56 protein-coding genes, 1 pseudogene and 1 riboswitch (2 of these 58 running past the window's edge) are annotated in these 57,671 nt (G+C 42.0%); of the genes and pseudogenes, 14 read left to right on the forward strand and 43 right to left on the reverse strand.

Annotated elements, in window-relative coordinates; genetic code table 11:
* The 5 genes in view from BM095_RS12000 to BM095_RS12020 are tightly spaced (at most 14 nt apart) and all read left to right on the forward strand, a layout consistent with a single transcriptional unit that may run on beyond the window.
* Positions 1-3,204, forward strand: the 3' portion of a protein-coding gene (locus tag BM095_RS12000; RefSeq protein WP_091662093.1) for a nitrate reductase subunit alpha. 480 nt of this gene lie to the left of the window's left edge; the window shows 3,204 of its 3,684 coding nt (coding positions 481-3,684); its start codon lies beyond the left edge, outside the window; it ends in the stop codon at positions 3,202-3,204.
* Positions 3,194-4,741, forward strand: coding sequence for a nitrate reductase subunit beta (narH, locus tag BM095_RS12005; RefSeq protein ID WP_091662096.1), 1,548 nt, complete (start codon positions 3,194-3,196; stop codon positions 4,739-4,741). The genes BM095_RS12000 and narH overlap by 11 nt, the downstream gene beginning before the upstream one ends.
* Positions 4,728-5,273 carry a nitrate reductase molybdenum cofactor assembly chaperone gene (gene narJ, locus BM095_RS12010; protein ID WP_091662098.1) on the forward strand — a complete coding sequence of 182 codons (546 nt, stop codon included), beginning with the start codon at positions 4,728-4,730 and terminating at the stop codon, positions 5,271-5,273. The genes narH and narJ overlap by 14 nt, the downstream gene beginning before the upstream one ends.
* Positions 5,274-5,286: 13 nt before the next feature.
* Entirely contained in the window at positions 5,287-6,000 is a 714-nt protein-coding gene (gene narI / locus BM095_RS12015) for a respiratory nitrate reductase subunit gamma (protein ID WP_091662101.1), read from the forward strand.
* Between the two features lie 14 nt (positions 6,001-6,014).
* Positions 6,015-6,428 (forward strand): hemerythrin domain-containing protein, encoded by a 414-nt coding sequence (locus BM095_RS12020; protein ID WP_091662103.1) that lies wholly within the window; start codon positions 6,015-6,017, stop codon positions 6,426-6,428.
* 86 nt (positions 6,429-6,514) lie between these two features.
* Here BM095_RS12020 and BM095_RS12025 read toward each other — a convergent pair whose 3' ends face one another.
* The gene (locus BM095_RS12025; protein ID WP_091662106.1) at positions 6,515-8,014 is read right to left on the reverse strand and encodes a nitrate/nitrite transporter; all 1,500 of its coding nucleotides are present in this window, start codon (positions 8,012-8,014) and stop codon (positions 6,515-6,517) included.
* Between the two features lie 452 nt (positions 8,015-8,466).
* Here BM095_RS12025 and BM095_RS16610 point away from each other — a divergent pair, with 452 nt between their 5' ends.
* The 3 genes from BM095_RS16610 (at position 8,467) to BM095_RS12030 (ending at position 9,278) form a co-directional block, all read left to right on the forward strand.
* Positions 8,467-8,631, forward strand: coding sequence for a hypothetical protein (locus BM095_RS16610; RefSeq protein ID WP_177194800.1), 165 nt, complete (start codon positions 8,467-8,469; stop codon positions 8,629-8,631).
* A 169-nt stretch (positions 8,632-8,800) separates the two neighbouring features.
* Positions 8,801-8,962 (forward strand): hypothetical protein, encoded by a 162-nt coding sequence (locus BM095_RS16615; RefSeq protein ID WP_177194801.1) that lies wholly within the window; start codon positions 8,801-8,803, stop codon positions 8,960-8,962.
* The gene (locus tag BM095_RS12030) at positions 8,946-9,278 is read left to right on the forward strand and encodes a hypothetical protein (protein WP_091662108.1); all 333 of its coding nucleotides are present in this window, start codon (positions 8,946-8,948) and stop codon (positions 9,276-9,278) included. Before BM095_RS16615 ends, BM095_RS12030 begins: the two co-directional genes overlap by 17 nt.
* A 134-nt stretch (positions 9,279-9,412) precedes the next feature.
* Here the strand turns inward: BM095_RS12030 and BM095_RS12035 are convergent, their stop codons facing one another.
* The 6 genes from BM095_RS12035 to BM095_RS12060 form a co-directional block, all read right to left on the reverse strand.
* Complete coding sequence (locus BM095_RS12035) at positions 9,413-11,002, reverse strand: acyl-CoA carboxylase subunit beta (RefSeq protein ID WP_177194802.1); 1,590 nt, start codon at positions 11,000-11,002, stop codon at positions 9,413-9,415.
* Entirely contained in the window at positions 10,980-11,894 is a 915-nt protein-coding gene (locus BM095_RS12040) for a hydroxymethylglutaryl-CoA lyase (RefSeq protein ID WP_091662114.1), read from the reverse strand. The genes BM095_RS12035 and BM095_RS12040 overlap by 23 nt, the downstream gene beginning before the upstream one ends.
* Before the next feature lie 18 nt (positions 11,895-11,912).
* Positions 11,913-12,125 (reverse strand): acetyl-CoA carboxylase biotin carboxyl carrier protein subunit, encoded by a 213-nt coding sequence (locus tag BM095_RS12045; RefSeq protein WP_091662117.1) that lies wholly within the window; start codon positions 12,123-12,125, stop codon positions 11,913-11,915.
* 23 nt (positions 12,126-12,148) lie between these two features.
* A complete protein-coding gene (locus BM095_RS12050; RefSeq protein WP_091662119.1) occupies positions 12,149-13,297 on the reverse strand; it encodes an acyl-CoA dehydrogenase family protein in 1,149 nt (382 codons plus the stop codon).
* Between the two features lie 301 nt (positions 13,298-13,598).
* The gene (locus BM095_RS12055) at positions 13,599-14,309 is read right to left on the reverse strand and encodes an MOSC domain-containing protein (RefSeq protein ID WP_091662122.1); all 711 of its coding nucleotides are present in this window, start codon (positions 14,307-14,309) and stop codon (positions 13,599-13,601) included.
* A 228-nt stretch (positions 14,310-14,537) separates the two neighbouring features.
* Entirely contained in the window at positions 14,538-15,458 is a 921-nt protein-coding gene (locus BM095_RS12060; RefSeq protein WP_091662513.1) for a ketopantoate reductase family protein, read from the reverse strand.
* Between the two features lie 123 nt (positions 15,459-15,581).
* On the opposite strand from BM095_RS12060, the gene BM095_RS16620 reads away from it, so the two are divergent.
* The gene (locus tag BM095_RS16620) at positions 15,582-15,746 is read left to right on the forward strand and encodes a hypothetical protein (RefSeq protein WP_177194803.1); all 165 of its coding nucleotides are present in this window, start codon (positions 15,582-15,584) and stop codon (positions 15,744-15,746) included.
* Between the two features lie 94 nt (positions 15,747-15,840).
* Here BM095_RS16620 and BM095_RS12065 read toward each other — a convergent pair whose 3' ends face one another.
* From BM095_RS12065 to BM095_RS12080, 4 genes are all read right to left on the reverse strand, one after another.
* Positions 15,841-16,425, reverse strand: a complete 585-nt coding sequence (locus tag BM095_RS12065) for a hypothetical protein (protein WP_091662125.1) — start codon at positions 16,423-16,425, stop codon at positions 15,841-15,843.
* A gap of 75 nt (positions 16,426-16,500) precedes the next feature.
* Positions 16,501-16,746, reverse strand: coding sequence for a hypothetical protein (locus BM095_RS12070; protein ID WP_091662127.1), 246 nt, complete (start codon positions 16,744-16,746; stop codon positions 16,501-16,503).
* Between the two features lie 2 nt (positions 16,747-16,748).
* Positions 16,749-17,327 carry a plasmid pRiA4b ORF-3 family protein gene (locus BM095_RS12075; RefSeq protein WP_177194804.1) on the reverse strand — a complete coding sequence of 193 codons (579 nt, stop codon included), beginning with the start codon at positions 17,325-17,327 and terminating at the stop codon, positions 16,749-16,751.
* A 27-nt stretch (positions 17,328-17,354) separates the two neighbouring features.
* Positions 17,355-18,095, reverse strand: coding sequence for a DUF554 domain-containing protein (locus BM095_RS12080; protein ID WP_091662133.1), 741 nt, complete (start codon positions 18,093-18,095; stop codon positions 17,355-17,357).
* A 259-nt stretch (positions 18,096-18,354) separates the two neighbouring features.
* On the opposite strand from BM095_RS12080, the gene BM095_RS12085 reads away from it, so the two are divergent.
* Positions 18,355-19,521 carry a DUF4317 domain-containing protein gene (locus tag BM095_RS12085; RefSeq protein ID WP_091662135.1) on the forward strand — a complete coding sequence of 389 codons (1,167 nt, stop codon included), beginning with the start codon at positions 18,355-18,357 and terminating at the stop codon, positions 19,519-19,521.
* An 87-nt stretch (positions 19,522-19,608) separates the two neighbouring features.
* Here the strand turns inward: BM095_RS12085 and BM095_RS12090 are convergent.
* The 4 genes and pseudogenes from BM095_RS12090 to BM095_RS12105 form a co-directional block, all read right to left on the reverse strand.
* A pseudogene (locus tag BM095_RS12090) lies at positions 19,609-20,139 on the reverse strand (DsbA family oxidoreductase); the annotation flags it as partial.
* 224 nt (positions 20,140-20,363) lie between these two features.
* Positions 20,364-20,576 carry a hypothetical protein gene (locus BM095_RS12095; protein WP_091662140.1) on the reverse strand — a complete coding sequence of 71 codons (213 nt, stop codon included), beginning with the start codon at positions 20,574-20,576 and terminating at the stop codon, positions 20,364-20,366.
* A gap of 288 nt (positions 20,577-20,864) precedes the next feature.
* Positions 20,865-21,821: a GGDEF domain-containing protein gene (locus BM095_RS12100; RefSeq protein WP_091662143.1), complete on the reverse strand. Its 957-nt coding sequence runs from the start codon at positions 21,819-21,821 to the stop codon at positions 20,865-20,867.
* A gap of 42 nt (positions 21,822-21,863) precedes the next feature.
* The gene (locus BM095_RS12105) at positions 21,864-22,709 is read right to left on the reverse strand and encodes an EAL domain-containing protein (protein WP_245757893.1); all 846 of its coding nucleotides are present in this window, start codon (positions 22,707-22,709) and stop codon (positions 21,864-21,866) included.
* A 479-nt stretch (positions 22,710-23,188) separates the two neighbouring features.
* Here BM095_RS12105 and BM095_RS12110 point away from each other — a divergent pair, with 479 nt between their 5' ends.
* Positions 23,189-23,671 carry a DUF456 domain-containing protein gene (locus BM095_RS12110; protein ID WP_091662145.1) on the forward strand — a complete coding sequence of 161 codons (483 nt, stop codon included), beginning with the start codon at positions 23,189-23,191 and terminating at the stop codon, positions 23,669-23,671.
* A gap of 371 nt (positions 23,672-24,042) precedes the next feature.
* Here BM095_RS12110 and rlmD (BM095_RS12115) read toward each other — a convergent pair whose 3' ends face one another.
* The 4 genes from rlmD (BM095_RS12115) to BM095_RS12130 form a co-directional block, all read right to left on the reverse strand.
* On the reverse strand, positions 24,043-25,530 hold the full coding sequence (gene rlmD / locus BM095_RS12115; RefSeq protein WP_091662148.1) for a 23S rRNA (uracil(1939)-C(5))-methyltransferase RlmD: 1,488 nt from the start codon (positions 25,528-25,530) through the stop codon (positions 24,043-24,045).
* A gap of 83 nt (positions 25,531-25,613) precedes the next feature.
* Positions 25,614-27,008 (reverse strand): 23S rRNA (uracil(1939)-C(5))-methyltransferase RlmD, encoded by a 1,395-nt coding sequence (gene rlmD / locus BM095_RS12120; protein WP_091662150.1) that lies wholly within the window; start codon positions 27,006-27,008, stop codon positions 25,614-25,616.
* Positions 27,009-27,047: 39 nt separating this feature from the next.
* The gene (locus BM095_RS12125) at positions 27,048-27,485 is read right to left on the reverse strand and encodes a nuclease-related domain-containing protein (RefSeq protein ID WP_091662153.1); all 438 of its coding nucleotides are present in this window, start codon (positions 27,483-27,485) and stop codon (positions 27,048-27,050) included.
* A gap of 184 nt (positions 27,486-27,669) precedes the next feature.
* Positions 27,670-28,032 carry a hypothetical protein gene (locus BM095_RS12130; RefSeq protein ID WP_091662156.1) on the reverse strand — a complete coding sequence of 121 codons (363 nt, stop codon included), beginning with the start codon at positions 28,030-28,032 and terminating at the stop codon, positions 27,670-27,672.
* Positions 28,033-28,251: 219 nt separating this feature from the next.
* Between BM095_RS12130 and adh the strand changes: the two genes are divergently transcribed.
* Together adh and BM095_RS12140 are read left to right on the forward strand one after the other, a co-directional pair.
* Entirely contained in the window at positions 28,252-29,772 is a 1,521-nt protein-coding gene (gene adh / locus BM095_RS12135; protein WP_091662158.1) for an aldehyde dehydrogenase, read from the forward strand.
* Between the two features lie 109 nt (positions 29,773-29,881).
* Positions 29,882-30,247, forward strand: coding sequence for a DUF779 domain-containing protein (locus BM095_RS12140; protein WP_091662159.1), 366 nt, complete (start codon positions 29,882-29,884; stop codon positions 30,245-30,247).
* Between the two features lie 445 nt (positions 30,248-30,692).
* Here BM095_RS12140 and BM095_RS12145 read toward each other — a convergent pair whose 3' ends face one another.
* The 10 genes from BM095_RS12145 to BM095_RS12190 form a co-directional block, all read right to left on the reverse strand.
* On the reverse strand, positions 30,693-31,577 hold the full coding sequence (locus BM095_RS12145; protein WP_091662161.1) for a diacylglycerol kinase: 885 nt from the start codon (positions 31,575-31,577) through the stop codon (positions 30,693-30,695).
* Positions 31,578-31,665: 88 nt separating this feature from the next.
* Positions 31,666-33,099: an Asp-tRNA(Asn)/Glu-tRNA(Gln) amidotransferase subunit GatB gene (gatB, locus tag BM095_RS12150; protein WP_091662163.1), complete on the reverse strand. Its 1,434-nt coding sequence runs from the start codon at positions 33,097-33,099 to the stop codon at positions 31,666-31,668.
* A 14-nt stretch (positions 33,100-33,113) separates the two neighbouring features.
* A complete protein-coding gene (gene gatA / locus BM095_RS12155; RefSeq protein WP_091662164.1) occupies positions 33,114-34,571 on the reverse strand; it encodes an Asp-tRNA(Asn)/Glu-tRNA(Gln) amidotransferase subunit GatA in 1,458 nt (485 codons plus the stop codon).
* A gap of 18 nt (positions 34,572-34,589) precedes the next feature.
* On the reverse strand, positions 34,590-34,880 hold the full coding sequence (gene gatC, locus BM095_RS12160) for an Asp-tRNA(Asn)/Glu-tRNA(Gln) amidotransferase subunit GatC (RefSeq protein WP_091662166.1): 291 nt from the start codon (positions 34,878-34,880) through the stop codon (positions 34,590-34,592).
* 133 nt (positions 34,881-35,013) lie between these two features.
* Positions 35,014-36,213 carry a CamS family sex pheromone protein gene (locus BM095_RS12165; RefSeq protein WP_091662168.1) on the reverse strand — a complete coding sequence of 400 codons (1,200 nt, stop codon included), beginning with the start codon at positions 36,211-36,213 and terminating at the stop codon, positions 35,014-35,016.
* A gap of 82 nt (positions 36,214-36,295) precedes the next feature.
* A complete protein-coding gene (ligA, locus tag BM095_RS12170) occupies positions 36,296-38,299 on the reverse strand; it encodes an NAD-dependent DNA ligase LigA (protein ID WP_091662169.1) in 2,004 nt (667 codons plus the stop codon).
* Between the two features lie 37 nt (positions 38,300-38,336).
* On the reverse strand, positions 38,337-40,580 hold the full coding sequence (pcrA, locus tag BM095_RS12175) for a DNA helicase PcrA (RefSeq protein ID WP_091662171.1): 2,244 nt from the start codon (positions 40,578-40,580) through the stop codon (positions 38,337-38,339).
* Between the two features lie 47 nt (positions 40,581-40,627).
* Positions 40,628-41,329, reverse strand: a complete 702-nt coding sequence (gene pcrB / locus BM095_RS12180) for a heptaprenylglyceryl phosphate synthase (protein ID WP_091662174.1) — start codon at positions 41,327-41,329, stop codon at positions 40,628-40,630.
* Between the two features lie 111 nt (positions 41,330-41,440).
* Positions 41,441-41,755: a YerC/YecD family TrpR-related protein gene (locus BM095_RS12185; protein ID WP_091662177.1), complete on the reverse strand. Its 315-nt coding sequence runs from the start codon at positions 41,753-41,755 to the stop codon at positions 41,441-41,443.
* 46 nt (positions 41,756-41,801) lie between these two features.
* Positions 41,802-43,544: an adenine deaminase C-terminal domain-containing protein gene (locus tag BM095_RS12190; RefSeq protein WP_091662179.1), complete on the reverse strand. Its 1,743-nt coding sequence runs from the start codon at positions 43,542-43,544 to the stop codon at positions 41,802-41,804.
* Positions 43,545-43,710: 166 nt separating this feature from the next.
* Between BM095_RS12190 and BM095_RS12195 the strand changes: the two genes are divergently transcribed.
* Positions 43,711-43,974, forward strand: a complete 264-nt coding sequence (locus BM095_RS12195; protein ID WP_091662182.1) for a YgaP family membrane protein — start codon at positions 43,711-43,713, stop codon at positions 43,972-43,974.
* A gap of 50 nt (positions 43,975-44,024) precedes the next feature.
* On the opposite strand, the gene purD is transcribed toward BM095_RS12195, so the two are convergent.
* The 14 genes from purD to BM095_RS12265 all read right to left on the reverse strand — a co-directional run.
* On the reverse strand, positions 44,025-45,281 hold the full coding sequence (gene purD, locus BM095_RS12200) for a phosphoribosylamine--glycine ligase (RefSeq protein WP_091662184.1): 1,257 nt from the start codon (positions 45,279-45,281) through the stop codon (positions 44,025-44,027).
* A gap of 104 nt (positions 45,282-45,385) precedes the next feature.
* The gene (gene purH, locus BM095_RS12205) at positions 45,386-46,924 is read right to left on the reverse strand and encodes a bifunctional phosphoribosylaminoimidazolecarboxamide formyltransferase/IMP cyclohydrolase (RefSeq protein WP_091662187.1); all 1,539 of its coding nucleotides are present in this window, start codon (positions 46,922-46,924) and stop codon (positions 45,386-45,388) included.
* Positions 46,899-47,513, reverse strand: coding sequence for a phosphoribosylglycinamide formyltransferase (purN, locus tag BM095_RS12210; RefSeq protein ID WP_091662189.1), 615 nt, complete (start codon positions 47,511-47,513; stop codon positions 46,899-46,901). Before purN ends, purH begins: the two co-directional genes overlap by 26 nt.
* Positions 47,510-48,550 carry a phosphoribosylformylglycinamidine cyclo-ligase gene (purM, locus tag BM095_RS12215; protein WP_091662191.1) on the reverse strand — a complete coding sequence of 347 codons (1,041 nt, stop codon included), beginning with the start codon at positions 48,548-48,550 and terminating at the stop codon, positions 47,510-47,512. The genes purN and purM overlap by 4 nt, the downstream gene beginning before the upstream one ends.
* A 29-nt stretch (positions 48,551-48,579) precedes the next feature.
* On the reverse strand, positions 48,580-50,007 hold the full coding sequence (gene purF / locus BM095_RS12220; protein ID WP_091662194.1) for an amidophosphoribosyltransferase: 1,428 nt from the start codon (positions 50,005-50,007) through the stop codon (positions 48,580-48,582).
* Complete coding sequence (gene purL / locus BM095_RS12225; protein WP_091662196.1) at positions 49,983-52,211, reverse strand: phosphoribosylformylglycinamidine synthase subunit PurL; 2,229 nt, start codon at positions 52,209-52,211, stop codon at positions 49,983-49,985. Before purL ends, purF begins: the two co-directional genes overlap by 25 nt.
* Positions 52,195-52,878, reverse strand: a complete 684-nt coding sequence (gene purQ, locus BM095_RS12230) for a phosphoribosylformylglycinamidine synthase subunit PurQ (protein WP_091662199.1) — start codon at positions 52,876-52,878, stop codon at positions 52,195-52,197. Before purQ ends, purL begins: the two co-directional genes overlap by 17 nt.
* Positions 52,878-53,126 carry a phosphoribosylformylglycinamidine synthase subunit PurS gene (gene purS, locus BM095_RS12235; RefSeq protein ID WP_091662201.1) on the reverse strand — a complete coding sequence of 83 codons (249 nt, stop codon included), beginning with the start codon at positions 53,124-53,126 and terminating at the stop codon, positions 52,878-52,880. The genes purQ and purS overlap by 1 nt, the downstream gene beginning before the upstream one ends.
* On the reverse strand, positions 53,119-53,859 hold the full coding sequence (gene purC, locus BM095_RS12240; RefSeq protein ID WP_091662204.1) for a phosphoribosylaminoimidazolesuccinocarboxamide synthase: 741 nt from the start codon (positions 53,857-53,859) through the stop codon (positions 53,119-53,121). The genes purS and purC overlap by 8 nt, the downstream gene beginning before the upstream one ends.
* The gene (gene purB, locus BM095_RS12245) at positions 53,856-55,151 is read right to left on the reverse strand and encodes an adenylosuccinate lyase (protein WP_091662207.1); all 1,296 of its coding nucleotides are present in this window, start codon (positions 55,149-55,151) and stop codon (positions 53,856-53,858) included. The genes purC and purB overlap by 4 nt, the downstream gene beginning before the upstream one ends.
* A gap of 34 nt (positions 55,152-55,185) precedes the next feature.
* Entirely contained in the window at positions 55,186-56,331 is a 1,146-nt protein-coding gene (gene purK / locus BM095_RS12250; RefSeq protein ID WP_143083227.1) for a 5-(carboxyamino)imidazole ribonucleotide synthase, read from the reverse strand.
* The gene (gene purE, locus BM095_RS12255; protein WP_091662213.1) at positions 56,325-56,810 is read right to left on the reverse strand and encodes a 5-(carboxyamino)imidazole ribonucleotide mutase; all 486 of its coding nucleotides are present in this window, start codon (positions 56,808-56,810) and stop codon (positions 56,325-56,327) included. Before purE ends, purK begins: the two co-directional genes overlap by 7 nt.
* Before the next feature lie 171 nt (positions 56,811-56,981).
* Positions 56,982-57,084, reverse strand: a riboswitch (purine riboswitch).
* A 90-nt stretch (positions 57,085-57,174) separates the two neighbouring features.
* Positions 57,175-57,372 carry an NETI motif-containing protein gene (locus BM095_RS12260; protein WP_091662215.1) on the reverse strand — a complete coding sequence of 66 codons (198 nt, stop codon included), beginning with the start codon at positions 57,370-57,372 and terminating at the stop codon, positions 57,175-57,177.
* A gap of 38 nt (positions 57,373-57,410) precedes the next feature.
* Positions 57,411-57,671, reverse strand: the final stretch of a protein-coding gene (locus tag BM095_RS12265; RefSeq protein ID WP_091662218.1) for a DUF2179 domain-containing protein. The gene runs 276 nt beyond the window's last position; the window shows 261 of its 537 coding nt (coding positions 277-537); its start codon lies off the right edge, out of view — the gene reads right to left on this strand; it ends in the stop codon at positions 57,411-57,413.

Raw genomic sequence — 57,671 nt, forward strand, 5'->3', positions numbered from 1 at the left:
GTCCGCGCTGATTGGAAAGAAATTGAAACTCTTATCTCTGCTCAACTCATTCATACAATCCAAGAGTATGGACCGGACCGTATTTTTGGTTTTTCCCCTATTCCAGCGATGTCGATGGTGAGTTACGCTGGTGGCGCGCGTTTTCTTAATTTGATTGGCGGTGCCCTTTTAAGCTTTTATGACTGGTATGCGGATCTGCCTCCTGCCTCGCCGCAAGTGTGGGGAGAACAAACGGACGTACCCGAAAGCTCTGACTGGTACAATTCGAGTTACTTAATGATTTGGGGGTCCAATCTGCCACAAACCAGAACCCCTGACTCCCATTTCATGGTAGAAGCACGTTACAAAGGTACAAAAGTTGTCGCTGTTAGTCCGGATTATGCTGAATTCGTAAAGTTCGCAGATGACTGGCTGCCGGTACAAGCAGGTATGGATGGCGCCATCGCTATGGCCATGACCCATGTCATTCTTCAAGAATTTTATCTCGAGCAACATGTTCCTTACTTCGATCAATACGCCAAACAATATACAGATTTACCATACCTTATTACCTTGAAAGAAACGAAACATGGCTGGAAAGCAGATCGTTTTCTGCGTGCGAGTGACTTGGGAATGGATACCGGTAAAGGTGAATGGAAAACCGTTGTTTATGATAAAGATGCATCGTCCTTTGCTGTTCCAAATGGGTCAATCGGCCACCGGTGGGATGGTGAGAAAAATTGGAATCTTCAACAGAGTGACGTTATCAATAACCTAGAACATATTTCTCCTGTTCTTACTCTTGCAGGCCACGAAGACAGTGTAGAAGAAATTTGCATGGCTTCTTTTGAACAGGATGACAATCGTGTATATAAAAATACGGTGCCTGTTAAAAAAATATCATCTGAAAGCGGTTCAACTCTTGTTACAACCGTTTTCGATTTAATGTGTGCTCAAAGTGGAATCGAACGTGACTTCACTGGGAAAAAAGTGCCGTCACGTCGTTACGAGGAAGACCGGCCATACACTCCAGCCTGGCAGGAGAAATATACGGGCGTCGGACAAGGTCTTGTTGCACAAATTGCTCGTGAATTTGCTCAAAATGCAATTGACAGCAAAGGACGCTCTATGATTGTCATGGGGTCTGGGATCAACCACTGGTACCATTCAGACACGATTTACCGTGCCATTTTAAACCTCGTATTGCTTACAGGTTCCCAAGGCGTAAACGGCGGAGGATGGGCACATTATGTCGGACAAGAAAAAGTAAGACCGTATGAAGGTTGGCAGAACGTAGCTATGGCTCGCGATTGGGGAGGCCCAGCCCGTCTCCAAAACGGTACATCTTTTTTCTATTTTGCAACCGAACAATGGAAATACGAAGAGCAAAAAACGAGAGATTTAGCATCTCCTCTCGAAGACACATATAAGTATCAAAATCTTGCTGATTACAATGTTCTTGCCGCACGGCTTGGCTGGCTTCCTTCCTACCCGCAATTTAATAAAAATCCAATCACACTGCATGACAGCAAGAACACGCCAAATGAGACCACAGCTAACATATCAGAGGCTGTCTCGAACAACGAAATGGATTTTGCGATTGAATCACCAAACGATCCGGTCAATTTTCCTAAAACAATGTTCGTTTGGAGAGCGAACCTTATTGGTAGCTCTGCGAAAGGTCATGAATATTTCTTAAAACACCTATTAGGTACTCATGGACACACATTCAGCAGTGAAGAAGAAGATTTAGAAACAACAGAAATCAATTTAGATATTCCGTCAGCTACTGGAAAATTAGACCTTTTAGTAAACCTTGACTTTAGAATGTCAGGTACAGGTTTATACTCGGATATTGTATTACCGGCCGCCACGTGGTACGAGAAGTACGATTTAAGCTCCACCGATATGCACCCTTTCGTTCATCCGTTTAACGAAGCTATTACACCACCTTGGGAGAGCAGATCGGATTGGGATATCTTTAAACACCTCGCGAAGAAGTTCTCAGAAATGGCGAAAGGACACTTTCCTGAAAAAGTGTATGATGCTGTTGCAAGTCCATTGATGCATGATTCGCCAGACGAAATTGCTCAAACGTTTGGACACATTCCTGACTGGAAAGAACGTAACGAGAAACCTGTTCCAGGAGTTAACTTTCCGAAAATTAACATCATAGAGAGGGAATTCACAAAGGTTTATGACAAATTTATTACCCTAGGTCCGAAAGTTAAGGATGCCATCGGAGGAAAAGGCATCACGTGGGAAGCAAAAGAAGAATACGAAAAATTATTGAACATGCTAGGACCATCCAGGAAGTCGACCCACTATTCCGAATACCCTGCATTATACAATGATAAAGATGCAGCAGAAGCCATTCTGGCCCTGTCTAGTACAACAAATGGTTCACTTGCCAAAAAAGCTTGGAAACAAATGGAGGATAAAACAGGGCAGAAGTTGAGTGATTTAGCCGAGGAGCGCACGGAAGAACACATCACTTTTGATGACATAACAGCCCAACCACGCCATGTCATATCATCACCTGTATTCAGCGGTTCAACAACAAAAAACCGCAGGTATTCTCCATTTAGCACAAATGTGGAACGCCTAGTGCCATGGCGGACTTTAACAGGAAGGCAGCATTTTTATTTAGATCATGAAACAATGCTGGAATTTGGCGAGGAATTACCAATTTTTAAGCCGCCACTTAAAAAAGCTTCCTTCTACACAGAAGACAATCGGCCGGAAACAGACAGAAAAGAGATCACGCTTCGCTATTTAACACCACACTACAAATGGTCTTACCATAGCACCTATTATGACACGCTCCCTATGCTCACTCTATTTCGCGGTGGCCCTCATGTGTGGATGAACAATCTGGATGCAGAAGAAGCGGGAATCCATGACAATGACTGGCTGGAAATGTACAACCGGAATGGAGTAGTCGTTGCAAGGGCCGTTACAAGTCACCGTCTGCCACGTGGTGTAGCATTTATGTATCACGTTCAGGACCGATTGATTAACGTTCCTGGCTCCCGAATCACGAAAGATCGTGGTGGAACATTTAACAGTCCAACGAGGATTCATATTAAACCAACTCAAATGATCGGCGGTTACGCTCAACTGAGCTATGGGTTCAATTATTATGGACCAACGGGTAACCAGCGTGATGAACAAGTACAGATCAGACGAATGGATCGAAGTGAGGTGGATTGGCTTGAGGATTAAAGCACAATTTGGAATGGTTATGAATTTAGATAAGTGTATAGGTTGTCATACTTGTAGTGTTACATGTAACAACACATGGACCAACCGTAGAGGCGCTGAATATATGTGGTGGAACAATGTTGAGACAAAACCAGGCATCGGGTACCCAAAAGAATGGGAAAATCAAGAGAAAAACAAAGGCGGCTGGGAAATGAGAAAGGGGGAACTATCCCTCAAAGCAGGCGGCAAAGCAAATAAGTTATTAAATATTTTCTATAACCCAGACCTCCTAGACATCGACGATTATTACGAACCCTGGACGTACGACTACGACCATTTGATTCACAGTCCTGAAAAAAACCATCAGCCTGTAGCTCGACCTCAGTCACAGCTTACTGGAGAATACATGGAAATTTTGTGGGGACCTAACTGGGAAGATGACTTAGCAGGTGTCCATGAAACGGGGAAAAGAGACCCTAACATGCGCGGTATTGAAGATGATGTAAAGTTTGAATTTGAACAAGCTTTCATGATGTATCTTCCGCGGATCTGCGAACATTGCGTGAACCCTTCCTGCGTCGCCTCCTGTCCTTCTGGAGCTATGTATAAGCGAGAGGAAGATGGTATTGTCCTCGTTGATCAGGATGCTTGCCGAAGCTGGCGCTATTGTATGACTGGCTGCCCATATAAAAAAGTTTATTTTAACTGGCATACACAAAAAGCAGAAAAGTGTACGTTCTGTTTCCCTCGAATCGAAAATGGAGATCCAACAATTTGTTCCGACACGTGTGTAGGACGTATCCGCTATATCGGTATCGTATTGTATGATGCAGACCGGGTGAAAGAAGCAGCTTCCGTACCAAATGATCAAGATCTTTATGAAGCTCAATTGGACTTAATTTTGGACCCGAATGATCCTGACGTTATTGAGCAAGCAAAAAAAGATGGTATTCCGGAGGATTGGATTGAAGCAGCACAGGAATCTCCTGTCTATAAACTCGCTTGCGAGCAAAAAATAGCCCTTCCTCTCCATCCAGAATATCGTACTATGCCTATGGTTTGGTATATTCCTCCGCTAAGTCCAATTGTAGACGCATTTAATGGTCATTTTAACTCTTTGTCACCTGAAGTGGTATTCCCAGCTATTGATCAATTCCGAATCCCTATTGAATATCTCGCTAACTTGTTAACCGCTGGTGACACAGAAGTCGTTTCTACGGTTCTGAAGAAGCTGGTAGCCATGCGTACGTATATGAGAAGTATTGATCTCGGACAAGAACCCGATACACGTCTTATCGACGAAATGGGAGTCACAGAGGAAATGGCAAGAGATATGTATGAACTGCAAGCTATCGCTAAGTATGGTGATCGTTACGTCATACCGAAAGCTCATCGGGAAGAAGCTGAAAATATGTTTGCTCACCAAGGACAAGCAGGCTTTGACTTTATGGAAGGATGCTCCTCATGTGCCGCAAGTGGCGACTGGAAAGACCCTTATGAATTTAGTGATGCTTACTGGGGAGATCTAGCAGGAGGTAGTACAGATGGACGTCAATAGACAGATTTGGAAATTGTCTTCCTTATTTCTAGCCTATCCAGACAAAGAGTGGTATCAACAGGAGGAAGTCGGGCAATTCATCGCCGAATTGCCTGACGGTTCCCCGAAAACAAACCTGCAATTGTTTTGGGATTACGTATTATCTACCACATGGTTAGAATACGGAGAAAACTATGTGAAACAGTTTGATTTTAGCAAAGACTGTTCTCTATATTTGACATATGATGTTTTTGGAGAACAGCGTGAACGCGGACTTGGCTTTGTAAAATTAAAATTAGAATTTGCGAAAGCCGGATTTTATATTTCTAATGATGAGCTGCCTGATTACCTTCCTCTTGTGCTTGAATTTTTCACGGAAGCGGAGGATGAGTTTGTACACAAATTATATTACATCCACAAAAAACCAATGGATACACTATACGACAAGCTACGGGATCAGCAATCCCCCTATGCTTATGTAGTAGCAGCACTTCTAGAGACCCTTGATCAGTTCGTGGCTGTTCGAGAAAAAATGGAAGAAAAAACTGTATAAGGGAGGAATTGTTTTGGGCCCAATTGATTTCTTTTTGTGGGTAGCCTATCCTTATATCACTTTAACCATCTTCATTGTTGGACATATTTGGCGGTATAACCACGATCAGTTCGGGTGGTCAGCCCAATCTAGTCAATTTCTCCGCTCTGATCGACTATTAAAATGGGGAAGCCTACTATTTCATATAGGAGTTATTTTTGTCTTCTTTGGCCATATAGGTGGCATCGTTATCCCCCATACTTTTTACCCAATGATAGGTATCTCAGAAGAAATGTATCATTTTGGAGCAGTTTGGTTTGGTTCACTCGCTGGAGCGGCCATGGTAATCGGCGGGGCGCTCTTGACTATACGTAGATTGAGCGATAAACGTGTAAAGAGTCAAGGCTCTCGAGCAGACTTATATGTTCTTCTCCTTATTGGGATCGTTACGGTCGTTGGATTTACGAATACGGCTTGGTATACGGCGACAGGGGGAGATTTCGATTATCGCTATACGATAGGTCCTTGGTTTCGTGGCATTTTAAGCTTCCGTCCGATGCCGGAAATGCTTGCATTCGCTCCTTGGGGTTTCCAAGCCCATGTTATTGCTGCCTTCACTTTGTTTGCGGTTTGGCCTTTCACCCGGCTCGTCCATGTCTGGAGCCTTCCTCTGGAATATATAAAAAGAAAATATATTATTTACAGACGTGCCAATCCGAATAAATCGAAAAAAGCAAAAGCTCAGTAAAAGGAATGATTCATATGTCTGGACCAGCATTACGTGTTTATGACTCTCATCGGTCTATTCACGAAGCGGCTTTCGGCCAAGTCAAAGAAATGACAGCTATTATTAAACAACTTTATAATGAAAATCGATGGGAAGAGGCGAAACAAGCAGAAGAAATTTTAATTGAGCATTGGTATGATCATATTATTGCACATGCTGATTCTGAAGAAACCGGTCTCTATCAGGACATAAAACAAAGACAACCCGAAATGGTTGAAACAATCGCAAAACTCACTCGTGACCATGATTTGCTGAGGAAAGTACTGGAAGAAGCAAAGCATTTATTAGAAGACAATAGTGAACAAGAAGAGCGAATACAATTGTACGACAGTTTGCTTGTGATTAATTGGCAGCATAGCAGAGACGAAGAAAAATATTTACTCCTCTAGTAGATATTCCATAATTATAGCCGCGGAAGGTGATGGCTCCGCGGCTTTTTCCTTTTTATTTATCTTTTTTTAAGTTAATTATATCCTTACGTCTTTTCGGTCAGTTCCGTAAACATAGCTACATATCCTGTGTTCGGTTCATGTTTATTTTTTATCGGGGTAATCGTTAGCCATTCACGATAAAGGTCCCCACTTTTCTTGCGGTTCACAATTTCTCCTTTCCAATACCCTTCTTCTTCTATTTCTTGCCACATCCGTTTGTAAAATTCTTCATCGTGCTTTCCTGATTTGAGAATGTTAGGAGTGGTTCCAATCGCTTCTTTTTCGCTGTACCCTGTCGTATCTACAAAGGCTGGATTCACGTATTGTATTCTTCCATCTTGGTCCGTAATCATAATCCCTTCAATCGTATGCTGCATGGCGGTATGACTCATTTCCAGCTTTCCCGTGAAATACATCCATACAACAATAATGAGAGCAGCTAAAGCAAATTGAGACAGAGCCATAAACCCGATCGCATAATGACCTGTTAAACCGAACACGATACTTAGGACGATAGGCGGGAAAAATCCACCCAATCCACCAATTGCAGAAACAATACCATTCACAATCCCAGCTTGCCTGGAAAAGTACAAGGGTACTAATTTAAATACCACACCATTTCCTACCCCTGCACAAACAGCTACACTTAAGACACCTACCGTATATAGCTCTAACGTTGGCGAAAAGGATAGAATAATACCTGAAACCGTAATACCTGCAAACACAATAATTAAGATAATAAACGAATTAAACTTATCACCAAGCCATCCTCCCACTGGCCTTAGGAAAGTGGCTATCGCAATAAACCCTGCGGTGCGCAATCCGGCATCTGTAGAAGTTAATCCAAAAGAGGAAACGAGAAAATTCGGCAGGTACACGGTAAACGCCACGAACGAGCCAAAGGTAATAAAATAGAACAAGCTCAAAAACCACATTCGTTCGTTTCCTATCACAGATGCAATCTGCGGTCCAAGTTTCACTCGTGTTTTCTGTTCTTTCCGGTCTCCTAGAAAAACATTCAATAAAATAAAAAAGATTAACAAAAGGAGAAACAAACGGATCGTATTGTTCCACCCTATTTGTGTCGCAATGACCGGTGAGGCAAATGTAGTGACAGCGGTCCCAATGTTACCAACACCGTATATCCCATTCACAAAACCGTGACGTTTTTTATCATAGTATTTCGGAAGAGACGTAACTCCAATTGAAAACACCGCTCCTCCAATCCCTAAAAAAAGCCCTCCAATGACTAAATCAGCAAAAGAATCAGCTGTACTTAAGTAAAATACTGGAAACAACAAGACAATAAAACTCACAATAAAAACAATTCTCGCACCATACCTATTCGTCCAAAATCCAATTGGAACTCTCATCAGAGAACCTAGTATAACTGGTATAGCAGTGACAAGTGAGGCTTCTGTAGCCGAAAGAGAAATATCTTCTGTAATAAACGGCATAAGTGATGAAATCATTACCCAAACCATAAACCCGGCGAGTAAGCTGGATGTCTGCAAACTTAATTGAACGCCTGGTCTGTTAGTCATAACGAACCCCCATTCTACGAAATTTCAAGCATATTTTGGTTGTTTATCGTAGTCGTTACGAGTCGTCAAAAAATGAATGTTCTAGTAGAAAGAAGTTTTTCTTATGTTTACGAGAACAGTAAGATTTTTAACGTCATTCGAGGATTTTCCGGCACGGCGAACGGTACCTGCAAGAGAATTTTTACATTGCATTCCTCCATTCATTACTCTCCATTTTTAAAACAACATTCTCTAAGTAATTTTCTTTTTTTATAGTGTCCTTCTTTCCTTTAATCATGTTTTGCATTCTTATTTACAAGAGAAGCGCAAGGCGCCCACTTGTACAGGATGTGCTGGCTTCTGCGTGCTCACGCAGGATGCGTTGACTCTTGCGTTAGCTAGTACACGATGTACTGACTTCTGAGTTGGCTTACGCAGGACGCGTTGACTTTTGCGTTACGAACAGGATGTTCGTGAATTTAGCAAAAGATCCACATCAGATGTTTGCGTTCTTAGCAGAAGATCAGCTGTTGATGTTCGTGAATTTAGCAAAAGATCCGCATTCGACGTTGGTGTACTTAGCAGAAGAACCCCCTACGGGCGAACAAGCGCTTAGAGGTGAGCCGTCTTCACTTTGAATGGAATAGCAACAATTCAGAATATCATAAACCAACTTTATAGTAGTGATTTCGACTCCTCTATACCCACGCCCCCTTCTTTTCAAACGTTAAAATTTTCCATAATTGATATACGTCAAAGTAACACAAGGTTTTCTCGCTCATAATGGAATTGAAAGGAGGGAGTTACATGGATCATACCGTAAATGTCCCATGTACTTGTTATGAGGAAATTGAACGCATGGTCAATGAAGGAGGAAGAAGTCACGAATACATGCTACCGGATGTGAAGAACTTGAAACTGAATAGATCAACTATTAAAGGAGTGGATAATCATGTTGGTAATGATTAGTGATGTGAATGCATTGGTGTGGATACTCGCTATTATTTCTGTTGTCATTTCCTTTATTCTTCGTCATAAGGTTCTGCTTCTTTCACAACTTTCAGCTGTTATCGCTTTTTTCATTGTTTTATCTTCCGTTAGCTTGAACACTAGCCCTTTTATTTTGTTGATTCAAATCGTTATTTCCCTGTATGGACTTATTCAGTATAAAAAAGCCGCAGATTACAATTACCAACTTGTGATGGAAAAAACTCACCAAGTTCCCCGTACTATCACCAGAAATGGTAACTTTGGAGATGAGCATCATAGATGGCGTTCCGCCTGAATGTTATCAGACCTACTGAACGATTCTTCATTCTCATAGAAATAAACGGGTTCGCCTCGTGCGTAAACATTGCGGAAACAATGGAGAGCCAGGGGCATACCCGTTCAATGAATTTATTTGAATATATGTTTTGCTTATACCGGGTACACCGGATGCTTTCTTTGGGAGAAGGTAACATTCTTGGTGGTATATACATTAAAGCGAGAGGTGAGCTCCTCTCGTAGCCGTTCACCACTCACTACCTCATCAACAATCATCTCAGATGCCAATCGATAAATATCAATGTTTTCTTTATATTCCTTTCTCTTCTTTTCAATAAATGCTTGCCTCTTTTCTTCGGGCAGAGAAGCAATTTTCTTTGCATATACTGCATTCACTGCAGCTTCTGGTCCCATGACAGCCACTTGTGCGGTTGGCAGTGCCAGGCAACAATCAGGTTCAAAGGCAGGACCAGCCATCGCATATAAACCAGCTCCATATGCCTTCCTAACAATGACGGATATTTTTGGGACGGTCGCTTCCGACATAGCTGCTACCATTTTGGCTCCATGCCTGATTATCCCCTGTTTCTCCACGTGCGTGCCGATCATAAAACCGGGTACATCCACTAAAAATAATAAAGGTATATGAAAGGCATCACACAATGTGATAAATCGAGCGGCCTTATCCGCCGTATCCGGGAAAAGAACCCCGCCCTTTACGCTTGGTTGATTCGCCACGATTCCCACGACTCTCCCATTTATCCGTGATAAAGCAGTGATAATCTCGGGAGCAAACAATGCTTTTATTTCAAACAAGCTATCTTCATCGATTATTCGTTCGATAAGCTCGTACATATTAAAGGGGCTGTTTTGATTTTGCGGAATAATGTCTTCTATGGTTTTTCCACGTGGAGTCGCTATAGCAGGATGTTGTGCTCCGCATTTTTTAGGCTGCTTTGTATAGTTGGCGGGCATGTATGTCATATAGTCTCGTGCTTTCTGTATCGCTTCTTCCTCATTCTGCACAAGAATATCACCACAGCCTGAGACCGAACAGTGCATCTTCGCCCCGCCCATCTCTTCAAGGCTTACTCTCTCTCCGATGACCATTTCAGCCATACGCGGGGACCCCAAATACATGGAAGCATTCCCTTCCGTCATAATAACAATGTCACAAAAAGCGGGGATATAAGCGCCACCAGCAGCGGAAGGTCCGAATAAAATACACACTTGAGGTACTTGTCCAGACAGCTTGATTTGATTATGGAAAATCCGCCCCGCCCCTCTCCGTCCAGGAAACATATCAATCTGGTCGGTGATACGCGCTCCTGCAGAATCAACTAAATACAAGAGTGGAATTTGTAACCTTTCAGCCTTCTCTTGAATACGTATCATTTTCTCCACCGTATGCGCTCCCCATGATCCTGCTTTAACAGTGGAGTCATTAGCAATAAAACAAACCGTTTGCTCATGTATTTTACCCGTTCCTGTGATTACACCGTCTGCAGGCAATCCTTCCGCTGCCTCATTTGCGAACTTTCCATCTTCCGTTTCTATCCCATGATCAAGCAGGAGTCGCAGACGTTCACGAACAAACAACTTATTTTTTTCCTTGTTTCTCTGATGATAGTTATGTGGTCCCCCTTGTGCAATACGAGCTGCCTTCCTCCTAAGGTCTTCTTCCCAGGTCAATCTAAAGTCCCCCTTCTTCTCTTCACACTTATATTCCGCCAATTCCTGCATTTCTCACTTTCAATATATTACTATCCAATGATCTGCCCAATTTCCTTTCAATAAACGCGGCTGCTTCCCAAATTTTTTCTTCCCTCATCCCCGTTTGGATCCCCATCTGGTGTAAGAGATATAGTAATTCTTCCGTTGCCATATTTCCTGCTGCACCGGGTGCATAAGGGCATCCTCCTAGTCCTCCGCATGAGCTGTCCAGTTTATGAATGCCCCTTTGTAAGGATGCAAGGCAATTAGCAGCTGCCATTCCGTAGGTGTTATGAAAGTGCATGGCGATTTTATCCGTAGTTACTTTTTTTAATAACACAGACAATAACTGGTCCACATGACGCGGACTTGCAGCTCCTACCGTATCTCCGATAGACAGTTCGTCTACCCCCATCTCTAGTAAAGCACAAGCTACGGAGAGGACTTTATCTATTTCCACCTTCCCCTCATAGGGACACACAAAAGACGTGGAGATATAACTTCTTATCGTTTTGTTTGCTTTTTTCCCTTCCTGAATAACTTCTTTCAGAACAGGGTAAGTCTCCTTAATAGTTTTATTAATATTCCTCTTATTATGGGTTTCGCTGGCAGACATAAACACAGACAATTCGTCCATCCCAGCTTCAATAGCTGCTTCCGCTCCTTTTCGATTAGGAACAAGGGCTGCAAAAGTAACGTCCTTCTTATGTTTTACTTTCGCAGCAGTTTCTTTGGCATCTTTCAGGGCTGGAATCCATTTTGGTGAGACAAAAGACGTAATTTCAATGTAAGACGTTCCACTATCTATCAACTTTTCTATCCAAGCAACTTTATCATATGTTCGTATAAATGTATCCTCATTTTGCAAACCATCTCGGGGACCTACTTCTCGTATACTCACATGATTAGGAAGATTTTTCATTGTTATCACCTATTGTTTTTAATCTAGCTCTATGAGGTCTTCCCCTTCATTTATAAAATCTCCTTCCTCTCTAAACACCGTTTTCACGTTACCAGGATAGTCAGAAACGATAGGTATTTCCATTTTCATTGATTCTACGATAGCTACTTCCTCTCCCGCTTTCACTTCGTCACCAGCTTTAACATGGATCTTCCATACGGTTCCGGTGATTGGAGTCCGAATAACTTCCATCCTGTCCCCTCCCGTTTGCTTATTTATTGCTCGCATCCGATACTTCTTGCTATGACGAGTCTTTGGATCTCTGAAGTACCTTCTCCAATTTCCATCAGTTTCGCATCTCGTAACATTCGCTCCACTTCATACTCTCTCATGTAGCCATATCCCCCGTGTATTTGAAGGGATTGGTTACAAGTACGAGTAGCCATTTCAGACGCAAATAATTTAGCAAATGCTGACTCTTTGCGATACGGTTTCCCTTTATCCTTTAGCCAAGCGGCTTTCCACACCATATTCCGTGCCAATTCAATTTCTAATGCCATATCAGCAAGCTTAAATTGAATGGACTGAAATTGAGATATCTTATTCCCGAATTGTTTTCGTTCATTTGCATAAGCTAGCGCCTTCTCATACGCTCCCTGCGCAATCCCTACAGCCAAAGCTCCAATGGAGACCCTTCCTCCATCTAGCGTATGCAAAAACTGTTGAAGTCCTTCTCCTGGACTTCCCAAGATATTCTCTTGCGGTACACTTACATCTTCAAGTATCAGCTCACAAGTATTAGAACCTCGCACCCCCATTTTTTCGTACGGACTTCTTATCGTAAAACCATCTGCATCCGTAGGGACAATGAAAGCAGATATGATATTCTTACCGGTTGCTGTTTTTCCCGTAACTGCTGTAACAATGACCATGTCGGAATATTGAGCGTTTGTCGTCCAACTTTTTTCTCCATTAATTAGATAGCGACCATCTTTTAAAACTCCTTTTGTCTGCGTCCCTCCTGCATCCGATCCCGCATTCGGTTCAGTTAATCCAAAAGCGCCCAACCTTTTGCCACTCGTAATAGGAACAAGAAAACGCTGCTTCTGTTCCTCTGTTCCAAAAGAAAACAATGGACTTGCTCCTAAAGAAACAGCAGCGGCATAGCTTAAACCTGTCCCACCACATGCTTTTCCTATCTCTTCGACTGCTATCATATAAGAAATCGTGTCTCCTCCTGATCCGCCATATTTTTCTGGGAAAGGTAGACCAAGAAGACCTAATTGACCTATTTTTTTGAAGGTATCCTCCGGAAATTGACCTGTTCTATCTACTTCGATGGCATTAGGGGCTATTTCGTTGCGGGAAAACTCCCTTACCATTTCCCGAACCATCCGCTGCTCTTTCGTTAATTCAAAATCCACCAGCCTCTCTCCCCTCCTAAGCCTGCACTAAATATAATGGCTTATTATCTATATATTCATCACGAATAAAAACAATGCGTACAAGTATTGCATCATAATCAAAGCAAGTACGTACTTCCTCCGTTATTTACTGGAAACGATATTTGCGGTCAATACTCTAATCCTCGGACCTCCGAAAAAGACTTCCTTCAGTCCGGACGGAATCAAGCCCGAGCCGATAACGATTAACGTTCGGTGTCGCTTCCAACATCATAAATAAAGAAAGAGACGGGCTGCTCTAAGTAAGCTAACCCGTCTCCTCTTAAGAATCATTCGGTCCGTATACTCTTTTTCTGATATCCTTACTTTTTCCTGTCTCCACCCGATTCATCAATGTAACTCTCCATCTTCCAGCTAGATACTCACACGATGCCAGTTCTCTAGCCGCTTGTATATTATCCTTTTCTACGTGCATAACTTGATTGCAACGTTCAATCGTCCATTGAGGATATGGGCGTTCTACAAGTGTAAGAGGTTGATCGGATTGCACAAAGCCCTCTTCTAACACTCGAAAATACCATCCCGTTCTCCCCGAGTTTTGTATATGCAAAGCCAGCTCTTTCATTTTAAAACGACGAGCAGGCTTCCAACATGGCTGCCTAGGTTGACAAACTTGGATCACAGCCTCGCCAATATGATATGTATCACCAATGGCAACTTCTCTTTCTGTCTGGTTAGAAATAGAGAAATTTTCTCCCATTGCCCCTGGCCTCATGTCCGTCCGTTGAAGTTCGTCTTGCCAATCAACGTAATGTTCGGATGGATAAGCAAAAACAGCTTTCTCTTCCCCACCGTGATTTTTTAAATCAGCCTGACCATCACCGTGTAAGTTTGTTCTTCCCAGCCATACTTGCCCTGTTACACACTCTTTAAAAATTCCACTTCTCCACTCGCGGTCCATAGGACGTTCTGCATCTTTTTTACCTGTCGTTTTAGGTTTACCTATAAATATTTGTTTTAAATAAGGCGTCATGCCATCCCTCCTGCCGGTTCCCCAAATATATCCGCTATTTAACTGATTATACCAAAGACGAAGATATGATTCATACTATTCTGTTAGCGCAGCTAAAAAAGTATTGGAGAGGTGTGGTCACAGGGCTTGTCGCTTCGAAAACCACCTCGTGAACTGGTTCCTGAATGCGGATAGAAGTATCCGTAAAAAGGGGGGTTCCTAACTTTCAGAAAATAACATGTAGACAGTTTAATAGTCTTTTTCTATCGTAGTAATTCTATTATACAGCTCCTGATTTATCGGGGTTGGCACTCCATATTTTTTTCCTAGCTTTAACACAGTACCCGAAAACAATTCTACTTCACTATGCCGTTTTGCTTCAACATCTTGAGCCATGGATGGTTTGCCGTGTGGACTCAGAGTACCTAACACCTTTAACCAATATGCTAAGTCTTCCACTGAAAGTTTTGTTCCTTCGACCTCTGTTAGTGCCATTACTTCTCTCATAGCCGCAATCATCATAGTCCGAGCCGGTCCTTCTTGTTGAATTTCGCCGTAATTACTTTTATACACAGCAACCGTTTGATTCACTCCAACATTTACCATAAATTTTCCCCATTGGCGCTTTTTCATGTTAGTGTCTATTTCATAAGGGAAATCGGTGTTATCAAAAAAACGGGCAACGGTTTGTACTTTTTCTGACGGCTCCCCCGGTTCTTTATCTCCAAAACAAAGCATACCCATATTACTGTATATTACTTTATTACCTGCTTTCACAGTATCCATGCCTTGGGCGACACAATACAAGACGCGGTCCATGCCAAATTTCTCTCCAATGATTGATTCACTTGTCACTCCGTTTAAGGCAGATAAAATAATAGTCTCGTCACCGATTTGATTTCTTACGGATTCCATGGCATCTTCCAGCCCTGAATATTTAACGGCAAATATAACTAAATCAGCTGGATCATCTTCGTCTTCAGATGTTATATAATTAAATTGACAGCGTTCTCCATTGCAATAGATTTCATTATTTTGATACTTTTGAACACGTTCCGGATCAGCAACAATTCTCAAGTGTTCGGAAGACATCTTTTTCGATAAATGATGACCGAACATGACTCCAAGCGCCCCTAGACCAATAATAGACACCTTATTTATCTCTTTCATTTGCTCCATTCCTTTCCATACCTCTTTTCACCTACATTTTCACAGAAAATCCACATGAATAGCAAGAGTAAAAGGACGATAAAATGGGTAAAATATATACATATATTACAAAGGATGATGAAAATGAGACTTCATAACGAAAAAGGGAAGAACTTAATCATACAGCTCAATGAAGAAGAATTAGCCGTATTATCAGAGGCTATAGAGAAAGGTTGTCCGGATCCGAAGCTTCTTGCTGACTTGGATCATGTTTTCTTTGATTATTACCGTAAACGTCTTACAGATTAAGGAAAGTGGAAACATCTTGTTCTCGAGCATGTAGCTCCATGAATGTTATACTTTCTCCTTTTTTAAGATAGATGAAACCCTCAACGTTCTTTCATTAAGGATGTTGAGGGTTTCTTTTTTTATGATTTTGAAGCCACATGAAAACTTTAGTGATTCCATAGGAGACCAGGAACATACCAATATAAAACAAGAATAAATGAAAAAAATTAATGCCATAAAACATATGGAAGTAGTGTAAATGAACCATAATTGGTTTTACAATGAAAGCAAGGATAGCAGCTGTAATAGTGGAAAGGATAAATATATTCTTGTTATGATTTAAAGTCCATTGAAAGACTAGCATATAGGTGATTGGCACCAATGAAGCATCCAAGGCAAAACTCGGGAGAAAAGGGACAACCTCATAAGGATATTCCCATAGACCGTAACGGATCCCCGTTGAATTAACATACGCAAACCAAACATGATAATTGAACCCAAAAAAGCCGATAAGGAGCACTTTTCGTCTGTCGATAGCAAAGAACAACACAATAAGAGGTATAATCGTCATCAAAACAATTATCCAAAATTGCCATGTATCCAACCCGGAAAATCGCTCCCAATACTCTGTCATATGACTCGATAACTCTAAGTTGTTGGAACGCGCTTCTGCCAGCATCTCCTTTTGTTGCTCGGTCATTGTTAACACACCTATCCCGTCTCAAATAGCATGTTAGTAGCTTAACCAAACAACATTTATTTATTCCTTTCCACTTTAGAAAGGTAAATCATCGTCATTCACTTCAACTCTTCTATCATCATCTTTCGCGTTCTTTCCCTCATCCTCTTTTACAGCATCCATTCCTTCGATCTCAGCCGCTTCCTCATGGGTAATCCCATAGGGTACTCCATTAGACGTGTACCCTGCAATAAACGCAAATGTTTCATCTGACGAGAAAAGCTGGTCTTCATTTTCATCCTTCGTTTGTTTACGTGATTTTTTTTTAAGTCGCTTCCCCATTATTATTCCACCTTCCATAATTTTACACAATGTTGTAATTCATCATTGATGTCCTGTTGAAGCTCTTTTGGAGGAGGGTCTTCTTCGGGGACCCAACGACCATCTTCGTCTGTCTCTTCCATAACGTCCACACGGCTGTCTTCATCTGGAGTCAACCGTCTCGCTTTTGTGCAGCGAGGATAGCTTACGCCACTTTTTGGTTCCAGGATTTTTTCTAGTTTCACTTCATGTTCCCAATCGTCTCCGAAATCATAAGTGTATAGTGTTTTATCATTCTCTTTTTGAAGCCAGTCCTCCAACACCTCTTCATTTTCACTTACTTTTTTAGAAAAAAAAGGCATGGCTATAGAGAAGTCATCCTCTTCATCGAAATCCTGCTCAATAAACACTCTCGGACCCTCTTCTTTATGAAACCTATTCAATTCGAAATTATGGAGATGACTATCCTGCCAATCCATCACAACCTGAATCACTTGGTGCAATTCAGCAAATGTATAATCACTTCGAACCTCCACCCTTCGCCAAATAGGAGGCTTTAATCCTTTCAATGTAATTTTCAATTGATAAATCTTTACAGACAATAGTGTCCCCTCCTCAACGTTAATCCATTAAAAAAGCTGACCAAATCCTAATATAATGGAATCCCAATAATAAAGAATACTCGTCAGAATGCCTACAATAAGGATAGCGGGTAATAAATTGGCTACTTTTATCTTTGTCAGGCCTAATATGTTTAAACCAATAGCTATAATCATAATCCCGCCTGTCGCTGTCATTTCAGCGATAAATGATTCCATTAAAGCGTCTGGTATCACTTTAATGATCTGAGTGGCAAACAAAGCGATCGTTCCCTGGTACAGAAACACAGGAATGGAAGAAAAAATAACACCGATGCCTAACGTTGAAGTAAAGATGATCGCTGAAAACCCATCTAGAATAGATTTTGTATATAACACCGAGTGATCTTCTCGTATCCCACTATCCAACGCACCTAAAATACTCATAGCCCCTACTACGTAAATGAGAGTCGTGGTAACAAATGCTTTTGACAAATTTCCATCTACATTTGTCTCTGCTCCCAACTTATTCTCCAACCAATCTCCTAACCGATTAAGCTTATCATCTAAATCCCACCGTTCTCCCAGTACCACTCCTACTACCAAACTCCCGATCACAATGATAAATTGTTCGCTTTCGAGTCCCATTCCTATCCCTAACACAATAACAGCAAGTCCCAGAGATTGCATCACTGTCGTCTTCATGCTCTCCGGAATTTTTCTAATGAAAGAACCTAGTAACGATCCAACCAAAATAGCAATCCCATTGACTAAAGTTCCTAATAACACCATCGTATGTTTCTCCTTCGACGTTCTTCTTTTCTTCAAGCTTTAGCTTTTTGTTTAAAATAACCAACACGAAAATTCGTACCCGAGTACGACATAAGTGTCCATGCCTCTCTTTGGTATTTTACAACTTTGCAGTCACTCACTCAATAAACGGATATCTTGATAGTTACGGCGAACCGAAAAACAGGACTCTGTGTTAAAATAGTACAATCATAGAGTAGTAGTGGAGATCAGATCCAGGGAGTCTAGGAGTGATAAATGAATGGATAAAAAAGATATAGCAGACATACGTAAGCAATTAAAAGTAGACAATGACTTACTAAAAATCTCAGATATTTTCAATATATACATCATGAAGGATTCTACAGATATTTACCATCATCAAAGCCAACCTTTTGAAATGCTTGACCGAGACCAGCAAGAGCTTTTTTTAAATAACTTTAAAAAAGTATTAACAGGGAAGCCCGATGAAAAATTATTTGAGTTAAAATTTCAACGCGAGGCAGAAAATCATAGTCAGCTCATCCTGCATAAAGGCCTGTTAAGCAATGACGTGGAGGGTTGGAAGGAACAAATGCTATTGCTGACAGAGAAAATGATTGCAGACCATCCCTATGAGAGGGATATTGTCATTTCTTTCATCCGAACGGAATATTTAAAACCTACAAAACAGAGAAATGAAGAAAGAGAAGAAAGTGAACGAGATGCGGTTTACGCTAATCCTTTTATTCTTTGTAGTATTAATCGGACAGAGGAACCGAAAAAAGAAATACAATTTGACTATGTTGAAAAGGAATTCAAATACAAGATTGAGGCAGATCCCATCATCGATTTCAAAAAACCGATGGGAGGATTTCTGTTTCCATCCATTACAGACGGAGCCTCCGATGTAAATCGTGTTCTTTACGCAGCAGGCAAAGCGAATGAACCGGATTACCGTTTTATTGAAGACGTCTTAAATGGAGAAGAAATCATGACAGCCCAAGAAGATAAAGCGATGTTCGAGGAAGTCGTCAGAGGAGTGGTCGGTGATCAGCTCAGCCCCTCCACGCTTGCTAATGTATATGGTGAAATTAACCGTACTGTGGAAGAAAACGAAGACGACACTCCCCCTACACTCGACTACAAAGACGTGGAACGAGTTTTGAACCAAAGTGGTGAAGAGGTTGATACGGAAAGAGTGAAATCTGCTTTTCAACGAGTCATTGATGATGAATCCTATGAGCTGAAGGCAAGTAACATTGTTCCAAAATATCATTCAAAATCGATAAAGATCGAAACAAAAGTTGCCAACATATCCATCAGCCCACAAGATCTTCAGTACGTAAAACAGGTCAACTTTCATGGAAAACGTTGTATCATGATCGAAGTAGAAGAAGAAGCGGAAATCGATGGTTTTAAAATGATCCCGGAAGTATTTGGTGAATAACTTCTAACTTATCTTAAAAAGAGCTTGCCCCAGTACTGGGACAAGCTCGAAACTACTCCTCTTCCGGAATATGACATAGTGATGGAGTCAGAATGAAATAATCTGTCTTAGTTCGTCAAGGCTAGGTATGTCCTTGTAATGATGAACCTGTATTTCCCCTTTATCCCCGACATAAGAAGGAATCGTCCATATTTTATTCTGGGCAGCACTGGTAAAATCTTCGTTTAGTAGATTTTCATATTCTGAATTCTTCAGTGCTTTCATAAATTCCTTACGATCCAATCCTGCCTCTTCTGCAATGTGCGCCAACACGTCCGCATCTTCGATATTTTCATCTTTTTCCCAGATCGCTTGAAAGATGCGAAGGTGGTAATAATCAAATTTCCCTTGTGACTTCGCATACATTCCACCAATATGGGCCAGCTTGGTGCTTCTTTTTTCAGATGGCGGCTGGATCGTTAAACCTGTTTTGTCCACTAATTTCTCAAGGAAACTCTTTGCTCCTTCTCCGTATCCTTCTGGTTTAGCTGGTGGACGTGCATCAGCCGGCATTTTCCAAGCCGTCCAATCGAGCATTATTCTTTCATCTTCCAATGGCTTCAGAGACACCGTCTCCGTATAACAAAACGGTCAAGAGTAATCAAAATATACCTTCAAGGTTTTCATCCTTATGCCTCCTTACAAGTAGGATTGTCCTTCACTCCAAGATAGAAAAATCTTCCGTTAAAATCAAATATATTGCTTGTCTTTTATTATTACAAGTTTTGCGACGCAGAAAATGGATTAAGTGCACTCGAAATAAAAGAGCGATCAAGGTTTATGTTTTGATCGCAGCTTTTTTATTAACGATTATTACAACTAGGAAAAGGATGAATATCTAGAATCATAGTGTAGCTATAATGCTTCAGTGCAAACTGTGAATGATATAAGTACTCCATCACGTACAAGCTGCTGCCATCTGCATCACATAAGATCCCTGACGTCCCAGTACCGTCCATAAATGAAATTCCTACTGATTGATCTAACAAGTACGCTATTTTATGCTGCCAAGGCATACAATCTCCCCTTTTTTAACACAATATGTAACCGGCGGGTAAGAAGTGTTTGTAAAGGGAGCGGGAAAAATTGATAAAAAACAATACTATAGAGAGTGCTATCTTTTATGCAAAAGATGCTTTATACCCCACGTACTCATTGATCTATGCCCTTCCATTCCTTGAAAATGGAGATGTTATCGCCAACTTAATTGATGAATAGTTCCTTCATAAACTTTTTCCTGTTTTTTATATGTAGAATACAAAAAGCACGACATAAAGGAAATGAATATCATAAGAAGCTACTCACTAATTTGTTAAACAACTAGAGCTCACTTCATAACAGCTCTGTGGGGTTGATTTGCACAACTTTTTTACTTTGGTTGCATCTGATACTATTTCTTCCACGTTTATGTAACTCTTTGTTTGGTTAGTTACTACTGCTATGGAAATGGAAATGAGAGGTATTTTTTCTATATTTCCTCGCCTGTTCTCCGAAATAACATATTTCTGCGTAAAATGATCATTTGGATAATAAAATTTCTTTGCTGCTTCAAACTGTTGAATGATAGTTTGACATATTTCATCTATGCGAAAATGATGAAAAATAGCAACAAAGTCATCTCCCCCGACATGACCGAGAAATCCACCATTTTTAGCAATGTTTGTATGTAATATTTTCGAAACGTCTGTCAGCAAATCATCGCCTCTTTTAAAGCCATAAATATCGTTATAGGATTTAAAATAATCTAAATCAACACACAATACGCTAAACTGCTTAACGGACAACGTGACAGTCAACTTTTCATGGATGACAGAGTTCCCAGGTAACCTTGTTAGTGGATCTAGAACACTAGCATTCTCTGTCTGAATCTCAGCAAATGTAATTAACAGATGACGGACACTGACAACCCCAACATAATACGAATCTTTTGTGACAATGATGTAATCATATATTTCTTCGTCTTTTCTACTCATGGCAAGTGTGCTTACATCAACAATAGTAGTATAATAATCCACAATGAGCGGAGCTTTGTTCATGAGTAATTCAGCGGACCGCCCCATATAAAGATGATAACCGTACATGGTCCCCATGTTTTGGTAAAAGTGAACTTTAGAAATGAGACCGATAGGAATGTCATCCTTCCCTACCACAACACCCTGTATATCCTTACTCTGTTCGAAGATGTCGTTCACCACTCTATTTTGAATCGGCAAGGAAATACTAGGTACTTCCACAGAGATATCACCAATATAAGTGATCATGGTTAACCTCCAGCACACGTTCTATATTTTTAACTTACAAGCTTATGGCAATAGACCAGGCCGAAGTTCATTCTTAGGCTTGCCTAATAAATAACCTTGACCAAAATCAACCCCTTTTCCTCTTAAATAATAAAATTCCTCTATTCGTTCGATGCCTTCTGCAATGACGTACGTACTCGATTGCCGTGAAAACTCTAATAACATAGTAACCAGTTGTTGACTCACTTTGCTATTATCTATGTTTTTAATTAATGACATATCGAGTTTGATGAATTCAGGCTTGATGTACGCTAATGTTTTTAAGCTGTTGTAGCCGGATCCAGCATCGTCCACTGCAATTCGAAAACCTTGGGAGCGATAATGTTTTAACACCTGAACAAAATGATTAAAATTAGTTACTGCTTCCCTTTCTGTTAGTTCAAAAACAATTTGATTCGGTGCAATACCCAATTTTTTTAGGAGTTGAACCGTTTCTCCGCTCTTATAGTTAGAGTCCATCAGCACTTTCGGATGAACATTGAGAAAAATATAAGAATTTCTATCCGCTGCTTTTCCAGCCGACCCCTTCACATACCGTTCCAAAGAAATGGCCCTGCAAAAATGTTCAAAAGAAAACACTTGGTTGGTTTTCCCGATAAATTCATAAAACTCCCCGGTCGATGGAAAAATAGAAGAAGATGGAGGACGATTCAGCACCTCATATCCAAGGTTTTGACCGTTTTGTAAACCTACGATTGGTTGAAAAAAAGTCGATATGGATTTATTTTTAATAATATTTTCCAAACCACGAAACCTTTTATAGTTTAATCTTTCTTTTTTCATTCTTGAGATGAAATAATCCCAATACCCCATCCCGCTTGTTTTAGAAGATAAATAACTTACCATCATATCCTTCCTCTTCCGTTGTCTTGATTGTATATATTTAATTATACCTACTCGCTATGTAAGAAGTATGAATACATGGTATTTTTTGTGTAAATGTGCCAAAAAACCCTATAGAATAATGACTTGAGTACTTCAGATGGAATTATTTACAGCTGAATAAATTTCATAAGTATTGAACCATATCAGAAAAAATATTCGTTGTTAATTAAGTTACATATTGATTGCAACGGAAGGCGGCGACTCCAGTGGGAGAAGCTACAGCCGAAAATCCCGCAAGCAGCGCCTTTCTGCTGAGGAAGTTGAGGCGTCGCCCGCGGAAAGCGTCCGCCTGCAGTGGAAATCAACCTTAATATATCCTGCTATACACTTTAGAAGATATTAGGAAAGGACAAGGAATTTATTCACTTTTGTTGAATTTCTATCTTAGCCAAATACCTTGTCTCGGAGATTACACTATAACTAAATTTCAAAGGAGTCATCTATTGGACATTCTACTTTGGTTTATAATTATTACATCTTTTATTCTCAGTTTCATCGGCCTCGTATATCCGATTATCCCATCGGTCATCATGATTTGGATTGGGATCGTCATCTATCATTTCGGGATTAACCCTGATAGTCTTTCCTGGTTCTCCTGGACGCTTTTTGGGTTATTAACCATTTTTCTTTTTGTAGCTGATTATTTAGTGAATCTCCATTTTGTAGATCGCGTGGGGGGCTCTACGTGGGGAAAAAGAGCGGCAATGGTTGGATTAATTGTTGGAAGCTTTGTAATTCCGCCTTTTGGTGTTATCTTAGTTCCTTTTTGCTTAGTGCTCATCACAGAATTCATCTACGCAAAATCATGGCAAAGTTCATTTAAAATAGCGTTTGCTACGTTTATAGCATTTTTAAGTGGTACATTTGCCAAAGCAGTCATTCAGTTCATCATGATCACTGCTTTTGTGCTTGATGCCATTTTCTAGTATATCTCCAATCACCTCACCCATCATTACTCTATACCTAAAGTGACGTTAAAAAAATGAGGCTGGGACAAAAGTATTTAAATGAAAGATAAATCCGAACAACTTATGTTGTCGCTTTGTCAAAATACTTCGCTTTCCGCGGGCACGGCTTCAGCTTCCTCGGAAAGCGAAAACGGCTTTCCTGCGGGATCTTCAGCTCGTGCTGTTCCCGCTGGAGTCTACGTATTTTGACTACGCTGATACACTGCGTTTATGAAACGGGTGACTCCTTCAACATGTGATCGTTCGTCTTTAGAGTTGACTATTCTAGTTTTGTCCCAGCCTCATTGTTTAGTTATTCTAGATCACAATTTGGTTCTCTTCTCTATGATTCAAATGACATCTAGCGCCGCTACGCACTCGATGTGATTGGTTTGAGGAAACATATCCACGGGCTGTATCTCTCTAACCTTATAGCCATTCTTTACCAAATAATTCAAATCACGTGCCTGTGTTTCCGGGTTACAGGATATATATACAATCCGTTTCGGCTTGAGTGTCACCAAGCTTGACAAGAAAGCTTTGTCGCTCCCGCTTCTAGGCGGATCCATAAACACCACATCTACATGTTCCCCACGCTGCGCCATCTGGACCATGAATTCTCCAGCATCCCCTTGATAGAAGCGGGCATTTTTTACGCCGTTGCGTTTAGAATTACGAATGGCGTCACGTACCGCACCTTTATTAAGCTCTACCCCAATAACCTTGTCAGCTCTTTCACTTGCAACCAGTCCAATGGTTCCGATACCACAGTATGCGTCTATGACAGATTGATCACCAGTTAGCTCTGCCATTTCAATGGCTCTTGTATATAGCCTTTCTGTCTGGACTGGATTAATTTGATAGAAGGACTTCGCTGAGATCTCAAATTCCAATCCACAGAGCGTGTCTGTAATAGTTCCTTTGCCATATAGTACTTTTTCCTGATTGCCTAGCACCATGCTGTCATTCCTGTCATTTATATTCAGCAGTATGGTCGTAATTTCTGGGTGGGTCTTTCTTAGTGCTTTTACGAAATTATTCTTTCCCTTAAACACTGAAGATGCAGAGACTAGCACCACCATAATTTCACCGCTCTTTTTTCCTACTCTAATCAACACATGGCGCAAAAAGCCTCGCCCCGTGTCTTCATTGTACGGCTGCATTTTAAAGGACTTCATCATTCCCTTGATGGTTTGAATAATTTCATCCGCTTTTGGATCGTGGATGATGGAACTTTCCATTGGTATGATCTGATGCGAATTCTCGGCATATAGTCCGCTTATAATTTGACGCTTGTTGTCCAAGCCAAATGTCATGACATTCTTGTTTCGATAATAATACGGTTGTTCCATCGTTAAGATAGGCTTTGGTTTTCCAAATGTCTTCATCTGTTTATCTATAAGTTTCTGTTTAAAACGCTCTTGGGCTCGCTCATTCATATGATAAAGCTGACATCCCACTCCCTCGTTATCATGAGAGAGTGGCCGATTCGCGCGATCTTCTGAAGGGGTAATCACCCGCTTCAACTCCATCTTCACAAAGCGGCCTTTTTTGGAAACGGTCACTTCTGCTTTTTCACCAGGTAACAGATGTGCTACTTCCACCTGCTTTCCTTCCCACTGAACAATCCCTTTCCCCTCACTTGTCAGGCCCGTACATGTTACCTCTATAGTTGACTTCCTCTGACCGTGATTTTTTTTATTGATGGAACGGTTGTTGGCTTTGGGTGTCACGGTTTCCTGACTTTTCCGCGGGTGAGATTGTTTGCTATTCTGCTTTTCAGATTGATATTTTTTATTTTTGGATGTTTTATATCTTTGCTTCTTTTGTTTAGCCATAAAATACTACCCAACTTTTCTTTTACTTTGTTTGACTATCTTATTGGTGTAATAACCTTCGCTGACACTTGAATCCACTGCATTTATTCATGCAAAACTATATTCGCTACACACTCCACATGCGTTGTCTGTGGAAACATATCCACGGGCTGGACTTCTTTTGTTTGATAACCACCGTCTTCTAGTATCTTCAGATCGCGTGCAAGAGTCGCTGGGTTGCAGGAGACATAGACAATTCGTTCTGGTTTCATTTCAATCATGGTCTCAAGCAGAGCTTCGTCACAGCCTTTTCTAGGTGGATCGACGACCATGACGTCAGGCCGGATGCCATGTGCTTTATGCCACCAAGGAATAACTTCCTCCGCTTTTCCGACTGCAAAATCTGTGATATCTTGCATATGATTCAGTCGAGCGTTCCGCTTCGCATCTGCAATAGCCTCAGGAATAATTTCTACACCGTATACGTGCTTCGCTTTTTGTGCGAGAAACAAGGAAATCGTACCTATCCCACAGTATGCGTCAATCACTGATTCACTGCCGCGAAGGTCAGCATACTCGAGTGCTTTATCATACAATACTTTGGTCTGTTCAGGGTTTACTTGGTAGAAGGACCGGGCGGAAATGGCAAACTTAATATCCCCAATGGTGTCATAAATATATTCTTCACCCCATAATACGATCGTTTTGTCCCCAAAAATTACATTCGTCTTCTTCGGGTTTACATTCTGAATGATGGAAGTGACCTCAGGAATGGCTTTTCGGATATCTGCAATGATATTCTTTTTGTTTGGCAGCTCTGGTCCTTTTGTGACTAGAATAATCATGAGCTGTCCCGTGTTCTGGGCGTGCCGGGTAACGACGTGGCGGAGAGTACCACGGTGCTTTTTCTCATCATAGGCCTTAATCCCGTACTTCCCCGCAATTTCTTTTACCGTTTGGACTGCCTTATCATTTTCATCTTGTTGAATGGCACAAGCCTCCATATCAATAATGCGGTGGGAACGTTTCTGGTAAAAGCCCGCCTCTAATTTCCCGTCGTTGCTCATTCCTACCGGTACTTGAGCTTTGTTCCGATAATTCCAAGGGTCGTCCATCCCAAGGGTCGGGTGCACGATGACATTGTCTAATCCACCAAGTCGTGTCAGAGCATCTTGAACTTGCTTTTGTTTAAATTGAAGCTGAGCACCATAGTTTAAATGTTGTAGTTGACAGCCGCCGCACTGGTAATAGACGGGGCATGCAGGGACAGACCGGTCCTCACTTGTCTCCAATGATTCAAGCAGCCGGCCGAACCCATATCCTTTCTTCGTCTTGACCACTTTGACTTTTGCTTTTTCTCCCGGGATTCCATATGGAACAAAGAGAGTATAACCATCAACCTTGGCTACCCCAGCGCCCTCGTGAGTCAAATCTTCAAAAGTGACGGTCACCGTATCGTTTTTTTGAACCGGCGCTTCAGCCGCTTGTTTCTTTTTCATGCTGTATATCCCTTCCGTTCTTCGTTTATTACGTGCATTTTACCACAAAACGGGTGGGTAAGAACAATTCACAGACTGGCGTTCGTTATCAGCGATATCTTTCCATGTCTCAGCGAAAAGCTCTGTACTATAAACGAAATTTCTCGGTTTATCAGCGAACCCTGCTGTATCAAAAATGAGCGTGCCGGAAATGTTTATAACTTCAATGATTAAAAGAAAACAAGAAGAAATGATGAGGGTGTCAATCTGAAAATAATGGGAGCCGTCGTAAAGGTGGAGATCGTGGAGAATTCGAAAGTCATGTGGCGGGAGAAAAGTTAGGGGATCATCTATAGATTGCTCGCCTTTATAGCCGGCGCTCCACTTGGCGGTGTCCCGCTCAATCTCAGGGCGCTTTGGATGACTGTGTGGGAGTCTTCTTTCCAGCGCACGAAGCTTTCTTAAATGAAGTGGTACTTTTCGGGGCTTGATGATCAAGTAGTCCCCCCTCCTTTCTATCTCTTATGGTTTCGACGTCTTCTGGTGAATTCCTTCCCTGGCTAAAGTTCGCTGATAACTTCTTACATCTCGCTGATTCGGTGCCGAATATCGCTGATAAAACTCGTACATCGCTGTTTCCCAAGATATTTCGCTGATAAATGCATCAGTTTCGATACTCAGATCATTTCCGCTTCAACCGCTGATACTCATTAAACAAAAGAAACACCTGCAGAAGAATGAGGACAACTACTAGTGGGCTGTAAAGGTCAAAGCCTGCTTCGGAAGTGTTCCCGCTCAGTGTTAAGCCGGCAATCAGGGCGACTACATAGATTGTTAAAATAAGCTTGAAGTAAAAAGTCCCCCATGGTGTGATCAGTTTCCGAATGGATGGGACAACAAACAAGGTAATAGTCGTTATGGCAATCACCCCTACGAGAAGTGCCGTGGGGAAAGTGTCTGCTAACTTACTTTCTGGAAAGAAATCATTATATATTAATAATCCTACTGCGATAAATAACAAGACCTGTAAACTGCCAAGTAGCATATTCCCATCGTCCTTTCTATATACAGTATAGAAGAAAGGAAAAATGACCTCAAACAATAGATATTCAAATATTCATATTATTATTTAAAATTAATATTTTAGATGGTAAAATATACAATGAGCACAACACAAGGGGGGTGAAGCTGACGAAACACACGAGTGGAACCAGGTGTTTACTCATTCAATCTTCATACATGAAATGAAAGGGGATAGTAAATCATGCGTTACGATGCTCCAAATACGTCCGAAAGTATCTTAAATTTCAAAGAACGGTATGACAATTTCATCGGTGGAGAATATAGAGCACCTTCTAGTGGTGAATATTTTGATAACGTGACACCTGTCACCGGAGAAGTGTTTTGTCAAATTGCCCGCTCGACAGCTGAAGATGTAGATGCAGCTGTACAAGCTGCCCAAGACGCAAAAGACGCTTGGGGGAAGACACCTCCAGCCAAACGCGCTAAAATTTTAAATAAAATTGCTGATCGCATTGAGGAAAACAAAGAACTACTCGCTGTAGCAGAGACGTGGGATAATGGAAAAGCCATTCGTGAACCACTGAATGCCGACATTCCTTTGGCTGCTGATCATTTCCGTTACTTTGCGGGCGTGATCCGCGCTCAAGAAGGGACACTTAGCCAAATTAACAATGATACTGTGGCGTATCACTTCCATGAGCCATTAGGCGTCGTCGGACAAATTATTCCATGGAACTTCCCAATATTAATGGCAACCTGGAAACTTGCACCAGCACTAGCTACCGGTAACTGTGTCGTATTAAAGCCAGCAGAGCAAACCCCAGCCTCTATCCATGTTTTGCTTGATTTGATACATGATTTGCTACCACCTGGTGTACTTAATATCGTAAATGGATTTGGTGTCGAAGCTGGAAAACCGCTCGCTTCTCACAGCGGAATTTCAAAGGTAGCCTTTACTGGTGAAACAACAACAGGACGATTGATCATGCAATACGCCTCTGAAAATATCATCCCTGTCACCCTTGAACTGGGTGGTAAATCTCCAAATATTTTCTTTAAAGACGTCATGCAAGAAGATGACAAATTCTTAAATAAAGCCATCGAAGGTTTTGTCATGTTTGCCTTAAATCAGGGCGAGGTTTGTACATGCCCTTCCCGTGCCTTGATTCACGAATCAATTTATGATGAATTTATGGAACGGGCTCTCAAACGTGTGGAATCAATTAAGACAGGCGACCCTCTTGATACAGATACTATGATGGGTGCGCAAGCCTCACAAGAACAGATGGAGAAAATCACATCTTACCTTGATATCGGGAAACAAGAAGGAGCTGAAGTGCTAGCTGGCGGGGGGAAAAATAACCTTGGCGGCAACCTCTCTAATGGTTATTATGTCGAACCGACTATTTTTAAAGGCGACAACAAAATGAGAATCTTCCAAGAAGAAATTTTTGGTCCTGTCCTTGCAGTAACAACATTCAGTTCAGATGAAGAAGCCTTATCCATTGCCAACGATACCCTATATGGCTTAGGGGCTGGCGTGTGGACACGCAACATTCATACAGCTTATCGATTCGGTCGTGAAATCGAAGCCGGTCGTGTTTGGACAAATTGCTACCATGATTATCCTGCCCACGCGGCCTTTGGTGGCTATAAAAAGTCTGGTATTGGACGGGAAAATCACAAAATGATGCTCGAACACTATCAGCAAACGAAAAACCTTCTCGTTAGTTATAGTGACGATGCTTTAGGTTTCTTTTAAGAGAAAATAGCTGCTGCGGATTGGTTCTGTGGCAGCTTTTTGTTACTAACATGTGACATACGGGTATAGAATAATAGCAAGGCTTTAAATATAGAAAGGGTGAACAGAAATGAAAGTGGAGAAAGTGACAGCCACCGATGCAGCCCTTGAACTCATTGAAAAACTCAAAAGAAGGCACGGGCCTTTAATGTTTCATCAATCGGGAGGATGCTGTGATGGCAGCTCGCCGATGTGTTTTCCCGAAGGTGAATTCAGAGTAGGAGCTAGCGATATTCATCTCGGAAGTATCGGAAACTCTCCTTTTTATATGTCGAAAGATCAATATGAATATTGGAAACACACCCAGCTCATTATAGATGTCGTAGATGGTCGTGGCGGTATGTTCTCCTTAGAAGGTCCAGAAGGTAAACGGTTTTTAACCCGATCCCGCGTGTATAGTGACGAAGAGAGAAAAGCATTACAAGAAGAAGCTTGAACAAGCATCGCAAACGTCTTTTCAGGCGTTTGCTTTTTTCTACATGGTTACCTTGTTGCTTTCTATTCCTCCACAATTTTTAAGCATATTCACATCATATTGTGTTAAAATAAATGTAACTATGTTTATGTGCCTCATGTAGGCTGACTCAAAAGAAAGGAGTTTTACGCATGCATTGGTTTATTATTTTATCCATTATCCTCTCGATTGTGACGGGGCTATGGTCACTTTTCAATATAAAAAAAGGATATTAATGCATTCTACATAAGTGATTTGAAAGAGGCTCGTTTATCAGGGGTAGTCCTTGTAGACACCGAAGACTTTCTTCTAATAGAAGGATGAAAGAAACGTATGGTCCTGAATCAGGCTCATATTCACATGTTTCTTACTTACAACAGAAAGAGCTCTGGTTCGACAGCATGTCTGACCAGAGCTCTTTCTTGTCTTACGGGCAATGCATTTTTAAATGCTGATGAAGATTGACGAATTCCGCGGGCAAGTCCCCCCCGTACTCTCCATCCAGATTAAGTTGCATATCACTATCCGTTTCGATTTTTATTCGATTTGCCTGTACATATTTCACATTCTCGTGATGAAGGTGTTCTCCATTTAGCGCTTGCGTCCCAATTCTTATAATTTCAGGGATATTCGTTTTTGTAATAATGATCATATCGAACATACCGTCATTGTACTTAGCGTTAGGCAGCAACTTCTCAAAGCCCCCCACGGAATTCGTGTTAGCAATGAGAAATAACATGATATCACCTTCGAATAATTTTCCGTCGTATTCAATTTTTGCATATTGAGGCTTTAAGAGACGGAGTTTCTCGAACCCTTTTACATAGTAGGCTAGCTGTCCCAACATCGTTTTTAATTTGCTTGGTGTATCATATGTTAATTCTGTAAGCTTCCCACCAGCAGCAATGTTAATAAAATATTGATCGTTTACTTTTCCGATGTCAATGGGTTGTACGTTTTCCGCACAGAGAACATCACATACTTTCTCAATATTATTTCCACGGATACCTAAAGCTCTAGCAACATCGTTTGTCGTCCCAGCTGGGATAATACCCAGTCTTGGTCTCACTTCGAGAGGAGCTAGTCCATTTACGACTTCAAATATCGTTCCATCCCCACCGGCAGCTATCACCAAATCAAACCCTGCTTCTCCCGCTCTCATCGCTTCTTCTTTGGCACACCCTTCTCGTTTCGTCATATGAGCAGACGTTTCATAACCTGCCCCTTCTAAACGATTCAGTACATAAGGAAGGTGCTTTTGCATATGTTCTCTACCTGACGTGGGATTATAAATAACGCGTGCTCTTTTCATTCGTCTACTCCTATTTTAAAACCCCTCTGGTTCTATTTCTGCGACCAGAGGGGCTGTTTTTACGGAGAAAAAGCGGCGTTTTCTCCTCCTATTGTTCTTCTATGCCTTCTAAAATCAATTTATTAACCATTTGTGGATTTGCTTTCCCTTTGGTCTCTTTCATCACCTGTCCGACTAAAAAGCCAAGTGCTTTGTCTTTCCCGTTTTTATAGTCTTCAATCGACTGAGGATTGTTTTCTAGGATGCCATTTACAATCTTCTTCAATTCGCCTTCATCGGAAATTTGGACAAGACCTTTATCTTTAACAATTTGTTCTGGGTCTCCACCGTTATCTACTAATTCAGCGAACACTTTTTTAGCAATTTTGCTAGAAATCGTTCCTTTTTCGATCAATTGAATCAGCTTAGCTAGACCTGTTGGCGTGAGAGCAATATCTTTCAGTTCTTTCCCATTGGAATTTAAGTATGCATTCACTTCACCCATAAGCCAATTCGCCGCAGGCTTCGCATCGGCTCCTTGATCAATCGTTGCTTGGAAAAAGTCAGACATGTCTTTTGACTGGGTAAGTACACCTGCATCATACTCTGAAAGATCATAGTCTTTTATATAACGAGCTTTGCGTGCATCGGGAAGCTCCGGTATTTGTTCTCTTATTTGTGATTTCCAGTCTTCATCAATATATAATGACACAAGATCCGGCTCTGGGAAGTACCGGTAATCATCAGAGCCTTCCTTCACCCGCATCAGAATTGTTTCTTTTTTAGCATCGTCCCAACGACGGGTTTCTTGCAGTATTTCGCCGCCCGATAACAACACTTGTTCTTGGCGTTTTTCTTCAAATTCCAGCCCTTTCTGGACATTGGCGAACGAGTTTAAGTTTTTCAGCTCTGTCTTTGTACCAAACTCTTCCTGGCCCGCGGGTTTTAAGGAAATATTTGCATCACAACGCAGCGACCCTTCCTCCATCTTACAGTCTGATACTTCTGTGTATTGGAGGATTGCTTTTAGTTTCTCTAAATACGCATACGCTTCATCCGGCGTTTCGATATCAGGCTCAGAAACAATCTCAATCAACGGTGTTCCCACACGGTTGAAGTCTACCAATGAATGTTCTCCGTACTCATCGTGTGTTAATTTACCGGCATCTTCTTCCATGTGAATACGTGTGATACCTATTTTCTTTTTGTATCCGTTCACTTCGATCTCAATCCAGCCATTTTCTCCTATCGGCTTATCAAACTGAGAAATTTGGTAGGCTTTTGGATTGTCTGGATAAAAGTAGTTTTTGCGATCGAATTTCGTTTCTTCTGCAATCTCACAATTTAAAGCTAATGATGCTTTCATCGCAAAGTCAACCGCCTTCTCGTTCAATACTGGAAGAACACCCGGGTGCCCAAGACAGACGGGACACGTATGTGTATTAGGCGGCGCCCCAAATTCAGTGGAGCAATTACAAAATATTTTCGTCTCTGTTTTTAATTCGGCATGGACTTCCAAGCCGATGACTGTATCAAATTTCATTGAGATATCCCCCCTTACAGCTGTGGTTTTTCTTTATAATAGCCTGTTGCCTGTTCGTAGGCATAAGCGGCACGGTAAATCGTATTCTCAGCAAACGGCTTCGCAATCATTTGCAATCCAATAGGAAGTCCTTCTGAGAAACCACACGGTATCGATATTGCCGGTACTCCTGCCAAGTTTACCGGAATGGTCAGAATATCATTCGCATACATCGTCAACGGATCATCCGTTTTTTCGCCCACTTTAAACGCTGTCGTTGGAGCTGTTGGGCCAATAATAACGTCGTATTTCTCCCAGATTTTATCGAAATCCTCTTTAATGAGAGTCCGGGCTTTAAGAGCTTTTTTATAGTAAGCATCATAGTATCCGGAACTTAATGCAAAGGTACCCAACATAATTCGACGTTTAACTTCTTCACCAAACCCTTCACTGCGTGTCCGTTTATACATATCGATTAAATTGTTCGTATCCTCTGCTCGAACACCATAACGCACCCCGTCGAAGCGAGCAAGGTTTGCGGATGCTTCAGAGGAAGCAAGCAAATAATAGGCAGATAATGCGTACTCAGAGTGAGGCAGGGACACTTCCTCCCACGTCGCGCCTTGTGACTCCAGCACTTTTAACGCTTCGTATACTGCGTTTTTAACGTCTTCAGAAACCCCTTCTCCTAAGTACTCTTTTGGTACTGCGATACGCAAACCTTTGACGTCCCCATTTAAACCGGAGAGATAATCAGGAACAGGCACATCAGCAGAAGTGGAATCCTGTTTAGAGTAGCCAGCAATCTCACCTAGGACAAGCGCATTGTCTTCCACCGTTCTAGTAATCGGCCCAATCTGGTCTAAGGAAGAGGCAAAAGCGACTAGGCCGTACCGTGATACTCTGCCATATGTAGGTTTTAATCCAACTACCCCACAATAAGAAGCAGGCTGACGGATAGAACCTCCTGTATCCGATCCAAGAGAAAATACAACTTCCCCTGAGGCTACTGCTGCTGCTGATCCCCCGCTTGACCCTCCAGGAACGTAATCTGTATTCCAAGGATTACGAGTGGCTTTATAACTGGAGTTTTCGTTCGAGGACCCCATGGCAAATTCATCCATGTTTAACTTACCAACGGTCACAGACTCTGCTTTCGCTAATTTATTTATAACCGTAGCATCATACAATGGGTCAAAATTATCGAGAAGTTGACTGGCACATGTCGTACGTAAGTCTTTCGTCACGATGTTATCTTTAATTCCCGCTGGCAATCCAAACAATAAACCTCTTGTTTCTTCTTTCTCAAGCGCCTCATCTAACTTTTTCGCGTGGGCCCGTGCTCCCTCTTCATTTAGCGTTAAGAAAGCCTGCACTTTATCATCTACGCTGTGAATGCGCTGGTAGGAAGCATCAACTAGCTCAGATACTTTAATCTCTTTACTATGCAGCTTTTTATGTATAGACGAAAAGCTTTCTTCCAAAATAGACATTGTTATTCATTCCCTCCTTTACTCTAAAACAGATGGTACTTTTACTTGACCGTCTTCCTGATCAGGAGCATTTTTTAATGCTTCCTCTTGCTTAAGAGACGGACGCTGAACATCTTCACGGAGAACGTTATGAATATCTAATACGTGTGTAGTAGGTTCTACACCTTCTGTATCTAATTCATTCAACTTTTCAGCAAAGCCAATGATTCCATCCAGCTCTTCTGCTAACTTCTCGGCTTCCTCTTCTGAGACAGAAAGACGAGCTAAATGAGCCACGTGTTTTACTTGTTCCTGTGTAATGCGAGCCATTACGGTCACCTCCACCATTTCGTTTCACAATAACTAGATGATACCAAATAAGAAAACACCGGGCAATATAAAGAAAAGCGAAAGCTCCTGTGGAAGTTCGGCCAGGTTATGCGGTAACAATGTTCCTTCGATATTAATAAATATGAGTAAAGGGTTCACTTCCTGGTTCTTTCAGTACCAATGCTTCTTGACCAGACGGAGAAGAAATTTGTATCTCTACATCCAGTTCCTCTGGAAAACGCTGTTTCACTCGATCTGTAACGTGTTGGGTAAAAGCAATGACTTCTGTCTTACTGTAAAATGTAATAGGAATCTCAATGTGAAGACTTCGAAGTTCCCCATTTCGATAATGACCTTCCCCGACAACGCCTACGTAGTTCTCAAAAAACTGATTGATGTCTTCTTTAAATTGATTAAATACCTCTGCATCCTCTCTTTGGCTTTCCGTAGCTTCTTGAGAAGGAAATAAATAATGAGTTTCGCTGATATTCTGCCAGCTTCCGATTTCTTCGTTAGGCTCTGCCACCGCGGTCGCTATAAACTCACCAGGAACAACGGCTTCGCGCTGATTCTCTCGAAAAATGGCAAACATCACGGGAACATTTGTGAGCTGCCCGTCTTCCCGCTCGGCACTTCTCAGCCTTTCTAATACCTCACCAGCAATACGCTTGCCTTCTTCTAAACTGACTTCTTCTGAAATTTCTTCTTCCAGCCACGGTCCATACGTACCATCTTCATGTCTTTCACGAAAATAGTATACACTATTCATGGAAAGTCCAATCACCAAACCACCAACTTGTAAATTGCCATCACTATTTTCAAAGATATAGTTATGTTCCAAGATGTTAGATAAGACTCTAGGCTGAGAACTTTCCCGTTGTTCAAAGCTTTCTCCGTCTCCAAGCGCAGGATTTAAGCCAAGTGGGTTTCCTCCATTATCATTCTCTTCTTCACTGTATCGCATGAGCCATTGATTTAATTCCTGTTTAGCTATGAATTGACCTTCTCTAAAGAAGTAATTTTCCTGATCAAACTCTTCAGAAGCAATTTCCTGCATACCTACTTCTAAACGCTCCAAGTCCAATCGATTGTAAACAACGTCTGTATTGAAACCTCGGGTGACACCATGAATATACTGACCATCCTGTAAAATACTTCGATAATAACTATCGAGGCTAGGAATTTCAGGACTTATTTCCACTTTCGTTTCTTCTGTGTCACTATCTTCTTGTTCAATATCCACTCCCTCCTCATCTGGTTGCAGTCCCGGAATACATCCAGATAAGAAGAGAAGGGATGCAGAAGCAGCCAATCCTGTTTTCCTCCATTGCATGTTATGTTCTCATCCCTCTCCCTAATAAGCGGTAGCTCTTGCTCTCATCTCAAGAACATTTTCAAAAACGAACCGTATTTATTTAATTCTCTACTTCATTTATAAACTTTTGTTCGTCCCACACTTCTACCCCTAAATCGCGGGCTTTCGTTAACTTTGATCCGGCATCTTCTCCTGCAATTAACAGATCTGTGTTTTTACTGACACTTCCTGTTACTTTTCCCCCAAGCGCTTCGATTCGTTCTTTGGCTTCATTTCTCGTCCATTGTTTTAAAGTGCCAGTTAGTACCACTGTTTTGTCGTTTAACATATGATCTGTTTCAACTTGTTCTCTTTTTGGACCTAAATAGGTCATGTTAAGTCCAAGGTCCTTTAACTTATCTAGGAGATCATTCGCCTCTGGATTATCGAAATAACTTACAATCGAATCTGCCATTTTGTTTCCTATCTCATAGATAGATATCAAGTCCTCATACGTAGCTGTACGCAACCGATCCATGGTCTCAAAATGCTCCGCAAGCGTACGGGCTGCTTTGGAACCTACAAAACGTATCCCTAAACCAAAGATCAGCTTCTCTAACGAATTCTCCTTAGATACTTCGATGGCATTTAATAAGTTTTGAACTGATTTTTCCCCCATTCTCTCCAGCTGTAACAGCTCATCACGGTCGAGCTTGTACAAATCATCAATGCCAGCAACTAAACGATGCTCAAAAAGTTGCTGAATCACTTTCTCTCCTAGGCCGTCTATGTTCATGGCATCACGGGACACAAAGTGAATTAAACTTTCTTTCATTTGAGCAGGACACTGAGGATTCACACAGCGCAGTGCTACTTCTTCTTCAAGACGAACGAGGTCACTTCCGCAGGCCGGGCATTCCTCGGGCATAAAGAAGTCTTCTTCTTTCCCGCTTCTTAGCTCATCGAGTACCCTAACTACCTCAGGAATAATGTCTCCCGCTTTTTTTATAACGACTTGATCGCCAATTTTAATATCTTTTTCTCGAATGAGGTCTTCATTATGGAGAGAGGCCCGTTTCACTGTTGTCCCCGCTACTTGAACCGGTGATAATTGGGCGGTTGGGGTAACAACCCCAGTACGACCTACTGATAAAGTGATTCCTTCTAAAGTAGTCACGACTTCTTCTGCCGGAAATTTGTAGGCAATCGCCCATCTTGGACTTTTCGCCGTAAACCCTAACTCCTGTTGCTGAGATAAATCATTTACTTTAATAACGATGCCATCAATCTCATAGTTCAAATCATTTCTGTGTTCCACCCAACTTTTCACATACTCCAATACTTCTTCAATATCATCACAATATTTGCTTTCTGGGTTCGTTTTTAAACCTAACTCTTTCATATATGATAGAGCTTCCTGATGAGTCTTCAACCCGCGTCCTTTGTCATCACCAATTGCGTAGAGATAGATATCAAGATTTCGCTTCGCTGCAATTTTTGGATCAAGTTGGCGAAGAGATCCAGCCGCTGCATTTCTAGGGTTAGCAAACAATACTTCGCCTGCTTTTTCCTTGGCATCATTCAACCGTTCAAAAGAATATTTTGGCATAAACACCTCGCCCCGCACTTCCATATTCACTTCTTCCTGAAGTCGAAGGGGGATAGAACGAACTGTTTTTAAATTGCTTGTGATATCTTCACCGGTGGTGCCATCACCACGTGTAGCGCCACGTACAAAACGACCATTCTCATAGGTTAACGAAACCGCCAGACCGTCAATTTTCAATTCGCATATATAAGATACTTCTTTATTGATCGCCTGATGAATGCGACGGTCGAAATCACGTAAATCCTGCTCGGAGAAGGCATTGCCAAGACTCATCATAGGGACGTCATGCCGCACTTTAACAAACGCATCTAAAGGTGGACCGCCAATACGAACGGTGGGAGAATCACTAGTTTTCAGTTCCGGGTATTCTTCTTCAAGCTTGATTAATTCCTGCATTTTCGCATCATATTCAGCATCTGGCACCAGTGGCGCGTCTAGAACATAATAGTGATGCCCATACTTTTCTAAAAGATTACGCAGTTCTTCTGCCCGTTCTTGCGCTTCTTTTGCATCCATGGCCAGTTTCCTTTCTCTATCGAAAAGTTTATATTGCCTATACTTTCGTGATTGGAGCGAATTTAGCATATAGCCGTTTAATACCTTGAGTAGGAAAAGCAATGTCTAATTCAATATCTTCTCCTTCTCCTTTCACGCTGACAACTGTACCAGTGCCCCACTTTTTATGATCAGCCTTGTCTCCTACCGCCCAATCAAAGCTGGATCCACCGGTTGACACGGTCACTCTACGGCTTTCAGCGACTGCTGCTTTTCTTCGTCTCTCATACGGTGAGAGTGCTCCAGAATTCCCTGCTGTCGCTTGGGTTGTTGTCATCCATGTCGGCTTCTCCTTCTCTTCCTTGCCTTCCAAGAGCTCCCCGGGAAGCTCTTCTATAAAACGAGAGGCCGGGTTAGCTTGTGTTCGTCCGTACAGCTGTCTCATCCGCGCGTGAGTCAGGTGAAGCGCCTCTTCTGCTCTTGTAATGCCAACATATGCAAGACGGCGCTCTTCCTCCATTTCTTCCAACTCGAATAAAGATCTGCTGTGTGGAAATATTCCCTCTTCCATACCAATCAAGAAGACAATGGGAAATTCCAACCCCTTTGCTGAGTGAAGAGTCATCATCCATACTGCTCCTGTTTCATCGTCTTCATCGGTATCGTTGATGTCAGCAACTAAAGCTAAGTCAGTCAAAAAAGCAATTAAGGACTTATCGTCATTTTTCTTTTCAAAATCATGAGTTACTGATAACAACTCATCTATATTCTCTAGACGACTTTGCGCTTCTATCGTTTTTTCGTTTTTTAAGGCTTCCCGATATCCTGTTTTTTCAAGCAATTCTTCTACTAATTCGGATACAGATAAATATTCCTGAAGCTCAATCCACTGTTCGAGCTGTCTAGAGAACTCTTGAAGCTTTTTCGTAGGGCGAGGACCAAGACCAATTTGGTCGGCTTCCTGCAGAGCCGCAAACATTGATATATCCTGGCTATTTGCATAATGAGCAATCTTATCTACTGTCGCAGCCCCGATTCCCCGCTTCGGAACGTTTATAATTCTTGTTAAACTTATGTCATCATCAGGATTGGCCACTACTCGTAAATAAGCGAGAACATCTTTTATCTCTTTCCGATCATAGAACTTTGTCCCTCCTATCATATTATAACTAATGTTTGATTTAACAAACATTTCTTCCAGGACACGGGATTGGGCATTCGTTCGGTATAAAACGGCAATATCTGAATAATCACAGTTCCCGCTTTGGACAGCCTCTCTTATCTTTCCTACAACATAAACGGCTTCATCCCTCTCATCAGCCGCTTCATAATAAAATAAATTATCGCCTTCATCGTTATCTGTCCATAATTTTTTTGGCTTCCTTCCGCTGTTATTTTTTATAACAGCATTTGCAGCTTCTAATATTTTCTTCGTTGACCGGTAATTCTGCTCTAATAAAATAACCTTGGCGTCTTCATAATCGTTTTCAAAGGAAAGAATGTTGCCAATATCCGCGCCACGCCATTTATAAATACTTTGATCCGAATCCCCCACCACACACAAATTACGATTTTTTTCTGCCAATAAATTCACGAGCATATACTGTGCACGGTTTGTATCCTGATACTCATCGACATGAATATACTGGAATTTACGTTGATAGAACTCAAGCACTTCCGGGACTTGTTTGAACAGCTTTATAGTAACCATAATTAAATCGTCAAAATCGAGTGCGTGATTCGTACGTAAACGACGTTGATATTCCTTATACACATCCGCGGCTACTTCTTCAAATGGCCCAACGGCTTTTTCAGAGAATTTCTCCGGTGTTTCCAGCACATTTTTCGCTGAGGAGATAACACCAAGCAAGCTGCGCGGCTCAAATTTTTTCGAATCAATATTCAAGTCTTTTAAAATTTGCTTAATAAGAGAGAGTTGATCAGATGCATCCAATATAGAAAAGTTTCGGTTATATCCTATTCGGTCAATGTCACGCCGCAATATTCTCACACACATAGAGTGGAACGTTGATATCCATATATCTTCGGCCACAGGTCCAACTAATCTAGCAGCACGGTCCTTCATTTCACGGGCTGCTTTATTTGTAAAAGTTATCGCTAATATAGAATACGGGGGGATGCCCTTTTCGCGAATTAAGTAAGCAATCCTCGACGTTAATACCCTTGTTTTTCCACTTCCTGCTCCTGCCATAACGAGGAGGGGGCCTTCTGTCTCTAATATCGCTTCTTTTTGTTGAGGATTCATGCCCTCTAACATCTTCTCAATTATCTTTCGTTGCATGCCAACACCACCAATTCGAACTTATGTTCTGTAAATTATACCTTTTTTTACTTGTTTTCGCTACTATCTTTAACAGCTCTTACGGTTGAAATAGCAGCTTTTACATCATTATAAATAATGTTACCTACTACTACTGTGTCAGCATAAGCAGACATTTCTTTCGCTTGCTGGGCATTTTGTATACCTCCACCGTAAAAAAGCCGCGCGTGGTTTAACACTTCAGAAGCTGCCTTGACAATTTCGGGATCACCGTATGTACCACTATATTCCAAGTAAAAGACGGGTAATCGAAACAACTTATCTGCAAGCATAGCCGCTGCTCTTACATCTTCCTCGTCTAATGCCGTGTCTGCTTGTGTGAGAGAAGACACTTTGGCTTGTTCATTAAGGACACAATAACCTTCTGTTATAATTTCTTCCCAATTCATCATCGGACCATAATCCTTCAATGCTTTGCGATGTATTCCGGTGATCCATTTTGGATCTCCCGCATTTAACACAGAAGGGATAAAATAATAATCAAATCCTGGTGTTATCGCCTCTAAATTTGAAACTTCCAACGCACATGCTACAGAATACCGACGAACTCGAGAGAGCAACGATAGTGTGTTATCAAGTGTAACACCATCTGTCCCTCCTACTATAACTGCATCTGTTCCTGACTCACATATGGCCTCTAATGTTTTGTCATCTATGTCTTTTGCAGGGTCAAGCTTAAAAACATGAGCCCACTCTGTATATGAAAGCATACTTACCATGCTCCTCTAATATTAAAATAAAACACTGATTCATTCTCTGAGAAAATTATAACAAAAAAACTATCCTCTGACGGCTTCACCGATGAGGACAGCTTTTTGTCTTTATTGCTGCTTCTCTTTTTCTTCTTCTTCACGCAGGCGCTCAAGTGCCATTTGGTAACTATCATTTCCATAATGCAGGCATCGTTTTACCCGCGATATAGTTGCTGTACTAGCACCGGTTTCCGTTTCGATCTTCTGGTAAGTTGATCCATTTTGGAGCATCCGTGCTACTTCCAAACGCTGTGCCAGTGACTGGATCTCATTAATGGTGCATAAATCATCGAAAAACTCGTAGCACTCTTCGATATCACGAAGAGACAAGATCGCCTTGAACAATTGGTCTAATTCCTTACCTCTTAACTTGTCAATTTGCATGTACGAACTGCACCTCACTTGCAGAAAAGAATGCTCCTTTTATATTTTAACGCATAACAGCAGGAAAGAGAACTGATTTTTTATGGACATCAAAAATTCCTTGTTGTGTCACTCGTACATATGGTAAGTGTGTAGAGGAAAAAAACAGCATACTATAAACGGGATCCTCGTGCTCGTATCCTCTTTCTCTCAGAGCATTCACGAAATGCTCATGCTCTTCCATTAATTCTTCCATTGGCTTTTCTGACATCGTTCCGAACAACGGAAGAGGAATACCGGCAACCGTTTCATTATTATCCACTAAAAACATACCACCGCCATGTGTTTTTAACTCTTGGAAGGCTTTCCACATATCATTTTTTTCCGTACCAATGATAATGATATCGCCTGAATTAGAAAAAGTTGAAGCCAGGCCTCCTATATTTCTTCCAAAACCTTTAATTACCGTATTGATTCTCCAATTACCGTGTCGATCTAACATCACAAAAAAACATTCATTGTGTGATTCAGACAGTATGTCATTCGTTACGTCTACCCCGATTTGGTATGGTTTCAAGATAACTGAATTCGTTAATTCAATACCAACGGGCATAGAAAAATGCATATCTTCTTCTTTTAAATCCCAGTCTATATTTAAGGAGTTGACACCATACTCCCCCCAAGAGAAAGGAAGGTCAGGATACGTGGACTCCCCGTTTCGAAAAACCCATTGGCCTTTTGCAAGGACCCCATCAGGAACAGGATTCTTGGGTGACGTCAAAATATTTAAATGAGCAATTCTTCCAGGGGCAATCATTCCTAACTGATCATCCATACCATAGTGACGCGCTACATTATAACTCGCCATTTCATAAGCCGCAATGTCAGGCACTCCTTTATCGAGTGCTATAGCGATCATCTTGTCAGCCATCCCTTGTCGATAGAAGGATGGAGTCGAGCCATCCGTATTTAAAATAAACCGGCTAAAGTCATTTATGCCATGTTCCAGCAACTCTTCCAATATTTTTGGAAGGTCAGGACGAATAGAGGAGTAACGCAAAGACGTTGTCATTCCTGCATCCAACCTGCGTAATGCCTCTTCTCCATTCATCGCTTCATGGTCGGCTGTAACGCCCAAGAGAGCCATCTGCGTCAGCGTACGTTCGGAAGCTCCAGGAAAATGTCCCTCGATTGGCTTTTTTAATTCTTTGGTGTATTGCATCCAATGAAGAGTCGTGTCATCTCCTGACATGACTTGTGGCCAAGCTGTTAATTCCCCGCCTTGAACAACCAGAGGATGCTCCAGCCATTCTCTTAGATCAGACGGGGAAAATAGTTCGTCTTCTTCTTCCAGCTCTGTTTGGGCGTCATAACGAGCCCACCAATACATGGAAGACGGAAGATCATTTAATCTCTCTGCCATTGTAAGCGCTTTCTTATTGTCCATATTTAAAAAGAACATCAAATTATCATTTATAAGAGTGGTGGTTCCTCTACTGGATGCATATTTAGCTAATGAATGGGGATTATATAACTGGAACGGGTGTGAATGAGGTTCGATATATCCAGGGACCACATACTTCCCGCGGCAATCTACAACCTCTGTACCGTCCGTTTTTTCCGGGAGCTTCTCCCCGGTATATACTATTCTGTCTTCATATATCCAAATATGGCCCTGAAGCCATGATTTTCTCGCACTGCTTAAGTACGTTGCATTTTTCAAGATCATACTGGGAGCTGCATCCCCGCGAATAACGGATAGTTGTTTTCTAATAGATTGTTTACTCCAATTAAACAAATGCGTTGCCATATTCGTCACCTGCTTTCTAATTGTTCAGTTTAACACATTATATGTAGATAGACCATCCGCTCAAAATCACTTTTTTTGGATGTTTTTTATCTCTTAATTTATTTTTTCCCACGTACAAAAGTAATGACCCTACTTTCCAATTCCCAGAAAAAAGGAGGTGCTACCAATGAGACCAAATATAGGTACATTAAATGCTTACGTACGAATCACTTGCGGATTGACTATGTTAGCTTGGTCTGGAGGAAAGCTGAACGGTCGTTATGATACCGGACGTCATTTGCTTTGTGTCATGTTAGGAGCTATGAAAGTGGCTGAAGGAATTACGCGCTTCTGTCCACTCACCAAAATGATAACGGATAGCATGTCACGAGGAAATGAAAGTTCAGAAGAGCAAGCGAATACTTCTTCAGTAAATATGTATGATCTATAATGAATAAAATGATGAAAGCACCCGGCATCTATGCTGGGTGCTCAATTATTTTACTTGAGACGTTTTATTGCTTTGTCGCCTATATCGGTACGGTAAAATAAATGATTAGTGTCAAGGTTTTTCAGTTCATTATACACTTTATCTTTTGCTTCTTTTAACGTCGGGGCTTTTTCCGCCACCAATAGTACACGTCCGCCAGCAGTCTCATAATGATCGTTTGTTTTATTCATCCCCGCGCAAAATAATAACTCCGCTTCCGGGAGGGTTACAATTGGCTTCTTTTTTTCATAGGCCCCCGGATATCCTTTCGAGGCAGCTACTACCCCAAGTACCGCATCGTGAGACCACGTGAGCTTTGGTGTTTTGCCATCCAATAGCTCTAATATAGCGCTCGCTAAATCGGATTCCAACCGAGGAAGAACTACTTGTGCTTCAGGATCCCCAAAGCGCGCATTGAATTCAATCACTTGTGGGCCAGAGTCTGTCATCATTAAGCCGGCATATAAAACCCCTGTAAAAGAGCGCCCGTCTTTAACCATTCCTGTTGCAGCCGGCTGTAATACTTCACGAACCGCACGTGCTATATCTTCATCTGTGAATTGTGGAACGGGACTGTAAGCCCCCATTCCTCCTGTGTTTGGTCCTTCATCGTTATCATAAGCCCTTTTATGATCCTGAGCACCTACCATAGGAATCACCGTTTCCCCGTGAACGAACGCCATCAAAGAAAGTTCTTCTCCCTCTAGATATTCTTCAATCACTACTTGGGCACCAGCTTTTCCAAACTTATCATCCTGCAGTATATCTGATAAGGCTGTAAATGCTTCTTCCTTTGACATCGCTACAGTTACCCCTTTACCTGCGGCTAAACCATCCGCTTTAATTACTATCGGGGCCCCATTCTCTTTCACGTGATTTACTGCTTTTTCGTAATCTGATGTCACAAAGTAAGAACCTGTAGGAATGCCGTGGCGATGCATGAAAGCCTTGGCAAATGATTTACTTCCTTCAATAAGAGCTGCTTCCTTTGTAGGACCAAACACTTTCAGCCCTTCTTCTTGAAAACGATCTGTAATACCATCAAGCAACGGGGCTTCTGGACCGACAATTGTAAGTGCAACTTGGTTCTCTTTCGCAAACTCGACCAGTTGATCATGTTCCTTTTCTTCTATGTTCACGCATTCCGCAATATTTTCCATTCCAGGATTTCCAGGCGCCACGTAAACTTTCTCTACTTTTGGGCTGGCAGCTAGTTTCCAAGCGAGAACATGTTCACGACCGCCGCTCCCAATGACTAATACGTTCATAGTTATGTATGTCCTCCCTTACGACTGTCATTTGATGAGACTAGAAAAAATGCAAGGCGGCCGCCCAGCAGTAACAATGCTGGCGATCCGCCGTGGAGGCTTTATTAATGTTTGAAATGGCGCATGCCTGTAAAGACCATAGCAATTCCTAATTCATTCGCCTTTTCAATCGATTCCTCGTCCCGAATGGATCCGCCTGGTTGAATAATAGCACTTACCCCTGCTTTTCCAGCCTCTTCTACCGTATCTTTCATTGGGAAAAAGGCATCGGATGCCATCGTACTTCCTTCTGACTTATCTCCTGCTTGTTCAATGGCAATTTTAGCGGATCCTACACGATTCATCTGACCTGCTCCGACACCGATTGTCATGTCGTCTTTCGTTAGCACAATCGCGTTTGATTTTACATGTTTCACTACTTTCCATCCAAGCTTCAAGTCTTCCCACTCTTGTTCCGTTGGTTCACGTTCTGTGGCGACTTGAATGTCCGCATCTAGAAACCCTTTATTGTCTTCTTCTTGAATCAGCGCCCCGCCATGAACGGAAGTGATTTTGGAACGTTCTTCTCCGCCTTCATCAAGAGTTACAGAGAGGAGTCGTAAGTTCTTCTTTTCTGTTAGAATATCTAAAGCCTCTTGACTGAAGGATGGTGCAATTATAATTTCAAGGAAAATTTCTTTCATTTTTTCAGCAATATGTTTATCTACTTCTCGATTTAACGCGATAATTCCGCCAAAAATAGAAACTGGATCCGCTTCAAACGCTTTCTCATAGGCTCCAAAGAGATCGTCACCTACTCCAACTCCACAAGGGTTCATATGTTTCACTGCCACTGCAGCTGGTTGTCCGAACTCTTTCAAGATAGAAAGCGCAGCTTCCGCATCGTTTATATTATTATAAGATAGTTCTTTACCATGTAACTGAATGGCGTTTGCAATGGAACTCGCCGGACCGATTGGTTCCCGGTAAAACGCCGCTTTTTGATGAGGGTTTTCACCATAACGAAGATCTTGTTTCTTTTCGTACGTAACCGTATACGTTTCCGGATATTGTTCCCCTGTTTGCTCTGTTAAATAATTTGCAATTAACGCATCATAGGAAGCGGTGTGTCGGAACACTTTTGCTGCCAGGCGTTTCTTTGTTTCAGATTGAACGTCTCCGTCCGTTTTCCACTCTTGAAGAACTGTTTCATAGTCTTCCGGATCGGTAACGACGGTGACAAATTGATGATTTTTTGCGGCCGCTCTTAACATGCTTGGGCCGCCAATATCAATATTCTCTACTGCTTCTGCAAAATCTGTCTCTGGATTTTCAATGGTTTCCTTAAACGGGTAAAGGTTGACAACGACTAAGTCAATTGGCGTTATTCCTTGTTTTTCTAACTCAGATACATGTTCTTCCTTATCGCGAATGGCGAGCAAGCCACTATGAATATTTGGATGAAGTGTTTTTACACGGCCGTCAAGTATTTCTGGAAAACCTGTCACCTCTGAAATACCCGTTACATTGACGCCTCCTTCTTCTAATACACGGCTTGTCCCTCCGGTAGAAATAATCTCCACACCGCCTGCTTCCAGCTCTTTTGCAAACGGTAATATACCTTCCTTGTTTGATACACTAATTAACGCTCGTTTGATAGTCATTTCCGACCTGACTCCCTTCTAACCTTTGCTTCTCAATAAATGATTGAATCGTATCAGGATATAACCGGTGTTCAATTGCTTGAACGGCTTTTGTTACAGACTGTAGCGAGTCTGTCTGTTTAATAGCAACGGCCTCTTGGGAAATAATCGGCCCGGTATCCATGCCTTCATCTACAAGGTGTACGGTTACACCGGTAACCTTTACCGCTGCCTCCCAAGCTTGACCGATAGCATCCTTTCCTGGAAAAGCTGGTAAAAGGGAAGGATGGATGTTGAGGATGCGACCCTCATATGCAGCTAATAATGTCTTGCCAATTAATCTCATATAACCTGCAAGGATTACGAGATCTACTTCTGCCGATTCCAATTCCTTAACGATAACACTTTCAAAAGCCGCCTTGTCGGGATATTCTTTAGGTTTAAAAGCAAAGACTGGTATATCGACATCTTCAGCCCGTTGCACTGCGTAAGCATCCGGCTTATCACAGACAAGAAGCGATATTTCAGCGTTTAACCTGCCTTCTTGTGCTGCATCAACAATCGCTTGAAAATTAGACCCGCTTCCCGAAGCAAATACTGCTAATTTCATCCGGTGTAACCTCCTGCAATCTCAATCTCCCCTGTGTTTGTAATAGAACCAATGACATAGGCTTCTTCCCCTTGTTCTTCAAGAGTACGGATTGCCTGTTCTGCCTCATCCTGTGAAACAGCAGCCACTAAACCGATCCCCATGTTAAATGTGCCATACATATCCTCTAGTGTCACATTGCCTTTTTCTTTCAAAAACTTAAATATTGCCGGCAGCTCCCAAGAGGAGGAATCAATTCTAGCGCCTAGTCCGTCAGGAAGCATTCTTGGTATGTTTTCGTAAAAGCCGCCCCCCGTAATATGAGCCAGTCCTTTGACGTTAACTTTATCCTTTAACTGTTTAATCGCTTTAACATAAATTTTTGTCGGCTCTAATAGAACTTCTCCCAATTTTTGATTGAAAGAATCATAGGTCTCGTGAAGGTCCAATTTCGCCTCTTCTAAAAGAACTTTACGAACTAAAGAGAAACCATTACTATGAATGCCGGACGACGATATCCCTATGAGTGTATCTCCCTGTTGGATATGATCACCTGTAATAATATCCCGTTTCTCTGCAGCTCCCACAGTGAAACCTGCTAGATCGTACTCTTCTTCCTCATACATACCTGGCATTTCTGCAGTTTCTCCACCAATGAGAGCACACCCTGCTTGCTCGCAACCGTCAGCCACGCCTTTTACGATTGCTTCTACTTTAGCCGGATCAGCTTTTCCACAAGCTAAGTAATCTAAAAAATATAAAGGATCCGCTCCTTGAACGGCTACATCGTTTACACACATAGCAACTGCATCAATTCCGATAGTATCGTGCTTATCCATTGCGAATGCGAGCATCAACTTCGTCCCTACTCCATCGGTCCCAGAAATAAGCACAGGTTCTTTATATGGTAAGGAGGATAAGTCGAACATAGCTCCAAATCCACCTAATCCTCCTAACACTTCAGGACGCATCGTTCTCTCTGTGTGTTTTTTCATCCTTTTTACAGCTTCATATCCGGCTTCCACATCAACCCCGGCATTTTTGTAAGCTTCAGACATAGCTAGTGCCTCCCTTTTTCTCTCAACCGTTATGACTTAACTGCTTTATCATGGGGATGTAGGGTATCCTGATAAATTTCGGTAGGATACTCTCCTGTGAAACAGGCCATGCAACGTCCGCAGGCGCTATCTTTTCCGCCGTGGTTAATCCCTTCAAGCATTCCGTCTGTAGATAGGAACGTGAGTGAGTCTGCTCCCATCTGCTCTCTCATTTCTTCAATGGAATGAGTAGCCGCTATTAATTCCTCTTTTGTGGATGTGTCAATCCCGTAGAAACAAGGATGAGTAATAGGCGGTGAGCTAATCCGAACATGAACTTCCAATGCGCCGGCATCTTTTAATAAACGAACAATTCTTCTGCTCGTAGTTCCGCGTACGATGGAGTCATCTACCATGACAACCCGCTTACCTTCCACTACTCCTCGTACGGCCGAGAGCTTCATTTTTACACCTTGTTCTCTCAGTTCCTGGGAGGGCTTGATGAAAGTTCGACCAACATATCTATTTTTGATTAAACCTAGTTCATAAGGAATGCCTGCTTGTTCCGCATACCCGATAGCTGCTGAAATAGAGGATTCCGGCACACCCGTCACAATGTCTGCTTCTACAGGGGCCTCTTTAGCCAGCTGCTTTCCGAGCTGTTTACGCGCGGAATGTACGTTAATTTGGTCAAGATTGGAATCGGGACGGGATAAATAAATATATTCCATGCTGCAAAGAGCTCTTTGAGAAGCATTCGAAAATAGAATAGATCGAATACCCTCATCATCAATTGTGACAATTTCTCCCGGCTGTACTTCACGTACATATTCAGCACCAATCACATCAAAAGCGCAAGTTTCTGAAGCGACCACATATGCTTCTCCGAGACGACCAATCGAAAGTGGACGCATTCCTTGTGGATCTTGAGCAATTAACAACTTATCCTCTGTTAATACAGTAAACGCATAAGCTCCTTTTAACATGGATAAAGCATTTTTAAACTTATCTTCAAGGTTCGGATAGACACTTCTCTTAATGAGATGGGCCAATACTTCAGTATCAGACGTCGATTGAAAAATACTCCCCTGACTCTCTAACTGGTGTTTCACTTCATTTGCATTTACCAAGTTACCATTATGAGCTACTGCTAAGCTTTCTGAACCTGTATGAGAGCGGAAGAGAAGAGGCTGGCAATTAACTAAACCTCCTCCTCCGGCCGTGGCATATCGAACGTGACCGATAGCTGCATGACCGTGTAACTGGTCAATCTCTCCCTCTTTAAAAGCTTCTGTCACAAGGCCAAGGCCTTTATGAATGGACAGTGCGTCCCCGTCTGTAACAGCAATTCCTGCCCCTTCTTGGCCACGGTGCTGGAGACTGTGCAGTCCATAATACGCAATCTGAGCTGCTTCCTTATGTCCCCAAACAGCAAAAACACCACATTCTTCATTTAAACCTTTGATTTCAGCAAGCATGGAATAGCTCCTTTCCAGGCATTTTCCAATTCTTGGACATCTGCCTGAAGCACATTTTGGCCCGAGACATCGTTAATAACAAGTTGACGTGCTGACGTAACTTTTCCAACATGTTGCGCATCTGTTACAATCCGCTCAAAATCTTCTTTATTATCGGGGCGAACACTTACAATGAACCGAGATTGTGTCTCTGCAAACAATGAAGCGACTTTATCACCGCTTATTGTCAATTCTGCACCATAGTTTGTGCCAAACAAACATTCAGCAGCTGCTACTGCTAACCCGCCTTCAGCAATATCATGAGCATTCGAGATGTAGCCTTTTTGAATGGCCGCCAGAATCTGAGTTTGACGATTTTTTTCTACATTTAGATCAATGACAGGCGGTTTGCCGGAGATATCACCGTCTAATACTTTTTGAAGCTCGCTTCCTCCAAACTCAGCTTCCGCTTCACCGATAACATAAATAAGATCTTCTGCATTTTTAAAAGATTGAGTAGTGATATGATCTAAGTCCTCTACCAGGCCTACCATACCAACAACAGGGGTAGGATATACCGCACCTGCTCCGCTTTCATTATAAAGAGAGACGTTTCCTCCAATCACTGGTGTCTCTAACAATTTGCATGCTTCGCTCATTCCATCGGTAGATTTTTCCAACTGCCAGTATATTTCCGGGTTTTCTGGACTGCCGTAATTTAAACAATCTGTTAATCCAAGCGGGACTCCTCCAGAGCAGACAATGTTGCGGGCGGCTTCCGCTACAGCTATTTTCCCACCTTCTTCAGGATCCAGATAAATATAGCGAGAGTTACAATCAACAGACATCGCTAGAGCTTTGTTTTTGCCGCGAACTCTTACGACGGCAGCGTCAGAACCAGGATGAACGACAGTATTAGTTTGAACCATGTAATCATATTGATCATATACCCATTCTTTGCTTGCAATCGTCGGTTGCTGCAGCAATTGAATAAGGGTATCTTTTACGTCACTAACAGTATAATGAGAAGCATCTATTTGCTGATTTTTCTTAAAAGAAGAGTGTTCAACAGACGGTAGATATACACTCGGAACATCTTCCGCTAGTGCATCCACAGGCACTTCTGCAGTCACTTCTCCTTTATGGAGAAGGCGGAGATTTTTTTCTTCCGTCACATGTCCAACTTCCGCGTAAAGGACACCCCACCGGTCACAAATATTTTTAATCTCTTGCTCCCGTCCTTTTTTCACAACGAGCAACATTCTCTCTTGTGATTCTGATAACATCATTTCGTAAGGTGTCATGCCTTCTTCTCGTTGCGGCACTTTATCGAGATCCATTTCAATACCGTAGCCGGCTTTACTAGCCATTTCTGCAGAAGAAGAAGTAAGTCCGGCTGCCCCCATATCCTGGATACCAACAAGAGCATCCGACTGAACAATTTCCAAGCAAGCCTCCATCACGAGCTTTTCCATGTAAGGATCTCCCACTTGAACCGCAGGACGCTTGCTATCTGAGTCATCACTCAATGCTTCTGAAGAAAACGTCGCTCCGTGAATGCCATCCCTGCCTGTGCTTGGCCCAACGTAAATAACTGTGTTACCTACACCAGATGCTTGTCCTTTTTTAATGTCTTTGTGATCAATTAAACCGACACACATCGCGTTCACGAGAGGATTTTTTTCATAACAAGGATCGAACTGAACTTCCCCTCCAACGGTTGGAACCCCGATGCAATTTCCATAACCTGCGATACCTGCGACGACTTCTTCAAACAAATAGCGAACACGAGGAGAATTTAGTTCGCCGAAACGAAGAGAGTTCAACAAAGCGATAGGGCGCGCTCCCATAGAAAAAACATCTCGTAAGATCCCGCCTACTCCAGTAGCGGCTCCCTGGTATGGCTCAATAGCAGAAGGGCTGTTATGGCTTTCGATTTTGAATACAACTGCCTGCTCATCGCCGATATCAATGATCCCCGCTCCTTCTCCAGGTCCTTGCAAGACTTTCTCGCCTTCTGTGGGAAATTTTTTCAGGAGAGACTTAGAACTCTTATAGCTACAGTGTTCTGACCACATGACAGAGAATAACCCTGTTTCCGTGTAGTTTGGGAGCCGCCCAAGAGTTTTTTCGATCAAACTGAACTCTTCATCTGACAAACCCATTTCTTGATAGACTTTTTCATCTTTAATTTGCTTTGGTGACGGCTCAAGAAGTAAGGACATGTGATTCCCTCCAATGATTCAATATCGATTGAAATAGCTTTAATCCATCCGCACTGCCTAATATATCTGATGCTGCGCGCTCTGGATGAGGCATCATCCCTAACACGTTTCCTTTTTCATTAATAACACCGGCAATGTCTGCAACAGACCCATTCGCATTGCTTTTGTACGTGAAAACAATTTGTTTGTTATCGCGAAGCTTTTTTAACGTTTTCTCGTCACAAAAATAGTTACCTTCCCCATGTGCAATCGGTACAGAGATAGTCTCGTTTTCTTTATAACCAGCTGTAAAGCCTGTTTGGTTATTTTCCACCACCAACTCAGTTGGACGGCAAATGAATCTTAAATTCTGATTTCGCTGCATAGCTCCTGGTAAAAGACCTGCTTCGAGTAAGATTTGAAACCCATTACATACGCCTAGTACTGGCTTTCCCTTTTCCGCTTCTTCCATGACGCTGGTCATCACAGGAGCAAAGCGGGCAATTGCCCCGCTTCTCAAATAATCACCATAAGAAAACCCGCCCGGGAGCAAAATAGCGTCATAGTCCGCTACGCTGGTTTCGGTATACCACACTTTTTCCGCCTCTGCGTTTAAGCCTTCCGTTACGGCATAAACCATATCATCGTCACAGTTGGATCCTGGAAAGACAATCACCGCAAATTTCATTAGGATACGACCTCCTCGATCGTATAGGTATAATCCTCAATCACCGGATTAGATAATAGCTTCTCACACATCTCTTCAATCCGTTTTTCCAAATCTGTTGTCTTTTCTATTTTAAGCTCGATGAACTTACCAGTTTGAACGCTTTGGACTTCCTTGTACTCCATGGTATGAAGCGCGTTCTGTATCGCACTTCCTTGCGGATCAAGAACTCCTTCTTTCAATGTTACATATACCTGCACCTTAACCACGCGCAGCCCCTCCCAGTCTATTTAATATATCTTCATATGCTTCTTGCAGAGAACCTAGTTCATACCTAAAAATGTCCTTATCTAATTTCTCTTTCGTAGCAGCATCCCATAGACGGCATGTATCTGGTGAAACCTCGTCGGCCAAAATAATTTCGTTATCTGCTGTTTTTCCAAATTCTAATTTCAAGTCAACAAGAATAAGTCCGCATTGTCGGAAAAGACGACTTAGTTGAGTATTGATAGCAAGTGCTTGTCTCTTCAAAGTGTGTAGTTGTTCTGGCTCTGCAACTTGTAATAGTCGTATATGATCCTCATTAACGAGCGGATCACCAAGTGCATCATCTTTGTAATAAAATTCAATGACCGGCTCTTCCAACTCCATTCCCTCATGGAGTCCTGTTCGTCTTTGCAAGCTTCCCGCTACCACATTCCTTACGACGACTTCTAAAGGAATAATAGCTGTCTCGCGTACGAGCTGCTCTGTTGAAGAGATTTTCTTCACAAAGTGGCTTTCGAGCCCTGAGGCTTCCAGGCGCTCAAAAACTAAAGACGTAATCTCATTATTCAAGCGGCCTTTTCCTTTCAAGCTCTCCTTTTTCTCACCGTTAAAAGCAGTAGCATCGTCTTTATACTCCATCCATAAAAGATTCTTTAGATTGGTTTTATATAATTTTTTAGCTTTGCCTTCATACAACAGAGACTCTTTTTTTAATGCGGACTCTTCTATTTTCATTCCAAACCAGCTCTCTCAAAAATAGTATCAATCTGTTTTAAATGATGGCGGTAGTCAAAACAATCTGCAATCTCTTCTTTACTTAACACCTCTGTAATTCGAGGCTCACTTTCCACTAGTTCACGGAAGGAGGTGCCTTTTTCCCATGCTTCCATCGCTTTCGGCTGGACAAGATCATAAGCTTCCTCACGTACCATGCCTTTGTCGATGAGTGTTAAGAGTACGCGCTGGGAATAAATAAGACCAAACGTTTTCTCCATATTCTGTTTCATGTTTTCCGGAAACACAGTTAAATTCTTGACGATGTTCCCGAAGCGATTCAGCATGTAATTCAATGCAATCGTCGCGTCAGGCAAAATAATACGTTCTGCAGAAGAGTGTGAGATATCCCGTTCATGCCAAAGAGGTACATTTTCGTACGCAGTCATCATATGACCTCGTATCACTCGGGAAATCCCTGTCATGTTTTCCGACCCTACTGGATTGCGTTTATGAGGCATAGCTGATGACCCTTTTTGTCCCTTGGCGAAAAATTCCTCTACTTCTCTCGTTTCGCTTTTCTGTAAGCCGCGAATCTCTACGGCCATTTTTTCTATCGATGTAGCAATCAGCGCAATGGTGCTCATATAATGAGCGTGACGGTCACGCTGAAGCGTTTGCGTCGATACGGGGGCGGCTTCTAAACCGAGCTTTTCACACACGTACGACTCGACAAATGGAGGGATGTTAGCAAACGTACCTACTGCTCCTGACAGTTTTCCGGCACGTACTGTTTCTGCCGCCGCTTTAAAACGTTCTTTATTTCGCTTCATTTCCTCATACCAAAGAGCCAGTTTTAATCCAAACGTAGTCGGTTCAGCATGGACCCCGTGGGTACGTCCCATCATTACTGTATATTTATGTTCAAGCGCTTTTTCTTTCAGGATGGCGAGAAAGCGGTCTAAGTCTTTTTCTAAAATGTCGTTCGCTTGTTTCAGCAAGTATGAGAGAGCCGTGTCTACGACATCCGTCGATGTTAACCCGTAATGTACCCATTTTTTCTCTTCACCAAGGGTCTCTGATACAGCGCGAGTAAATGCCACAACGTCATGCCTGGTTTCTGCTTCAATTTCTTTAATCCGTTCCACATCAAAGCCGGCATTTTCTCGGATTTTCTTTACGTCCTCTTTTGGAATCTCTCCTAATTCCGCCCAAGCTTCACAAGCAGATATCTCTACTTCGAGCCACGCGTTAAATCGATTCTCGTCCGTCCAGATTGCTCCCATCTCGGGTCTTGTATACCGTTCGATCATTTGATTTCCTCCACTCTAACTCTTTTCATTTTCTCTATTTTTTCGTTAGTATGTCCTGCCAGATCGTATTGGATGTTTCTAATGCCGCTTCCTGGGTTTCGTCAAGTACCGTCCAGTGGCCCATTTTCCGGCCTTGTTTCGCTTCATCTTTCCCATATAAATGAATGTGTCCTTTTCTTGCAAACCGCTCGATATGCGTATTAACGGCTGGAAGATGTTGACCGAGCAAATTAGTCATCACCACAGACTGTAACAGTTTGGTCGAACCGAGCGGCCATCCGCATACCGCCCGGATATGCTGTTCAAATTGAGATGTTTCACAAGCCTCTATGGTGTAATGGCCAGAGTTATGAGGCCGAGGAGCAAGCTCGTTTACATAAATTTCTCCATCACCGACAACGAACATTTCAACAGCTAACGTACCAACCAATTCTAATTCTTCGGCGAGTTTACGAACAATTTCTTTCGCTGTTTCCCCTGTCCTTTCCGTTATTCTTGCCGGTACAATCGTTTGATGTAAGATATTGTTCTTATGGATGTTCTCTCCTACCGGAAATAGAGCAGTCTCTCCATTTGTGCTTCTTGTTACGATCGCTGAGATTTCTTTTTCAAATGGTATCCATTGTTCCAAAACAAGATCCTTTTCTGCTCCGCCTAGATCCTTAAACGCCGTTTCTATCTGTTTTTCCTCTTTTATTACCATCTGACCTTTTCCATCGTAGCCGCCACGGCAAGTCTTCAGTACCGACGGATATCCAAGTTGTTTTAATCCTTCCTTGAGATCGGTTAAGCTATGGACAGGCTGATAGGGAGCTACTTTCACTCCTGCTTCTTCAATAGCTCTTTTCTCTCGAAGCCGATGTTGCGTAGTGTAGAGCAAGTTACTTCCTTGTGGCAAATAAAGCTTTTCCTCTAAAAAAGAAGCGGTGTCAGAGTCAATGTTTTCAAACTCATACGTAAGGACGTCGCAATGTTCCGCTAGCTCTAGCGCTCCCCTGCGATCATCATAGGCGGCCTCCACTTCTACATCGGCAACCTGCCCTGTTGGGGATTCAAGCTTTGGTTCCATAACAGCAATACGAAACCCCATAGCCCTTGCGGCAAGTGCCATCATTCTACCTAGCTGACCGCCGCCTAAAATACCAATTGTTTTTCCTGGGGCTATAAATTTACTCACGATAGATCCCCCGTTTCCACCACTTTTTGTCGCAAGGCTTCTCTTCGATTCTCCAACCTTTCTGCAACCTCAGGATCATAAGCTCCTAGCATCTCTGCTGCTAACAAACCGGCGTTCACGGCACCTGCCTTACCGATCGCAACAGTGGCCACCGGTACTCCTCCAGGCATCTGAACGATAGATAACAAGGAATCCATTCCATCTAATGCTTTCGATTGGACCGGAACTCCGATGACAGGTAGGGTCGTCTTGGCAGCAACCATGCCAGGCAGATGAGCAGCTCCCCCTGCACCTGCAATAATGGCTTTCAGACCTTTTTCTCTAGCTCTCTCTGCATATTCAAACATCAAATCCGGGGTACGGTGTGCAGATACTACCTTTTTCTCGTAAGGTACCGAAAGTTCATCTAATACTTCACACGCATGCTTCATCGTATCCCAATCTGAAGTACTCCCCATAATTACACCAACACATGGTTTCATTTATAAAAGTCTCCCTTATCTATGAGTATTGCAATGTTAATCCTAGTCACGTGTTATCACACAAAAAAGCTCCGGTGTATGACAGTCCCTCTACTTGATGAGAGAAAGCTGCCAGCTCCCGGAGCTTCGGCCTAAGTCGAACGTCAATCTTTCTTTTCCACCTGTTCGAGGCATGGCTTATCTTTCCCTCATAGTCCGGAAATTTACGGTTCCCGGGTAGAAACTTTTCAGGCCTTATTCCCGAAATTATACGAGGTTTTATATAATTTTCATTTCCGTTTTTCACAATTCTAGCTTAACAATTCTCCTCTATGAATGTCAATCAAAAATCGAACAATATAAAAGCAATCTATATTAATGTTCGTTATTTGGCTTTTGCCTCGAATACTATTCTTTGTTTAACAGGAATATGTTCTATTTTTCCGTTTTTTCTTACTTCCTTGAAAACGGGTTCTTCTTTACGCCGTACAGGAATATATCCTTCTTTGGCTATTCGTTCAAGACAATGAGCTATCGTCTCGTTCTCTTCCACCTCAAACTTTTTCTTTTTTTGCTTCTTCATTAAAGTCCCACCTTTTAACCTGCAGGTTTATTGTCGCGTCAACGTCTCAACCCTTTCACCCAAAAACCACCGAAAAACACTTTTGGCTCATGTGAGATAATAAACGCTTTCGGATCTAACTTCTTCACAGAAGCATATAAATCAGATTCAGATCTTCTCGTCGTTAAAATTTCCATCATCATTCTCTCCCCTTCACGTCCGTAGGCTACCCAGTTTGTCACGCCATAACCTTTGTCACGAAGGGCGTTAGGAATATCCGGCTCATATTCCTTCGTAATCACATTTACCGTAATATAACC

The sequence above is a fragment of the Alteribacillus iranensis genome, assembly GCF_900113025.1.
GTDB classification, from domain to species: Bacteria; Bacillota; Bacilli; order Bacillales; family Marinococcaceae; genus Alteribacillus_A; species Alteribacillus_A iranensis.

Excerpts from the sequence above, each read along its gene's own strand:
- BM095_RS16615 (WP_177194801.1), top strand. The coding sequence starts at position 8,801 with ATGGATCATACCGTAAATGTCCCATGTACTTGTTATGAGGAAATTGAA.
- gatA (WP_091662164.1), bottom strand. The coding sequence starts at position 34,571 with ATGTCTATTTTGGAAGAAAGCTTTTCGTCTATACATAAAAAGCTGCAT.
- BM095_RS12055 (WP_091662122.1), bottom strand. The coding sequence starts at position 14,309 with ATGACGCCTTATTTAAAACAAATATTTATAGGTAAACCTAAAACGACA.
- BM095_RS12105 (WP_245757893.1), bottom strand. The coding sequence starts at position 22,709 with ATGATGGTAAGTTATTTATCTTCTAAAACAAGCGGGATGGGGTATTGG.
- BM095_RS12080 (WP_091662133.1), bottom strand. The coding sequence starts at position 18,095 with ATGGTGTTATTAGGAACTTTAGTCAATGGGATTGCTATTTTGGTTGGA.
- BM095_RS12020 (WP_091662103.1), top strand. The coding sequence starts at position 6,015 with ATGTCTGGACCAGCATTACGTGTTTATGACTCTCATCGGTCTATTCAC.
- BM095_RS12130 (WP_091662156.1), bottom strand. The coding sequence starts at position 28,032 with ATGCTACTTGGCAGTTTACAGGTCTTGTTATTTATCGCAGTAGGATTA.
- purN (WP_091662189.1), bottom strand. The coding sequence starts at position 47,513 with ATGAAATTAGCAGTATTTGCTTCGGGAAGCGGGTCTAATTTTCAAGCG.
- BM095_RS12190 (WP_091662179.1), bottom strand. The coding sequence starts at position 43,544 with ATGGCAACGCATTTGTTTAATTGGAGTAAACAATCTATTAGAAAACAA.
- BM095_RS12060 (WP_091662513.1), bottom strand. The coding sequence starts at position 15,458 with ATGAAAGAGATAAATAAGGTGTCTATTATTGGTCTAGGGGCGCTTGGA.
- purE (WP_091662213.1), bottom strand. The coding sequence starts at position 56,810 with ATGAAACCATGTGTTGGTGTAATTATGGGGAGTACTTCAGATTGGGAT.
- BM095_RS12085 (WP_091662135.1), top strand. The coding sequence starts at position 18,355 with ATGGATAAAAAAGATATAGCAGACATACGTAAGCAATTAAAAGTAGAC.
- purC (WP_091662204.1), bottom strand. The coding sequence starts at position 53,859 with ATGAAAATAGAAGAGTCCGCATTAAAAAAAGAGTCTCTGTTGTATGAA.
- purF (WP_091662194.1), bottom strand. The coding sequence starts at position 50,007 with ATGCTTGCTGAAATCAAAGGTTTAAATGAAGAATGTGGTGTTTTTGCT.
- BM095_RS12030 (WP_091662108.1), top strand. The coding sequence starts at position 8,946 with ATGTTGGTAATGATTAGTGATGTGAATGCATTGGTGTGGATACTCGCT.
- BM095_RS12045 (WP_091662117.1), bottom strand. The coding sequence starts at position 12,125 with ATGGAAGTTATTCGGACTCCAATCACCGGAACCGTATGGAAGATCCAT.
- ligA (WP_091662169.1), bottom strand. The coding sequence starts at position 38,299 with ATGGATGCAAAAGAAGCGCAAGAACGGGCAGAAGAACTGCGTAATCTT.
- BM095_RS12025 (WP_091662106.1), bottom strand. The coding sequence starts at position 8,014 with ATGACTAACAGACCAGGCGTTCAATTAAGTTTGCAGACATCCAGCTTA.
- BM095_RS12165 (WP_091662168.1), bottom strand. The coding sequence starts at position 36,213 with ATGCAATGGAGGAAAACAGGATTGGCTGCTTCTGCATCCCTTCTCTTC.
- BM095_RS12145 (WP_091662161.1), bottom strand. The coding sequence starts at position 31,577 with ATGAAAAGAGCACGCGTTATTTATAATCCCACGTCAGGTAGAGAACAT.
- rlmD (WP_091662148.1), bottom strand. The coding sequence starts at position 25,530 with ATGGCTAAACAAAAGAAGCAAAGATATAAAACATCCAAAAATAAAAAA.
- BM095_RS12035 (WP_177194802.1), bottom strand. The coding sequence starts at position 11,002 with ATGCAGGAATTGGCGGAATATAAGTGTGAAGAGAAGAAGGGGGACTTT.
- BM095_RS12185 (WP_091662177.1), bottom strand. The coding sequence starts at position 41,755 with ATGCAAATTGACAAGTTAAGAGGTAAGGAATTAGACCAATTGTTCAAG.
- purQ (WP_091662199.1), bottom strand. The coding sequence starts at position 52,878 with ATGAAATTTGCGGTGATTGTCTTTCCAGGATCCAACTGTGACGATGAT.
- purH (WP_091662187.1), bottom strand. The coding sequence starts at position 46,924 with ATGACTATCAAACGAGCGTTAATTAGTGTATCAAACAAGGAAGGTATA.
- BM095_RS12100 (WP_091662143.1), bottom strand. The coding sequence starts at position 21,821 with ATGATCACTTATATTGGTGATATCTCTGTGGAAGTACCTAGTATTTCC.
- gatB (WP_091662163.1), bottom strand. The coding sequence starts at position 33,099 with ATGAAATTTGATACAGTCATCGGCTTGGAAGTCCATGCCGAATTAAAA.
- purM (WP_091662191.1), bottom strand. The coding sequence starts at position 48,550 with ATGTCTGAAGCTTACAAAAATGCCGGGGTTGATGTGGAAGCCGGATAT.
- pcrB (WP_091662174.1), bottom strand. The coding sequence starts at position 41,329 with ATGCTTTCATATACAGAGTGGGCTCATGTTTTTAAGCTTGACCCTGCA.
- narJ (WP_091662098.1), top strand. The coding sequence starts at position 4,728 with ATGGACGTCAATAGACAGATTTGGAAATTGTCTTCCTTATTTCTAGCC.
- BM095_RS12260 (WP_091662215.1), bottom strand. The coding sequence starts at position 57,372 with ATGAAGAAGCAAAAAAAGAAAAAGTTTGAGGTGGAAGAGAACGAGACG.
- BM095_RS12070 (WP_091662127.1), bottom strand. The coding sequence starts at position 16,746 with ATGGGGAAGCGACTTAAAAAAAAATCACGTAAACAAACGAAGGATGAA.
- purL (WP_091662196.1), bottom strand. The coding sequence starts at position 52,211 with ATGTCCTTACTTCTTGAGCCGTCACCAAAGCAAATTAAAGATGAAAAA.
- BM095_RS12065 (WP_091662125.1), bottom strand. The coding sequence starts at position 16,425 with ATGACCGAGCAACAAAAGGAGATGCTGGCAGAAGCGCGTTCCAACAAC.
- rlmD (WP_091662150.1), bottom strand. The coding sequence starts at position 27,008 with ATGAAAAAGAAACAAGCGGCTGAAGCGCCGGTTCAAAAAAACGATACG.
- BM095_RS12040 (WP_091662114.1), bottom strand. The coding sequence starts at position 11,894 with ATGAAAAATCTTCCTAATCATGTGAGTATACGAGAAGTAGGTCCCCGA.
- purB (WP_091662207.1), bottom strand. The coding sequence starts at position 55,151 with ATGATCGAACGGTATACAAGACCCGAGATGGGAGCAATCTGGACGGAC.
- BM095_RS12195 (WP_091662182.1), top strand. The coding sequence starts at position 43,711 with ATGAGACCAAATATAGGTACATTAAATGCTTACGTACGAATCACTTGC.
- BM095_RS12095 (WP_091662140.1), bottom strand. The coding sequence starts at position 20,576 with ATGCCTTGGCAGCATAAAATAGCGTACTTGTTAGATCAATCAGTAGGA.
- purD (WP_091662184.1), bottom strand. The coding sequence starts at position 45,281 with ATGAACGTATTAGTCATTGGGAGCGGCGGTCGTGAACATGTTCTCGCT.
- BM095_RS12140 (WP_091662159.1), top strand. The coding sequence starts at position 29,882 with ATGAAAGTGGAGAAAGTGACAGCCACCGATGCAGCCCTTGAACTCATT.
- BM095_RS16620 (WP_177194803.1), top strand. The coding sequence starts at position 15,582 with ATGAGACTTCATAACGAAAAAGGGAAGAACTTAATCATACAGCTCAAT.
- adh (WP_091662158.1), top strand. The coding sequence starts at position 28,252 with ATGCGTTACGATGCTCCAAATACGTCCGAAAGTATCTTAAATTTCAAA.
- pcrA (WP_091662171.1), bottom strand. The coding sequence starts at position 40,580 with ATGCAACGAAAGATAATTGAGAAGATGTTAGAGGGCATGAATCCTCAA.
- gatC (WP_091662166.1), bottom strand. The coding sequence starts at position 34,880 with ATGGCTCGCATTACACAGGAACAAGTAAAACACGTGGCTCATTTAGCT.